Origin of the sequence: Mucilaginibacter sp. CSA2-8R (assembly GCF_038806765.1) — a bacterium.
GTDB lineage: Bacteria > Bacteroidota > Bacteroidia > Sphingobacteriales > Sphingobacteriaceae > Mucilaginibacter.
In genome coordinates, this window is the sequence record NZ_CP152389.1 from 3,629,354 (window position 1) to 3,687,024 (window position 57,671).

Annotated in this window: 54 protein-coding genes (2 of these 54 running past the window's edge); 29 read left to right on the forward strand and 25 right to left on the reverse strand. The window is 42.3% G+C overall.

All coding sequences use genetic code 11. The annotated features are described in order from the left end of the window. The 6 genes from AAGR14_RS15710 to AAGR14_RS15735 form a co-directional block, all read right to left on the reverse strand. Positions 1-460, reverse strand: the 5' portion of a protein-coding gene (locus AAGR14_RS15710; RefSeq protein ID WP_342645186.1) for a protein-glutamate O-methyltransferase CheR. 380 nt of this gene lie to the left of the window's left edge; 460 of the gene's 840 nt are visible here — the first part of the coding sequence; it begins with the start codon at positions 458-460; the stop codon falls past the left edge of the window. Between the two features lie 3 nt (positions 461-463). Beyond that, a complete protein-coding gene (locus AAGR14_RS15715; RefSeq protein ID WP_342645187.1) occupies positions 464-3,913 on the reverse strand; it encodes a response regulator in 3,450 nt (1,149 codons plus the stop codon). A gap of 274 nt (positions 3,914-4,187) precedes the next feature. Then, complete coding sequence (locus AAGR14_RS15720) at positions 4,188-4,607, reverse strand: hypothetical protein (RefSeq protein ID WP_342645188.1); 420 nt, start codon at positions 4,605-4,607, stop codon at positions 4,188-4,190. 83 nt (positions 4,608-4,690) lie between these two features. Beyond that, positions 4,691-5,020 carry a gliding motility protein GldC gene (gldC, locus tag AAGR14_RS15725; RefSeq protein WP_342645189.1) on the reverse strand — a complete coding sequence of 110 codons (330 nt, stop codon included), beginning with the start codon at positions 5,018-5,020 and terminating at the stop codon, positions 4,691-4,693. 5 nt (positions 5,021-5,025) lie between these two features. Next, positions 5,026-5,298, reverse strand: a complete 273-nt coding sequence (locus AAGR14_RS15730) for a hypothetical protein (RefSeq protein WP_342645190.1) — start codon at positions 5,296-5,298, stop codon at positions 5,026-5,028. Beyond that, positions 5,298-6,644, reverse strand: coding sequence for a DEAD/DEAH box helicase (locus AAGR14_RS15735; protein WP_342645191.1), 1,347 nt, complete (start codon positions 6,642-6,644; stop codon positions 5,298-5,300). Before AAGR14_RS15735 ends, AAGR14_RS15730 begins: the two co-directional genes overlap by 1 nt. 281 nt (positions 6,645-6,925) lie before the next feature. On the opposite strand from AAGR14_RS15735, the gene AAGR14_RS15740 reads away from it, so the two are divergent. The 4 genes from AAGR14_RS15740 to AAGR14_RS15755 all read left to right on the forward strand — a co-directional run bounded on the left by AAGR14_RS15740 (position 6,926) and on the right by AAGR14_RS15755 (position 11,345). Further along, positions 6,926-8,002 (forward strand): acyltransferase, encoded by a 1,077-nt coding sequence (locus AAGR14_RS15740; protein ID WP_342645192.1) that lies wholly within the window; start codon positions 6,926-6,928, stop codon positions 8,000-8,002. A gap of 102 nt (positions 8,003-8,104) precedes the next feature. Continuing rightward, the gene (locus AAGR14_RS15745) at positions 8,105-9,439 is read left to right on the forward strand and encodes a dihydroorotase (RefSeq protein ID WP_342645193.1); all 1,335 of its coding nucleotides are present in this window, start codon (positions 8,105-8,107) and stop codon (positions 9,437-9,439) included. 50 nt (positions 9,440-9,489) lie between these two features. Beyond that, a complete protein-coding gene (locus AAGR14_RS15750) occupies positions 9,490-10,500 on the forward strand; it encodes a N(4)-(beta-N-acetylglucosaminyl)-L-asparaginase (protein WP_342645194.1) in 1,011 nt (336 codons plus the stop codon). Between the two features lie 89 nt (positions 10,501-10,589). Continuing rightward, positions 10,590-11,345, forward strand: coding sequence for a copper homeostasis protein CutC (locus AAGR14_RS15755; protein WP_342645195.1), 756 nt, complete (start codon positions 10,590-10,592; stop codon positions 11,343-11,345). On the opposite strand, the gene AAGR14_RS15760 is transcribed toward AAGR14_RS15755, so the two are convergent. Further along, positions 11,342-14,179, reverse strand: coding sequence for a hypothetical protein (locus tag AAGR14_RS15760; RefSeq protein ID WP_342645196.1), 2,838 nt, complete (start codon positions 14,177-14,179; stop codon positions 11,342-11,344). The two genes, AAGR14_RS15755 and AAGR14_RS15760, sit on opposite strands and share 4 nt — an antisense overlap. Positions 14,180-14,291: 112 nt before the next feature. On the opposite strand from AAGR14_RS15760, the gene hscA reads away from it, so the two are divergent. Further along, complete coding sequence (hscA, locus tag AAGR14_RS15765; RefSeq protein WP_342645197.1) at positions 14,292-16,151, forward strand: Fe-S protein assembly chaperone HscA; 1,860 nt, start codon at positions 14,292-14,294, stop codon at positions 16,149-16,151. Positions 16,152-16,239: 88 nt separating this feature from the next. On the opposite strand, the gene AAGR14_RS15770 is transcribed toward hscA, so the two are convergent. Next, the gene (locus tag AAGR14_RS15770; RefSeq protein ID WP_342645198.1) at positions 16,240-16,533 is read right to left on the reverse strand and encodes a hypothetical protein; all 294 of its coding nucleotides are present in this window, start codon (positions 16,531-16,533) and stop codon (positions 16,240-16,242) included. 101 nt (positions 16,534-16,634) lie between these two features. Between AAGR14_RS15770 and AAGR14_RS15775 the strand changes: the two genes are divergently transcribed. Beyond that, complete coding sequence (locus tag AAGR14_RS15775) at positions 16,635-17,792, forward strand: tetratricopeptide repeat protein (RefSeq protein WP_342645199.1); 1,158 nt, start codon at positions 16,635-16,637, stop codon at positions 17,790-17,792. Here AAGR14_RS15775 and AAGR14_RS15780 read toward each other — a convergent pair. Next, complete coding sequence (locus AAGR14_RS15780) at positions 17,789-18,373, reverse strand: riboflavin synthase (protein WP_342645200.1); 585 nt, start codon at positions 18,371-18,373, stop codon at positions 17,789-17,791. The genes AAGR14_RS15775 and AAGR14_RS15780 overlap by 4 nt on opposite strands. 89 nt (positions 18,374-18,462) lie before the next feature. Here AAGR14_RS15780 and AAGR14_RS15785 point away from each other — a divergent pair, with 89 nt between their 5' ends. Next, the gene (locus AAGR14_RS15785) at positions 18,463-18,930 is read left to right on the forward strand and encodes an NUDIX domain-containing protein (protein WP_342645201.1); all 468 of its coding nucleotides are present in this window, start codon (positions 18,463-18,465) and stop codon (positions 18,928-18,930) included. 4 nt (positions 18,931-18,934) lie between these two features. Here AAGR14_RS15785 and AAGR14_RS15790 read toward each other — a convergent pair whose 3' ends face one another. Continuing rightward, a complete protein-coding gene (locus AAGR14_RS15790; RefSeq protein ID WP_342645202.1) occupies positions 18,935-19,456 on the reverse strand; it encodes a c-type cytochrome in 522 nt (173 codons plus the stop codon). Between the two features lie 82 nt (positions 19,457-19,538). Then, the gene (locus AAGR14_RS15795; protein WP_342645203.1) at positions 19,539-20,387 is read right to left on the reverse strand and encodes an SDR family oxidoreductase; all 849 of its coding nucleotides are present in this window, start codon (positions 20,385-20,387) and stop codon (positions 19,539-19,541) included. A gap of 243 nt (positions 20,388-20,630) precedes the next feature. On the opposite strand from AAGR14_RS15795, the gene AAGR14_RS15800 reads away from it, so the two are divergent. Together AAGR14_RS15800 and AAGR14_RS15805 are read left to right on the forward strand one after the other, a co-directional pair. Beyond that, positions 20,631-20,993 carry a BlaI/MecI/CopY family transcriptional regulator gene (locus AAGR14_RS15800; RefSeq protein WP_342645204.1) on the forward strand — a complete coding sequence of 121 codons (363 nt, stop codon included), beginning with the start codon at positions 20,631-20,633 and terminating at the stop codon, positions 20,991-20,993. Next, positions 20,974-22,809: a M56 family metallopeptidase gene (locus tag AAGR14_RS15805; RefSeq protein ID WP_342645205.1), complete on the forward strand. Its 1,836-nt coding sequence runs from the start codon at positions 20,974-20,976 to the stop codon at positions 22,807-22,809. The genes AAGR14_RS15800 and AAGR14_RS15805 overlap by 20 nt, the downstream gene beginning before the upstream one ends. A gap of 63 nt (positions 22,810-22,872) precedes the next feature. Here the strand turns inward: AAGR14_RS15805 and AAGR14_RS15810 are convergent, their stop codons facing one another. The 3 genes from AAGR14_RS15810 to AAGR14_RS15820 form a co-directional block, all read right to left on the reverse strand. After that, positions 22,873-24,369: an ATP-binding protein gene (locus tag AAGR14_RS15810; RefSeq protein WP_342645206.1), complete on the reverse strand. Its 1,497-nt coding sequence runs from the start codon at positions 24,367-24,369 to the stop codon at positions 22,873-22,875. A 493-nt stretch (positions 24,370-24,862) separates the two neighbouring features. Beyond that, positions 24,863-25,948 carry a DNA topoisomerase IB gene (locus AAGR14_RS15815; RefSeq protein ID WP_342645207.1) on the reverse strand — a complete coding sequence of 362 codons (1,086 nt, stop codon included), beginning with the start codon at positions 25,946-25,948 and terminating at the stop codon, positions 24,863-24,865. Between the two features lie 146 nt (positions 25,949-26,094). Next, positions 26,095-27,111, reverse strand: a complete 1,017-nt coding sequence (locus AAGR14_RS15820) for a GntG family PLP-dependent aldolase (protein WP_342645208.1) — start codon at positions 27,109-27,111, stop codon at positions 26,095-26,097. 227 nt (positions 27,112-27,338) lie between these two features. Here AAGR14_RS15820 and AAGR14_RS15825 point away from each other — a divergent pair, with 227 nt between their 5' ends. Then, positions 27,339-28,016 carry a hypothetical protein gene (locus tag AAGR14_RS15825; RefSeq protein ID WP_342645209.1) on the forward strand — a complete coding sequence of 226 codons (678 nt, stop codon included), beginning with the start codon at positions 27,339-27,341 and terminating at the stop codon, positions 28,014-28,016. Here the strand turns inward: AAGR14_RS15825 and AAGR14_RS15830 are convergent. Together AAGR14_RS15830 and AAGR14_RS15835 are read right to left on the reverse strand one after the other, a co-directional pair. Beyond that, entirely contained in the window at positions 28,013-29,239 is a 1,227-nt protein-coding gene (locus AAGR14_RS15830) for a glycosyltransferase family 87 protein (protein WP_342645210.1), read from the reverse strand. The genes AAGR14_RS15825 and AAGR14_RS15830 overlap by 4 nt on opposite strands. A gap of 46 nt (positions 29,240-29,285) precedes the next feature. Further along, positions 29,286-30,503, reverse strand: a complete 1,218-nt coding sequence (locus AAGR14_RS15835; protein WP_342645211.1) for an NAD(P)/FAD-dependent oxidoreductase — start codon at positions 30,501-30,503, stop codon at positions 29,286-29,288. On the opposite strand from AAGR14_RS15835, the gene AAGR14_RS15840 reads away from it, so the two are divergent. From AAGR14_RS15840 to AAGR14_RS15850, 3 genes are all read left to right on the forward strand, one after another. Continuing rightward, entirely contained in the window at positions 30,502-31,116 is a 615-nt protein-coding gene (locus AAGR14_RS15840) for an NADH-quinone oxidoreductase subunit A (protein WP_342645212.1), read from the forward strand. The two genes, AAGR14_RS15835 and AAGR14_RS15840, sit on opposite strands and share 2 nt — an antisense overlap. Next, on the forward strand, positions 31,097-31,576 hold the full coding sequence (locus tag AAGR14_RS15845) for an NADH-quinone oxidoreductase subunit B family protein (protein WP_342645213.1): 480 nt from the start codon (positions 31,097-31,099) through the stop codon (positions 31,574-31,576). The genes AAGR14_RS15840 and AAGR14_RS15845 overlap by 20 nt, the downstream gene beginning before the upstream one ends. A 136-nt stretch (positions 31,577-31,712) precedes the next feature. Then, entirely contained in the window at positions 31,713-32,471 is a 759-nt protein-coding gene (locus tag AAGR14_RS15850; RefSeq protein WP_342645214.1) for a DUF4932 domain-containing protein, read from the forward strand. A 150-nt stretch (positions 32,472-32,621) separates the two neighbouring features. On the opposite strand, the gene AAGR14_RS15855 is transcribed toward AAGR14_RS15850, so the two are convergent. Beyond that, on the reverse strand, positions 32,622-34,082 hold the full coding sequence (locus AAGR14_RS15855) for an NADP-dependent isocitrate dehydrogenase (RefSeq protein ID WP_342645215.1): 1,461 nt from the start codon (positions 34,080-34,082) through the stop codon (positions 32,622-32,624). A 121-nt stretch (positions 34,083-34,203) separates the two neighbouring features. Between AAGR14_RS15855 and AAGR14_RS15860 the strand changes: the two genes are divergently transcribed. The 8 genes from AAGR14_RS15860 to yidC all read left to right on the forward strand — a co-directional run bounded on the left by AAGR14_RS15860 (position 34,204) and on the right by yidC (position 42,348). Continuing rightward, entirely contained in the window at positions 34,204-35,343 is a 1,140-nt protein-coding gene (locus tag AAGR14_RS15860) for a 5-(carboxyamino)imidazole ribonucleotide synthase (RefSeq protein ID WP_342645216.1), read from the forward strand. Positions 35,344-35,370: 27 nt separating this feature from the next. Continuing rightward, positions 35,371-35,889, forward strand: coding sequence for a 5-(carboxyamino)imidazole ribonucleotide mutase (purE, locus tag AAGR14_RS15865; RefSeq protein ID WP_342645217.1), 519 nt, complete (start codon positions 35,371-35,373; stop codon positions 35,887-35,889). Between the two features lie 39 nt (positions 35,890-35,928). After that, a complete protein-coding gene (gene kdsB, locus AAGR14_RS15870; RefSeq protein WP_342645218.1) occupies positions 35,929-36,657 on the forward strand; it encodes a 3-deoxy-manno-octulosonate cytidylyltransferase in 729 nt (242 codons plus the stop codon). 184 nt (positions 36,658-36,841) lie between these two features. Further along, positions 36,842-37,006 (forward strand): hypothetical protein, encoded by a 165-nt coding sequence (locus tag AAGR14_RS15875; protein ID WP_342645219.1) that lies wholly within the window; start codon positions 36,842-36,844, stop codon positions 37,004-37,006. A gap of 114 nt (positions 37,007-37,120) precedes the next feature. Beyond that, positions 37,121-37,279 (forward strand): hypothetical protein, encoded by a 159-nt coding sequence (locus tag AAGR14_RS15880; RefSeq protein ID WP_342645220.1) that lies wholly within the window; start codon positions 37,121-37,123, stop codon positions 37,277-37,279. A 45-nt stretch (positions 37,280-37,324) separates the two neighbouring features. Further along, positions 37,325-38,665 (forward strand): M23 family metallopeptidase, encoded by a 1,341-nt coding sequence (locus AAGR14_RS15885; protein WP_342645221.1) that lies wholly within the window; start codon positions 37,325-37,327, stop codon positions 38,663-38,665. A gap of 221 nt (positions 38,666-38,886) precedes the next feature. Then, a complete protein-coding gene (locus AAGR14_RS15890) occupies positions 38,887-40,497 on the forward strand; it encodes a CTP synthase (protein WP_342645222.1) in 1,611 nt (536 codons plus the stop codon). A 21-nt stretch (positions 40,498-40,518) separates the two neighbouring features. Continuing rightward, positions 40,519-42,348, forward strand: a complete 1,830-nt coding sequence (gene yidC / locus AAGR14_RS15895) for a membrane protein insertase YidC (protein ID WP_342645223.1) — start codon at positions 40,519-40,521, stop codon at positions 42,346-42,348. Positions 42,349-42,440: 92 nt separating this feature from the next. Here the strand turns inward: yidC and mutS are convergent, their stop codons facing one another. Next, positions 42,441-45,056, reverse strand: a complete 2,616-nt coding sequence (gene mutS, locus AAGR14_RS15900; protein WP_342645224.1) for a DNA mismatch repair protein MutS — start codon at positions 45,054-45,056, stop codon at positions 42,441-42,443. Positions 45,057-45,219: 163 nt separating this feature from the next. Continuing rightward, positions 45,220-46,260: a hypothetical protein gene (locus AAGR14_RS15905; protein ID WP_342645225.1), complete on the reverse strand. Its 1,041-nt coding sequence runs from the start codon at positions 46,258-46,260 to the stop codon at positions 45,220-45,222. Positions 46,261-46,991: 731 nt separating this feature from the next. On the opposite strand from AAGR14_RS15905, the gene AAGR14_RS15910 reads away from it, so the two are divergent. From AAGR14_RS15910 to AAGR14_RS15930, 5 genes are all read left to right on the forward strand, one after another. Beyond that, positions 46,992-47,546: a hypothetical protein gene (locus tag AAGR14_RS15910; protein ID WP_342645226.1), complete on the forward strand. Its 555-nt coding sequence runs from the start codon at positions 46,992-46,994 to the stop codon at positions 47,544-47,546. Positions 47,547-47,566: 20 nt separating this feature from the next. Further along, the gene (locus tag AAGR14_RS15915; protein ID WP_342645227.1) at positions 47,567-48,133 is read left to right on the forward strand and encodes an archaeosortase/exosortase family protein; all 567 of its coding nucleotides are present in this window, start codon (positions 47,567-47,569) and stop codon (positions 48,131-48,133) included. Continuing rightward, on the forward strand, positions 48,114-48,518 hold the full coding sequence (locus AAGR14_RS15920) for a hypothetical protein (protein WP_342645228.1): 405 nt from the start codon (positions 48,114-48,116) through the stop codon (positions 48,516-48,518). Before AAGR14_RS15915 ends, AAGR14_RS15920 begins: the two co-directional genes overlap by 20 nt. 65 nt (positions 48,519-48,583) lie before the next feature. Then, positions 48,584-48,904 (forward strand): hypothetical protein, encoded by a 321-nt coding sequence (locus tag AAGR14_RS15925; protein ID WP_342645229.1) that lies wholly within the window; start codon positions 48,584-48,586, stop codon positions 48,902-48,904. Positions 48,905-49,118: 214 nt separating this feature from the next. Next, positions 49,119-49,700 (forward strand): hypothetical protein, encoded by a 582-nt coding sequence (locus tag AAGR14_RS15930; RefSeq protein ID WP_342645230.1) that lies wholly within the window; start codon positions 49,119-49,121, stop codon positions 49,698-49,700. An 18-nt stretch (positions 49,701-49,718) separates the two neighbouring features. Here AAGR14_RS15930 and AAGR14_RS15935 read toward each other — a convergent pair whose 3' ends face one another. Together AAGR14_RS15935 and AAGR14_RS15940 are read right to left on the reverse strand one after the other, a co-directional pair. Further along, the gene (locus AAGR14_RS15935) at positions 49,719-51,095 is read right to left on the reverse strand and encodes an alpha-amylase family glycosyl hydrolase (RefSeq protein WP_342645231.1); all 1,377 of its coding nucleotides are present in this window, start codon (positions 51,093-51,095) and stop codon (positions 49,719-49,721) included. Positions 51,096-51,178: 83 nt separating this feature from the next. Beyond that, entirely contained in the window at positions 51,179-51,832 is a 654-nt protein-coding gene (locus AAGR14_RS15940; protein WP_342645232.1) for a GDSL-type esterase/lipase family protein, read from the reverse strand. 148 nt (positions 51,833-51,980) lie between these two features. Here AAGR14_RS15940 and AAGR14_RS15945 point away from each other — a divergent pair, with 148 nt between their 5' ends. After that, positions 51,981-53,912 (forward strand): PAS domain S-box protein, encoded by a 1,932-nt coding sequence (locus AAGR14_RS15945; protein ID WP_342645233.1) that lies wholly within the window; start codon positions 51,981-51,983, stop codon positions 53,910-53,912. Positions 53,913-53,931: 19 nt separating this feature from the next. Here the strand turns inward: AAGR14_RS15945 and AAGR14_RS15950 are convergent, their stop codons facing one another. Beyond that, a complete protein-coding gene (locus tag AAGR14_RS15950) occupies positions 53,932-54,318 on the reverse strand; it encodes a hypothetical protein (protein WP_342645234.1) in 387 nt (128 codons plus the stop codon). Between the two features lie 179 nt (positions 54,319-54,497). Here AAGR14_RS15950 and AAGR14_RS15955 point away from each other — a divergent pair, with 179 nt between their 5' ends. Then, complete coding sequence (locus tag AAGR14_RS15955) at positions 54,498-55,607, forward strand: metallophosphoesterase (protein ID WP_342645235.1); 1,110 nt, start codon at positions 54,498-54,500, stop codon at positions 55,605-55,607. A gap of 149 nt (positions 55,608-55,756) precedes the next feature. Then, positions 55,757-55,918 carry a hypothetical protein gene (locus tag AAGR14_RS15960; protein ID WP_342645236.1) on the forward strand — a complete coding sequence of 54 codons (162 nt, stop codon included), beginning with the start codon at positions 55,757-55,759 and terminating at the stop codon, positions 55,916-55,918. Positions 55,919-55,931: 13 nt separating this feature from the next. Here the strand turns inward: AAGR14_RS15960 and AAGR14_RS15965 are convergent, their stop codons facing one another. The 3 genes in view from AAGR14_RS15965 to AAGR14_RS15975 are tightly spaced (each overlapping or abutting the next) and all read right to left on the reverse strand, a layout consistent with a single transcriptional unit that may run on beyond the window. Continuing rightward, positions 55,932-56,603, reverse strand: a complete 672-nt coding sequence (locus AAGR14_RS15965; protein WP_342645237.1) for a response regulator transcription factor — start codon at positions 56,601-56,603, stop codon at positions 55,932-55,934. Beyond that, complete coding sequence (locus AAGR14_RS15970) at positions 56,596-57,405, reverse strand: histidine kinase (RefSeq protein ID WP_342645238.1); 810 nt, start codon at positions 57,403-57,405, stop codon at positions 56,596-56,598. Before AAGR14_RS15970 ends, AAGR14_RS15965 begins: the two co-directional genes overlap by 8 nt. Next, positions 57,395-57,671, reverse strand: partial view of a hypothetical protein gene (locus AAGR14_RS15975; RefSeq protein ID WP_342645239.1) — the final stretch only. Its footprint extends 368 nt past the window's final position; 277 of the gene's 645 nt are visible here — the last part of the coding sequence; its start codon lies beyond the right edge, outside the window; its stop codon occupies positions 57,395-57,397. The genes AAGR14_RS15970 and AAGR14_RS15975 overlap by 11 nt, the downstream gene beginning before the upstream one ends.

A 57,671-nucleotide genomic window follows, 5' to 3' on the forward strand; every position in this document is an offset into this window, starting at 1 on the left:
TGCCTTTTTTAGCTTCTTTAAGTACCTCTGTATTGATATCGGTGCCATAAACAAACGACTTTTTAATTAGCCCGGCCTCTTTCAATAATATAGCCATAGAGTAAACCTCTTCGCCCGAGGAGCAACCGGCGCTCCATATTTTAATATGCTGAAACGTAGATAGGTAAGGCAAAACCTGGCTATTAATCGCCTTATAAAACAACGGATCGCGGAACATTTCTGTTACGTTTACCGTTACCTCTTCCAAAAAATGCTGAAAAAAATCCTTATCGTTAATCACCAAGTGTTTAAGATCATAAAAGGATAATCTTTTAAGCTGTAATATACGGGTAAGCCGGCGTTTTAAAGAAGCCTTTGAATAGCCCGAAAAGTCAAACCCGTATATTTTTTTAATTACGTTTATTAAATCTTCAATTTCGTGAGGCTGCAATAAGTTCCCCTCTTTAGCATCTTCTATCATGTATTACCCCTCTAACCATAGCTGCATTAACGATATTAGCCTATCCATATCAATGGGTTTGGTGATATAATCGTTTGCGCCAGCAGCCAAACATTTTTCACGGTCTTCTTTCATTGCCTTAGCCGTTAATGCTATTACAGGTAACTTATTCCATTTGTTTTGCTTACGTATTTGGCGGGTGGCTTCGTAGCCATCCATTTTCGGCATCATAATATCCATCAGCACTATATCAACGCCTTCGGTAGTTTCCAGCTTTTCTAAAGCTTCATCACCATCATTAGCGATCTCAACATTTAAGTCGTATTGTTGCAACGCACTGCTTAAGGCAAAAATATTACGCATATCATCATCTACTATAAGTACCTTTTTGCCTTTTAATATTTCTTTGCCCTTTGCAGGTGTAACAGGGGCTTTACTGGCCGATGCTGCCTGCGGTGCTGGGTTGGTACTTACTTTGTGCAAGAACAGGTTAACCTCATCAATCAGTCTATCGGCCGATTTATTGGTTTTCATCACCATGGCGTTGGCATACTGCATCAGTCGGTTAACTGATGTTTTGTCAAGCTCCATGGCAGTGTTTACAATAACAGGTAATGCAGCAAAACGATCGATAGCCTTAATGCGGTCCAGCAAATCCAGTCCCGACTCATCAGGCAGATTCAAATCTAAGATTACACATTGGTAATCGTTATTCTTCAGCATGTTGTAGGCTTGCTCGCCTGTAAATGCTTGGTCTACCGTGATGCCTTGCTTTTGCATCAATTCTTTAAGGGCCTGGCTTTGTGCCTCATGATCTTCTACCAGTAGTATTTGCTTAAACTGGACACCACTCTGGCTCATCAAATCCGTAAACAATTTGTCGAGCGTTTCGGTGTTAATCGGCTTTTTCATAAAGCTGATTGCTCCCTCACGGCGAACTTTATTAGCCGTGGCCTCTCCTGCTGACATCAAATGCACCGGAATATTGGCAGTAGCTTCATTAGCTTTCAGCTCTTTAAGTATCTGCCATCCATCTTTGCCCGGCAGCATAATATCTAATATTACGGCGTCGGGCATTTTTTCTTCTATAATTTCGACGGCATGCGTACCCTCAGCTACCATTACCGAATCGTAACCATGATCACGGGCATAGTCATGTAAGATATCGGCAAAGTTGCGGTCATCTTCAACAATGACTACTAAAGGCATTGAGCGGCCCGGAGCCATCGGTGCACTTTGTATCGGCTGTAAAAAGTCGCTGAGCTGGTTATAACTTTCAACGGTTGGCAACGTTGGCTCCTCGGCAGATTTAGGCACCGCCTGATTGGCCAATAGCGGAATAGTTAATGTAAACTCGCTACCTACATTAACTTCACTGCTTACGTTGATTTCGCCACCTAAGAGAATTGCCAGCTCGCGGCTGATAGACAATCCTAAACCGGTACCGCCGTATTTACGGCTGGTAGACCCATCGGCCTGCTGAAATGCCTCAAAAATAAGCTTCTGCTTTTCGGGTGCAATACCAATACCAGAGTCTCTTACTGCAAAGCTTATAGTGTTTGGCTTGTTGCCTGGTTTGGCATTAACGCTTATTACACCATGTTCAGGCGTAAACTTAAAGGCGTTAGAGAGCATGTTTTTAATTACCTGTTCTACCCGTACTTTATCGGTAAAGATTGTATCGGGCAGATCGCGCAGGTTGGTTGTGAATTTAATTTGCTTGTTACGGGCAACTTCGGCAAATAATTGCTCCACATCTTTCAGTATCTCAGTAACCGGCACGTCATCGTTCTGCATTTCCAGTTTACCCGATTCAATTTTTGAAAGATCAAGAATATCGTTAATCAGGGTCAGCAAATCGTTACCAGCGTTAAATATAACACTGGCATATTTTATCTGATCGTCGCTCAGGTTAGCAGTTTTGTTATCCTTTAATATACGGGCCAGTACCAGAATACTATTTAACGGTGTGCGCAACTCGTGGCTCATGTTGGCTAAAAACTCAGATTTGTATTTGCCTGTAGTTTCCAGCTCATTTACTTTTAAGTTGATGGCTGCACGTGCTTCTTCAATAGCCTGGTTCTTCTCCTCGAGCAAACTGGCTTTCTCTTCCAATTCCGCATTAATAGTGCGTAACTCTTCCTGCTGCACGCGCAGTTCCTCTTCCGAGGCTTGCAGCATCTCAGTTTTGTTGAGCAGCTCTTCGTTGGTAACGCGCATTTCCTCCTGTTGTGCTTCCAACTCTTCGGCTTGCTGCTGCGTCTCTTCGAACAAGTCATGCATAATGGTGCGCGCCTGTGCTGTGTTGATGGCAATACCAATATCGTCGGCAGCGGCCAGGATATAGTCATGCTGCGATGGCGTAATTACCTGCTGGTAGGCAATCTCCATAACGCCAATTAACTTTTTATCAAAAAAGAAAGGTACAATCAATATTTCAGCAAGCTCCTGATTTATAATAGAAGTTTGCAGCTGTAACTTATTGTTAAGCGTGCCTTTTATAGTAGCGGCTTTTTCATCTTTAGCTACCTGCCCTAACCACCCTTCAGACATGCTGATCACTTTTTTGACCATGCTTACATCATGAAATGCGTAGTAGGCATAAAGGTTAAGGTTATCCTTCTCAGCATCGTATAAATAGAATGTCCCGCTCAGGGCATCAGTATAACGGCAAACTTCTTTTAACACATTGTCCGACAGATCTTTTTCATTCTGCTGCCCCTGCATTTTCTCGTTCAATTCACCTATGCCCGTAAGTAACCAGTTTTTATCTTCGTTTTCGGCCAATACCCTCCCTAACTCAATATTGGTGTTCTTGATCTCAGCTTCGATTTTTTTCTGCTGCTCAAAGGTTTTCTGAATATAGATAAAGAGGACAATGATGATAACAAGAAAAACCAACGAACCTACAGTAATTGTTAATACAGTAGCACTGGCAGCCGCTGCAGTTTGCTCTTTACCCAAACGCAGCGATTTACTTTCAGCAAGCGTAATTTTATCAATCGAAACACGGGCATTATCCATCAATGCTTTACCATTTAAAAGCATGTTACGCTGCACCATATACTCTAAACCAAATGCATCGCGTGTATCGATATTGGTTTTCATTTGTGTCAAAGCACTATTGCACGCAGCAATCAACGCGTTAATGTTCCCTTGTTGGTCAGCATCATTTGTTACCAAATTTTCCAACCGCGCAAATGCCTGGTTAATTTGGGGCACGGCCGCGTTGTAAGGTTCCAAAAATTTTGACTTGCCGGTGGCTGCATATCCGCGCATGCCGGTTTCGGCATCAATAAGTAATTGCAGCACCTTATGCGAGGTGTTTACTATTTGCTGGCTGTGCTCTACTTGTGTTTGATTATTTTTTAACTGATTAATGCTGCGGTAAGAGAAGATAGCTACCGTAAAAACCAGTACAATAGAGAAAGCAAACCCGGTTAGTACTTGGGTACGAAAATTTAATTTAAACATGTATAGGTTAAAGATGATGCTTTAACGAAATAACCACGTTAATGGTTTCCGTTATTCAAATTTAAGGATAAATCTACAAAATGTTTAAGCAAAACGTTAAACAGCGATGCAATGTCGCCATAATTCATGTTTAACGGTAATAAACCGCACAATGATAGATCTTATCCTAAATCCAATGGTCAGAACCAGGCAAAGAACTGCGTAGCGTTTAAAAAAAAATTGCACCATAAAAACTATTCGACCACTTACGATGCAAAAGGCGGAAGCCAAAAGTTTACCGAATTGCTTTCGGTTCTGTGTCGTTCTCTGACTTGAATGTACCCAGAACACTCATTACAGCGCCGGCAAACAGTAAATACCAGCCCCATTTAAATCTGATTAACTTAGCCAGAAACCCGGCCATCACTTTAAAGGGGATAAAGCTAAACGTAGTATTTACTTTTAACTGAGCAGCAATAAAGAATAAGATTGCCAACACTAAAGATGCCCAGGCTGCAACACGAGCTAAACCCTGTTGCTTTAACATGATGGCTATGATGCCTATAACGACAACCAAAAGCATTACTATACCGTAAGGCTTATTTAAATCATACGCGTTCCAGTTCATGATACCGAAGGGACGAAGCAACGGGCACCAGGTAGCGGCCATAAAAACGATAAACCCAATAAATGATAAATAAGCTTTTGGTTGCATGGTGTAGGTTGGTATACATCAGGTTAAAAGTAATGAGCTACCACTTTTAACCTGATATGACGTATGAAAGAAGTTTGTTATAATTACTTATCAATTTCCATTTTTTCGGCAAAATGGGCACAGTAATCGCGCAGGTCTTCTACAATATTTTTTTCGCCGGTGGCACGTAGAAAGCTGTCGCCCATGGTTTGCAATGTTTCAAAGAAAAACTTTTTCATTTCATCTACCGGCATATCCTTAGTCCATAAATCAATACGTAAGGTGTTTTTATAGTTATGATCCCATAAGGCCAGCATAAACGATTTTACCGGTAACGCTTCCTGGGTTTGCGAATCTGTTGATTGCCAGGTAATATTTTCGGGTACGTTGTTATCGTCCAGATCAACTATCAGCTTTATTTCAGCTCTTTTCATAGGGTTTAATGTCTAACAAGTAAATAAATAACGGCCGTGAACAGTATAAAACTCATCTCGACCAGCCAAAGGGTTTTGGTTTGCGGAAAAAAGTTTCTAAAAATGAGGTCTAAAAACGAGGCCACAATACCAAAAAAGAAGAAGATCAAAGCAATAGTACCAGTCCATTGCTTAAGGTCGTTGCCGGTAACGCTAACCGGTTTATATAGCCAGGTAATTAAGGCAAGCACAATAAAAAATGCCGTGGCAAAATTTAAAGGTGTAAGTTTAAATTTCATTACTTTCTTTTTCGGATTGATTTACCGCGGGTAGTTTTTGGTTTACCGTGTTTTTTGGCGAGCTGCTGCTTATGGCCCAAAACAGGCTTTCTTTCCACCCGTTCTTTCTTGTCGTGAAATGCACCTTTAAACTCCGGATCTTCGCGGCGTTTTTGCATATCAATTTCGCGGGCCTGCTCCTGCCGTTCTTCGTAAGGTGTTTCTTCTACAAAAACATCGCCGGGCAAAGGCAACACACTAACGGGCTGACGGATTAGCTTTTCTATCTTTCCCAAATAATACTCTTCGGCAGGGTTACAAAACGTAATGGCCTCACCGGCCTGCAAGGCACGCCCGGTACGGCCTATACGATGCACATAATCTTCAATAACTATCGGCACATCAAAATTTATAACGTGGCTTACGTTGCTAACATCAATACCACGGGCAGCAACATCCGTAGCTACCAATATCTTTACCTCATCGGTTTTAAAAGCGTTGATTGAATTGATGCGGGTATTTTGCCCCTTGTTGGCATGCAAAACCTTTACCTGTTCATCATCGTATTTGCGCACCAGAAATTTATATACATCCTCGGCCGAGGTACGGGTTTTACAAAAAACAATCAGCTTTTTGATGTCCTCATCCCGGTCCAGCAGCTTTTTAAGCAGGTTAATTTTGGTTTTGATGTTCGGAACAAAATACAAATACTGACTTACCGTTTGAGCCGGCGTAGCTTGCGGCGTAATTTCAACAACGGTTGGGAATTCTAAAAAGTTACCCGACAGCAATTGCACTTTATCAGACATCGTAGCCGAAAACAGCAAATTCTGCCGTTTGCGCGGTACTACTTCTAAAATGCGGTTAATCTGGGGCATAAAGCCCATATCCATCATCTTATCAGCTTCGTCTAACACCAGCACCTGCAGCGGCTTAGTCAAAATATGGCCTGCCAGGTAAATATCTAAGAACCGGCCCGGCGTTGCTACAATAATATCAACACCTTTTTTGATGTTCTCAATTTGTGTTTTAGGGCCTAATCCGCCATATAAAATAACTGTACGCAAATCGGTATTTACGGCAAACTGCTTAATATTTTCCTCAATTTGCATGGCCAGCTCACGGGTAGGCGCCAAAATTAAAGCCCGGGCATCATTGCCCTGTGCATACTTAAGCTTCATTAAAATTGGCAATACATAAGCGGCAGTTTTACCTGTGCCCGTTTGCGCTATTCCCATTACATCCTGCCCGTTTAATATAGGCGGCATAGCTTTTTGCTGTATCGGCGTAGCTTCTGTATAACCGGCATCGGCTATCGCATTTAAAATTTGCCGGTTAAAATTAAAATCTTCAAAAGGTACGCCCATAGCGCGCAAAGATACAGTTTAGTTACTAAGATGTAAAGCTGCGACTTATTGCCTTGTTTCTTTGACATTGATCAGGCTTAACTTTCGTTTCACTTTAAGCCCTAAACTGTAAATTAAGTACCCTTTTGTTTTTTGTTTATCAAAATAAACCTCTTACATTTAAAACACAAAAGCTTTAATACCGTAAAAGCCAATATAAAGCTATTGAGCGCATAAAACCTTACATACGTCCTGAAGAAGCAAACGATTAAAGTTGTTTTGCTGAATCGAACACTTTAATTATGTCAAAATCCTTATCAGCCTATATACCGTCTATAGATGGTTTGCGTGGAATATCTATTCTGATGGTTTTTATAGCTCATATTGGTTTTGAGCGTATTGTACCCGGAGGATTAGGTGTTACTATATTTTTCTTCATCAGCGGTTATCTGATCACCACCCTCTTAATTGATGAGTTTATAACTCATCGGGATATTGATTTTAAACTCTTTTTTACCCGCAGGCTTTTGCGCCTTTACCCACCCCTGTTATTTATGCTGGTTTTGTACGGGGTCTATTTAATAATCACCCGCAGCAACTTTTATACTGCCGAGCTTTGGGCATCATTATTCTATTACGAAAATTATCATTTCTTTAATCAGCCGTTGCAAAGCTCCCCTATCTGTAAAATACTATGGTCTTTGGCTGTTGAGGAGCACTTTTATTTGTTATTCCCACCGCTGTTTTTGATTTTGGCTAAAACGCCTAAGTTTTTTGTAAGCGCGTTGGTGATGCTTTTGTTTATCCCTCTGGCACTGCGCATTTCGGGTACAATGCTTTATGGCAACAGTGGAGACGTCATCGAACGTTACACCTACTGCCTAACACATACCCGTTTTGATTCGATTATGTATGGTTGTTTAGCCAGCCTGTTACTGCACTTAAATATCTCCGGTAGTTTTGCTAAAGTTTTGGCAGATAAAAGGATTTTTATAATCGCTTTAGTAGCCATCATCGGATGCTTGTTTTACCGTAACGAATTTTTCCGTAATACGCTGCGGTATTCGATACAGGGCCTGGCGCTTTTTATTATTGTACCGGCTATTATTAACGTTAAAACTTATCAGCCTTTAAAGTCTTTCTTGTCTTCAGCTGTTTTAGTTTGGATTGGCCGCTTGAGTTACGCTATTTACTTAACGCACATGATTGCCATCAGTGCCTTATCTTTTTTGCGCGAGGGCGGGCATACGATTGTATTTTATATTGCTGTAACTATTTTAACGGCAATACTGGCGGTAAGCTGTCATTACCTCATCGAAAAACCATTTGCCCGCTTGCGTAAGCGCTTCAAGCCAAGTTACCGGTTAGTAGTTGCTTAAGGCGGCAGTCAAATACTATTTCAAAAACCAGCGTTGTTAAACACGCTTTGATGTTTTTATTTTTTACAGCCGTTATTTAAATTACTCATTTACCTTTGCTACATGGCGACTGTATTAATTAAAGCTGCTACGGTAGTAAATGAAAACCGCCGTTTTGTGGCCGATGTATTGGTAAAAGACGGTTTTATTGAGCGAATTGATCAATCCATTAACACCCCTGCCGACCAGGTAATTAATGCAGAAGGCCTGCACTTGCTGCCGGGTTGCATTGACGATCAGGTGCATTTTCGTGAGCCTGGCCTCACGCACAAAGCCGAAATTTATACCGAAGCGCGTGCTGCCGTAGCTGGGGGTATTACCTCCTTTATGGAGATGCCGAATACCGTGCCCAATACGCTTACGCAGCAATTGCTGGAAGATAAATACGCCATTGCCGCACAAAAGTCGTTAGCCAATTATTCGTTTTATATGGGTGCATCCAACGATAACCTGGAAGAGGTGTTGCGTACCGATGTGGCTAATGTTTGCGGCATTAAGGTTTTTATGGGCTCATCAACCGGTAACATGCTGGTAGATAACCCAAAAACGCTCGAAAACTTATTCTCGCAATCGCCACTGCTTATTGCTGTACATTGTGAGGATGAGCAAACCATAAAAAATAATTTAGCTTATTATAAGGCACAACTGGGCGACAATATTACGATTGATTATCATCCCAAAATAAGAAGTACAGAGGCTTGCTACTTATCTTCTTCGATGGCAGTTGAACTAGCCAAACAACACAACGCACGCTTACACATCCTGCATATATCTACAGCTAAAGAAACTGAGCTGTTTGATAACAGCATTCCGTTAAAAGATAAAAGGATTACTGCCGAAGCTTGCGTACACCACCTTTGGTTTACCGAAGATGATTACGCCACTAAGGGCAACTTAATTAAATGGAACCCTGCTGTTAAATCAGCGCAAGACCGTGATGCTATTTTGAAAGCAGTACTGGATGGCCGTATTGATATAATTGCGACCGATCATGCGCCGCACACCACCGAAGAAAAAGCGCAGCCTTACCTGCAGGCACCATCTGGCGGCCCGCTGGTGCAGCATGCGCTACCAGCCTTATTGGCTCTGCATCAGCAGAGTAAAATAAGCCTTGAACAAATTGCCGAAAAAACAGCCCATAACGTAGCTACCTGCTTTCAGATCGATAAACGCGGATTTATTCGCGAAGGCTACTGGGCCGACTTGGTATTAGTAAATTTAAACCAACCTTGGACGGCTACCACCGAGAACACTTTATATAAATGCGGATGGAGCCCTTTTGAAGGAACTCATTTTCCGGCGAGTATTATACATACAATGGTATCGGGTAACGTAGTTTATAGTGAAGGTAATTTTAACGAGACAAACCGCGGTCAGCGGCTTACATTTAACCGATAATCGTTATTTTCACACCTGTAAATAACGTTCCCTATAATTAACGCTGCTGTATGTATAATCGCCGCAAATTTGTGAAGCTATCGGCTGCCGGTGCTTCGTTATCTGTTTTATCTAACAACCTGCTGGCTAATTCATTGCCAAAGCCATCAACTGCCGGCGGCTTTCCGATCGTTATTTCGACCTGGAACTTTGGCATTGCTGCCAATCAGGAAGCCTGGAAAACATTATCAGCCGGCGGAAGGGCATTAGATGCAGTTGAAGCCGGCGTTAAAATACCCGAAGCTGATATTACCAATCACACGGTAGGCCGCTCGGGTTACCCCGACCGCGACGGGCACGTTACCTTGGATGCCTGTATTATGGACGAAAATGGCAACTGCGGTGCGGTAGCCGCTATGGAATATATTGCTCATCCTATATCGGTAGCACGGTTGGTGATGGAAAAAACCCCTCATGTGATGCTGGTTGGCGAAGGCGCTACCCAGTTTGCTGTGGAGCAGGGCTTTAAAAAAGAAAAACTATTGCAGGCCGACTCTGAAAAAGCCTGGAAAGAATGGCTTAAGAAAGCTGAATATAAGCCTGTAATTAATATAGAAAACAGCAAGGGCTTGCCAGGCAACCAGTATAACCATGATACTATTGGCATGCTGGCCCTTGATGCTAAAGGCAATATATCGGGTGCTTGTACCACCAGTGGCATGGCGTTTAAAATGCATGGCCGCGTTGGCGACAGCCCAATTATAGGTGCAGGGTTGTACGTAGATAACGAAGTAGGCGGAGCCACCTCAACCGGTGTTGGCGAAGAAGTGATTCGTAACGTGGGCAGCTTTTTGGTGGTTGAATTGATGCGCCAGGGCCTTTCGCCGGAAGCGGCCTGTAAAGAGGCCGTACAACGCATTATTAAAAAGAAACCCGAAACAGCCAAGCAAATCCAGGTAGGCTTTTTGGCTATTAATAAAAAAGGTGAGTACGGTGCTTATGCTATACAAAAGGGATTTTCGTACGCAGTTTGTGATAAAAACAAACAAGACCTGCTGATTGACGGCAAGAGTTTTTATTAACTACAACTCCGCATTTAACTTGCTGCTTCGCCAGAATATTTGCCACTTAAACTGATACGCTAACTAATCATCTTTCTATTTTACCCGCCATGAAAATACAGCTCGAAGTTTGTGCAAATTCAGTACAGTCTGCTATTGCAGCGCAAAAAGGCGGTGCAAGCCGTATCGAACTTTGCGACAATTTACCCGAGGGCGGCACCACTCCCTCATATGGGCTGATCAAAATAGCACGCCGGGAGTTAAACATCCCAATCCATGTGTTGCTGCGCCCGCGTGCAGGTGATTTTTTGTACACAGCGCATGAGTTTGATACCATAAAAGCCGACATCGAAGTTTGCAGCTTGCTTAAATGTGATGCCGTAGTGATTGGAATATTAAATGCTGATGGCACGGTAGACAAAGCCCGCTGCACTGAACTGGTTAAGCTGGCCAAAAAAGCGGGGTTAAAAACCACTTTTCATAGGGCATTTGATATGAGCAATGACCTGTTTCAGGCGCTTGAAGATGTGATTGAAATGGGCTTCGACTGCATTTTAACGTCTGGCGGCAAAACAACAGCCATGGAAGGCGCCAGCAAAATTGTACAGCTCATACAGCAGGCAGCCGGCCGTATAGAAATTATGCCGGGCAGCGGAGTAAACGAAAACAACGTTGCAGATCTTATCCATTTTACCGGGGTAAACATCGTGCATTCATCAGCACGATTGCGCAAGCCAAGCGCCATGCAGTACTCTAACACCGCTATTATGCTTAACTCCCTATCACCCGAAGACTCAATTGATGAAACTGATGAGGGGCGTGTCAGAACTATCATTGCCCGCGCCAATGAGCCTTATCGGGCTTAAAGAACACTTAACGGCAGTATCAACGTAAAACGGTTACGACCGTTACCACCAAACACATCCTGATCAAGCAAGCGGGTGTATCTCAAACCAAAGGTAATAGCGCTTTGGTTAAACCACTGCGTATCAAAATACAACTCTGCTCCTGCCGACCTGAAATCAGCTTTAAAAGTAGTCCCATTTCGGTAAAAGTCGTTCCCGCGGGTATAGTCGTAAAACAGGTTTCCTCTTAAACGCAACAGGTAAACCAAGTTGCCAAATCCGGCATCAGGGTAAGCAATAGGGAAATGATAGTTTGCCCCCACCTTATAGGTGCGGTAAAGGTTATCTGAGGTATACCCTCTCGAAAATGATAACTGGTTGGAGAAGATGGTGTAATTACGATCGCGCCGCTGATGAGCTACATTAATTACCAGGCTATGCGTACCAACTAATCCGGGAAAATAAAATGTGCCCGAAGCTAATAACTGATGTGCGTTAAGGCTATTAATTGTGTTACGGTAGGTTAAGGTGATATTTTGTGCCAGTTGCGGGTAAATGAGCTGATAAGGCTTGGCAATTTGATTGGTGAATGTTACCGAATTATTTAAGTAAGTGTTGTTGGGTAAAGAGTTTTTAAAAGCCTCTTGTTTAACATCATTAATGCTATAATTTACACTGCTTGTAAAATTAAAACGGGTGTAATTACGTCCGCCAGCAAAAAGCAGTGGCACTTTCAACCCGGCTTGTAAACGTGTCTCGTTCCAGTTAACTTCTACAGGGTTACGGTTTTGGTCAAACCCGTAATCGCGCCGGTCTAAGGTATAATTTACGTTGGTAAACAGGTAAGGGAACAAAGCCCCGTAAGTGGTGGTAAAACCAAACTGCTTGTAACCTTCATTACGGTTATAAGTGAATGATAATTCGCTTTCAACGGTGTTTAAAATGTTCTGTCCCAATAACGAAAATGAATACTCCGGGTCATCAATATTAGGAATGAGGCTGTGAAAGTTAAAAGGCCTCGTAAGTTTCGGATACTTGCGGGCAGGTTGGTTTAATGGCTGGATGCCTGCTAACACATTGGCAGCAGAATCCTGCCGGAGCGATTGGATTTTAAAATCAGATAATGACTGAGGGGCACTCACAGGCTGATAGTTGAGTGTACTTTTATCCGCCTCGTGCATGCGATACCCAAATGCGCTAAAACTCACCCAACTAATTTTATTGCTACCAACGGCGGGCTGATAGCCACCAATAAGACGCCGCAACGAGTCGTTATCGAGCTGAAATACTTGTTTATTGGGCACGCTTACTGCAAACAGCCGGTCCATGTTGCCCGCAGTTGCCGTAAAGTAAACCGTATTTTTTTGTACCACCGGGAAAGCCTTGGGCGACATATCCTCAGCAGTGAGCGGTGTAATTTTGCCCGTAGCAATATCAATTAGCGATACCGACATCCGCCCGTCAAACCGGCGCACGGCTGCTACAATCTGCTCATTGTTATAAAATTTAGGATAAGTATAATACACATTGCCCGGATTTGGCACCTCTGCAACCAGCTTACCAGTGGCAGCATCTAAAATATGTAAACTGTACTTTCCGGATGGCGGCACGTTTACGGTGACTATGCGGCTGTTATCCTGATTAAAAGCCGGTGCAAAGTACTTGGTTTTATGGGTTATTGTGCGCTGATAACCGGTAGCTACATCAATAATTTTAAGTTCATTGTATTCGCGGTACCCCCAGCGTACATCTGGTCGCCGTACCGAGTAAATAATCTGGTTGTTATTGTATGTAAAATAACCGTCAACCGTAAAATCACTCAAGCGGATGCGTTTTTCAATATTCCCGGTCTTAATAACGAAGGCAGCACGCTCTTTATAGGATGACTTGCGATAAATGATACTATTCACACCTGCGTAAACCGGAAATTCCTGGTTGCCGATGAAGTGCTGGTTTTTGGGGTATTGCCTTGCTCCTTCTTCCAGCTCGGGCGTTAGCAATTGTTTTTTAAAGTTCCCCAGGGCAGCGTTGCGAAATTGAGTGTAATTAACACCGGTATTTTTTTTAACCGCATGCTGGAACGGATAGGTAAATGCCCTGTACGCGGCGGCATCGTGGTTCACGTTTTTCCAAAGTTGGCTGCCGTAGGTTTCGCGGCCATAAGCAATCATCATGTAGCCTAAAGGATACCAATCGGGCACAAAATCGCGATACGATCCATTGCGCAGCTTCATCCAGCTATAGTTTTTGCCGGTCGCCCATAAGCTGCGGTAACCGTTAAAAAAATAAGGTAAACGCCCACGCCCCTGGCTGGTTAAATGCGTTTCGTTGTAAACGGCATCGCCTTCGGCAAACCAGTTGGGTACGGCCAAAGCATAACCCAGGGCCTGCCCTGCCTCGCCAAAAAGTGTCCTCAAAAACCGCGTTAAACCTACATCTGAGTTATTATATTGCTGTACATGCCTAAACTCGTGTATGGCCAGTTGTTCGGCAATATTGATGCTGCCTAACGAAAAGCTATTTTGAGCAGGTACCGCATAAAATTCGCTCCTGAAAGGCGCTAACCCTACATAACCATTCGTGGTGATTAACTGATTTTGTAATACAATGTTAACTTGCCGTTGCTTAAAGCCAATAGTGGGTTTGGTTAAGTCATTAATTCGCTGCACCACCCCGGCTACCCGCTGCCCAACCGAGTCCAACCCAACCGGGAAAATAACACGAGCCGCAGGGGTATTAATCTGCTGCCATTTAACCGAGGGCGGGTTGCCGCCAAATTCCTGAGCACTCGCGCCGTACACGCCTAAACACAAAAGACTGCACAGGAGAATACGGCTAAATATGGGCTTACACATCGGTGTGAATTTATACAGAAAAGCTGATTTTAGCAACGCTTCTTCAATTCACATAAGCATGACAGGCATTAAGTGAAAACTCGCTACCTTTACCGCCTGTTAAGTAACAATTATGGCTAAAGTTTCCATCAACCTGGCAACAGGTTCGCTGCAAAAAGAAGAAGTTATTGTAGGGATTGACTTAGGTACCACCAACTCATTGGTGGCATTCATCAACCCCGACAAAAACCCGCAGGTAATTAACGATACCGGTAAAGGCGTATTGGTGCCATCGGTAGTGCATTTTGATACCACTGGTGGTATCACCGTAGGAAACGAAGCCAAAAACTATCTGATTACCGACCCGCAAAACACTATTTTTTCGGTGAAGCGACTGCTGGGCCGCTCTTACCATGATATTGAGGGTTACCAAGATTTTTTCTCATACAAAGTAATTGACGACAATAGCGAAAGTTTGGTTAAAGTAAAGGTGGGTGGCCGTTTTTACACCCCCATCGAACTTTCTGGACTGATATTGAAAGAATTGAAGGAACGTGCCGAGCACGCGCTTAAAACCCCGGTAAACCGTGCTGTGATCACAGTTCCGGCGTATTTTAACGACTCGCAGCGTCAGGCCACACGTGATGCTGGCAAACTGGCCGGGCTGGATGTGTTACGCATTGTGAACGAACCTACCGCCGCCAGTTTGGCTTACGGTATAGGTTTGAGCCCGGAAGAAAGCAAGACCATTGCAGTGTACGATTTAGGCGGAGGCACTTTTGATGTATCTATTTTACAGATACAGAAAGGCATATTTGAGGTGTTGTCTACCAATGGCGATACGTTTTTAGGTGGTGATGATTTTGACCGCGCCATATTGGAATACTGGATAGAAAAAAACCAGTTAAACAGAACCGAGCTGGCCGAACACCGCGAGCTGATTCAGCAGTTAAGGCTTAAAGCCGAAGAGGCCAAAAAAGCCTTTGCCCATCAAAGCCTTTTTAATGAAAAGATTGGCGACATCTGGTGTACTATTGACCGTAATACCTTCCATGAACTGATTTTGCCTAAAGTTGAACAAACTATTACAGCTTGTAGCAATGCCTTAAAAGATGCAGGCTTAACCACGCAAGATATCAACGAGGTAATTATGGTTGGCGGATCTACCCGTACAGATTTAGTTAAAAACAAGGTAGCCGAGTTTTTTGGCCGACCAGTACATGATGAGGTGAACCCTGACGAGGTAGTAGCTTTAGGTGCCGCCATTCAGGCTGATATTTTAGCAGGTAACCGCAAAGATATTTTGTTATTAGATGTAACGCCCCTATCATTAGGCATCGAAACTATGGGCGGTTTAATGGATGTAATTATTCCGCGTAACTCTAAAGTGCCCACTAAAGCCGGACGGCAATACACTACCTCAATTGACGGGCAGGTAAATATGAAGATTTCGGTATTTCAGGGCGAACGCGATTTGGTGAAAGAGAACCGTAAACTGGCCGAGTTTGATTTAAAAGGTATACCAGCCATGCCTGCCGGTTTCCCTAAAGTGGATATTAACTTTTTGCTGAATGCCGATGGCATTTTAAAAGTGCAGGCTATAGAACTGCGCTCGGGCACTAAGCAGGAAGTGGAGGTTACACCGGCCTATGGCATTACCGACGACCAGGTTGAGCAGATGCTGATGGACAGCATTACCAATGCTAAAGACGACGTAAACCAACGCATGATTATTGAGGCCCGTACCGAGGGTGAACAGATGGTATATACTGCCGAGCGTTTTGTACAAAAGCACGGCGAGCTGCTAACGATTGCCGAAGTAGCGGAAACGCACCAATATGTACAGGCTCTGAAAGAAGTACTGACCAGCAACGATAAGGATTTGATCTTAAAAAAAGTGGACGAGCTAAATAACCTTACGCGTCCTTTTGCCGAACGGGTAATGGACCAAGCCATCAGCACGGCGATGACCGGTAAAAAAATTGACGAGTAACTCGTTAAATGTAACTCTTAGAAAAAACACGTTATAAAAATAACATAAAACAAACAGGGCCTCGAAATGAGGCCCTGTTTGTTTTATGTTATTTTAGTTTTTCAATTTCTTCCTGCTCTTTTAAAGCCTGGATATTGTTGGTATCGCTAAACTGATCGGTTTGGCTTGCAAAATCCTCTAAAATGGCAGCAATGGTGTCCAGGTTATCGGCTACACGCTGGTGCATTTCGGGCAAGTCTTTTTCTAAACGCTTGTTGCTCAGGTCGATATTATCCACTTCTATCTTGCCTATTTTCTGAATAATTGCCTGCTGACTATTCTTTAAATCTTCGAGCTCATGAACAATTTTTTCCATGAGTTCAAACTTTCTTATCTTATCCATATCGTTTCCGTTTCAAGTTAGTACATCAATAGAAACAAAAGTTTCATAAAAAGTTTGATTTAAGTTTCATAACTAATAAATTAGTTTAAATTATCTGACCTATGAAACCAATCTGCAATCAACTGCTTACCTGCCTTGTTTTACTTATTACTGTTGTTGGTACCGCTCATGCGCAAAAAGTAAATGACGCTACCCTGCTCGACTACTATCAAGGCCAACGTTACCTGGAAGCGGTTAACTACTTAAAAAGCATTTACCAGGAACCTGTCAATGACCCAAATGCTCTTCGCAACCTGGCTTATGCGTCACAAATGGCCAGTAAATTGGCAGATGCAGAAAATTACTATCAGAGGCTTTATAATTTGGACAGCACTAAGATGAATGTATTAACCAGTTTAGCAGGCATTAATTTACGCAGGGGTAATTTAGATAAGGCCGGCAAATACTACAAAAAATTAATTGCTGCAGACTCCACAAATTATATTGTCATCAAACAACTGGCAGATATTAGCGACCGCAAGTCAGATACTGCGAATTACGTAAAGTATATGGTGATGGCCAACAAAATTAACCCCGAAGATGCAGATGTGGCAGGTTTACTTAGTAACTGGTATGTGAACACCAAGCGTACCGTACTTGCCGAAAAAGTACTGAATAAAGCCATAACGGCCGACCCCGAAAATGTGGTGCTGATGCAAAGCCTTATCAAATTATTACATGCTCAGGAAAAGTGGGGAGAAACTATTAAAACCGGCGTTCAACTGCTGCAAAAAGGTGATGGTTCTTTTCAAACTGCTATTAAATTAGCACAAGCGTATTATCGCCTTAAAAATTACACCTGCTGCCTGGAAACACTTGCCGGCATGGAGCAAATACAACAAAACGAAACCTCTTACTATTATATGGCTTTAAGCTATAAAGCGTTAAAAAAGTATAACAAAGCCATCGAAAACTTTGAAATGGCCATTAACGACGGCATATCACAGGCTATACCAACCTACTACGGCGAGATGGCGGGCAGCTACCAGGAGACGAAACGCTTTAAAAAAGCAGTACAGAATTACGAGCGCGGACTGACGTTTAACGAGCGCCCGTTGTTACTATACTCATTGGCTACATTATACGATACCGAACTTAAAAACAAGGCAAAAGCAGTAAAATACTACAAAAAATATTTAAGCACCAATCCTCCTGCCCTTCAGCAGGTATATGTGGATTATACCAAAAGCCGCATCACAGCATTGGGTAGCCAGCTTTAACGTTGCAGCAAACGGGCTACGTATTTACCAATAATATCAAACTCAAGGTTTACTACCGTACCCGCACGCACCTGCTGCAAGTTAGTATGCTCATAAGTGTAAGGGATAATGGCAACCGAAAAGCTGTTTGCCTGCGAGTTAACTACAGTTAAACTAATGCCGTTAATGCAAACAGATCCTTTTTCTACAGTAACGTTACCCCGGGCCGAGTCATACTCAAAGGTATACTCCCAGCTGCCGTCAAGTTCTGTGTAAGCTGTGCAAACAGCGGTTTGGTCTACGTGGCCTTGTACAATGTGCCCGTCTAAACGGCCGTTCATTTGCATACAGCGCTCCAGGTTAATAAGGTCGCCGGTATTTAGCTGGCCTATATTGGTTTTATTGAGCGTTTCTTCAATTGCTGTAACTGTGTGTACGCCATCCTGCAAGGCTACTACGGTAAGGCAAACGCCGTTGTGTGCAACCGATTGGTCAATTTTAAGTTCAGATGATATAGCTGAGGCTACAGTGATATGCAGATTTCCGCCTTCGCGCCTTAAATCGGAAACGCGGCCAAGAGTTTCAATAATTCCGGTAAACATAGAATGAGTGTTCTAACTTGCTTTGTGCTTAAGTTTGCAATGGCAAAGCTAAGTATTATCTTGTCGCACTATATCACTCCAATATCATTATGCCTCGTCAAAGTGCCGGATTATTATTATACCGATACCACCAAAAAGAACTGCAATTCTTTCTGGTTCATCCCGGAGGGCCTTATTTTGTTAATAAAAACGAAGGCACCTGGAGTATACCCAAAGGAGAATTTACGGAGGACGAAAAAGCCTTGTCTGCAGCTCAACGTGAGTTTGAGGAAGAAACCGGTCAAAAAGTTAGCGGCCCCTATACTCCCTTGCAAACTATTAAACAGAAAGGCGGCAAATTAGTACATGCCTGGGCGGTTGAAGGCAACATTGATGCTGATGCAATAGTAAGCAATACCTTTAAAATGGAGTATCCCTATAAATCGGGCAAATGGATCACCGTTCCGGAAGTGGATGCAGGGCGCTGGTTTAATACAGATGAAGCCTCAATGATGATTAACCAGGCACAAAAAGCACTGATAGAGGAACTTAGTAACAAGCTCCTCTATCAGGGTTAATAAATTACTGCTGAGGCGGTGTTGCTGGTGGCTGCTGGCCTGCAGGCTGCATACCTTGTGGTGCTTGCCCCTGCGGACCATTACCCGGGCCGCGTCTGCGCGGGTTTTCGGGTTCTTTTACCTCGGGGTGCGCTTTACCCTGGTGGCACATGTTACAGTTAACACCTAACTGCATCACCATACCTAATGAATCTTTACCGGCTTTAAAATATTTTTTGTTGATATCTGACGTCATCCGGTACATATGACGGGCCATCTCTTTTTCGGGCTTGGTATCTAAAGCCCAATCCATTTTTTTAGTTTCTTCATTGCGTGCATGGCAAAAGTTACAGCGCACCCCCAGAGAGTGGCTCCAGTTGTCCATTACGGCATCTAATTGTTTATCAGATATATTTTTCGGAAGAACCTTCAAATTTTTGAACTTCTTTTCATCATCAGCCTGGCTTTGTTTCATAGAGGTAGTTGAAACAAAGACCACGGCAGACATCAGTCCGATGGTGGCTAAAAATTTCTTGTTAATCAGCATAAATTGTTTAGTGTTGTTCGGTAAATATATACAATTGTAATTATTTACCTTAACATGACACAAAAAATATGTTGTAACAAATTTAATGTAAGAAGTTGTTAGTTAGCTGCTCGCTTATTTGCCATAACCTATTACGGGCAGAAGTATTTTGAGCAGCAAGCGTAGGTTTTGCTGGCTTACCCTTTTTGAAATACTGGCCGCTCAATTTAGGGTTAAGCTTAGCCTCACCGGCCAGGTAAATGTTGGTTTGCGCACCCTCGCGTGCCGTAATCATGAAAGGCTTGGCCAGCAACATCAGCACTTTACCCAAACCGCCTAACTGGCTGCCGAAACCGGTATTAACCACACCAGGATGCAATGCATAAGCCGTAATACCCGACGATGCATAACGCTCGGCAAGCGACTTCGCAAAATAAATATTACACAATTTGGCTAATGCATAAGCCTTAAATGATGAGTATCCTTGCTTAAACTGCACATCATTTAATAAATGTGGGCTGGCCATACGGTGCGCCTCTGAGCTTACATTTATAATACGGGCCTGCCCTTTTTGCAATAACGGCATCAGGCTCATGGTTAATAAAAAATGGCCCAAGTGGTTCATGGCAAAAGTGAGCTCATTGCCATCTTTACTTAACTGTTTGCTTGCGTTTATACCACCTGCGTTATTAACCAGCACATTTACAGCCATGAGTTTACCTTTTAACTCGTCGGCAGCTTGCTGTACGGATTGCAAATCGGCCAGGTCGCAGTGGATGACAAATACACTTCGGTTATTGGTTTGTGCAATTATCTCGCGCTTAAGCTGCTCGCCCTTATCCACATTGCGCACCAGTAAATACAAGGCATGGTCTTTTTTGGCCAGAGCCAAAGCAGTTTCTTTTCCTATTCCTGATGTTGCTCCGGTAACAACGGTGGTTCTGAAAGGCATTTTGTTTAAGACTAATATAAGCTGCTAAAATAAATGCCTATTGATTAGCTTTTGTTTCTGTTAAGTAATATTAATGAGAGCTGACCGCTCTGATATAAAATGTGCGGATGACCTAAATTGTTAAAAAATAGAGTCTTCTCTACAGACCACAATAACAGCACACCGGGAATATGTTGTTACAACAAAATAAAATAATTTGCACATTTACGAAATATTCGTAGATTTACGAAAGTATCGTAAATAATGGAAAAACTATCACCTCAAGAAGAAGACGCTATGCAGCTGATATGGCGAGCAGGCACGGCATTCATCAAAGATATATTAGATCAGATGCCCGAGCCGAAACCACCGTATACCACGCTGGCATCTACCGTAAAAAACCTAGAACGTAAAGCTTTTGTAAAAGGCCAAAAGATGGGTAACAGCTATGTATATTCTGCCTTGATTAGAGAGGAAGAGTATAAAAGGCGATTTATGAGCGGCTTTGTAAGCAATTACTTTAAAAGTTCTTACAAAGAGATGGTTACCTTTTTTGCACGTAACCAGGAAATTAGCGCCGAAGAACTGCAGGAGATTATTAACCTGATTGAAAAACCTAAAAAATGATGTTATGCCTGCCTTGCTGATATACCTTATTAAAGTAAACGTTGCATTGATTTTATTTTGTGCAGGCTATTACTTTGTTTTCCGCAAACTCACCTTTTATACTTTAAACCGGGTGTATTTAATAGCAGCGCTGCTATTTTCGTCTTTTTACCCGCTGGTGGATCTGAGTAACGTATTGCCACGACACAACATTGCACAGCCCTTACAGGTAACTAATGTGCAATTGATTTACAACATCTCAAATTACGCTAAAAACACGAGGCCTTCAACCTCAGAAACCTTTTGGCAATACCTGCTTATCATCTTCTGGATCGGTGTTGCCTTTATGGCAATTCGGTTGACGTTGCAGTTTGCTTCATTGCTCAATATCTATCGCCGTTCGGTACCTCAAAAAGTTAACAACCGAGATGTCCGGATTATAAAGAATGAAGCCAGCGCGTTTTCATTTTGGCAGAACATCTATATCAACCCAGATAATTACTCTGAAAACGAAATAAAATCGGTAGTTGCCCACGAAGATGTACACGTTAAACAGTGGCATACCCTTGATATTTTGCTGGCCGAAATCAGCCTTGTATTTTACTGGTTTAACCCGGGTATCTGGTTGATTAAAAAAGCAATTAGCGAAAACCTGGAATTTATAACCGACCGCGAGATTTTAAAACAAGGCATTGATGCTAAAGGATACCAATACAGTTTGCTTTATGCCAACTTTAATACCTCGCCCAACGCCGTAGTTAATCACTTCAATATATCTACCATTAAAAAACGTATTATGATGATGAATGCCAAAAAATCTTCTGTGTTCAGCCTTACCCGATATGGGCTGATGATGCCTGCCATTGCAGCATTATTGTTAGTTTTCGGAACGTCAAAGGCCGAACTCATTAAAAAAGGCTTGAATCAGGCTAACGAAATTACGACCAAAGCCTTAAACACTGCACAAAACGCGGTGATGAACCATAAAGATGAGGTTGCGCCTAAAACCGATAAGGTTGTGCCCCATACCCAAAAGCCTGCCGATACGCAATTGAATGCAATTGCCGGCGTATCTTCTACCATTCAAACAATCTTAAGTAAAGCAGATACACCGAAACGTAAATCTGTTCCGCTGAGAACAATCGTGGCAGGGTCGGGCGCAGATTCCGCCTATTACTTATTAAACGGCAGACATATAAGCTATCAACAAGTGCAAGATATTATACCCGATGATATAAGCAGTATTAACGTTCTAAAGGGCACATCGGCAACCAGCCTGTTTGGTGATGTAGCTGCTAAAGGAGCTGTTTTGATAATAACTAAAGGCCAGGAAAATTCAGCGGATGTTCAACATATCCTGCAAGGACTCCCTGCTGCGAATGCTGCAAATAAAACTGATAAATCAGCCCTCACCACTGGGCCAGCGGCTGTGACGTTAAAGATGGATTCTGTTGCTAAAGCAGATGTGGATGCCACTAAACGGGTTGTGGGTGCTATAGGTTCGAAGGTTAAAAATAGGGAAATTACTGTTCGCGGTTACGCATCTCCTAAAAAGGAGATTACAGTTGGCCCTAATGGTCCTTTGACAACAGTAATTACTAATGGCTACCCTACGCATAGCGCAACCGTACAAAAAGCAGATTTGGCAAGTCCTCTGTTCATCATCAACGGTAAACCTGCCACTAAAGAAGATTTTGATAAACTCGATCCGAAAAGAATTGAAAGCATTAATGTTGTAAAAGACTCATCTGCCAAAGCCATTTGGGGAACGAATGCAAAAGACGGGGTGATTTTGATTACCACAAAAGATGGCACAAAGGGCACATCAAAAAATTAAACTCAACAAAAATGGCTAACCTAAGTAAGTTAGCCATTTAAGTTTTGTATAAATGACACAAATTTACTGTACTCCGTTCGTCAACTGCATAGTAGTCCCGAGCCTTATTGTAAACTTTGTACCCTCGTTAAGCGTGCTTTCTACTTCAATACTGCCGCCCATAGCTTCAATCTGGTTACGGGTCAAGAACAGGCCGATCCCTTTAGAGTCAGTATTTTTATGAAAGGTTTGGTACATGCCAAACAACTTTTTACCGTAACGTTCTAAATCTATACCGGTACCGTTATCCTCAAAAATCAGGTACACGTTACCATTTTCTTCCTTGCTGTAGCAACTAATGACTACTTTGCGTTCAGGGTCGCGATATTTTAAAGAATTGGTAAGCAGGTTATGAAATATACTTTCCAGGTAGGCCGGTATATACATGATAGACGGGCATGCGGTAAAATCGTAATGTACTTGCGCATCAGCCGATTGGATATTACTGTCAAGTGCGTTCAGAACGTTTTTTAATAATGACTCTATATCGGTCCGTTGCCTTTCTTGCTTAATGTCTGACTCAATTTTTACAATCTGATTTAAATGCTCAATAGTGGTATTTAAGCTGTTACTAATGGCAAAAATGTGTTTAAATATTTCCTTTTGCTCATCAGGCTCTTCAGATTCCTGATACAGTCGAACCAAATATTGCAGATTATTAGCATGAGACCGCAAATTGTGCGATACCATGTAAGCAAAATTTTGTAAACGTTTATTCTGATGATCAGCAAATTCAAATGATGCCAACAGCTCTGTTTCACGACGTTTAACCTGATCAATATTTTGGATGATGCCTCTTACAAGTTGCACTTTACCATATTCATCTACAGTGGTAAAAGAACTAACCTTTACCCAAAACGTGTTTTTACTGCCTGTCCTTACCTGCAGCTCAACGTTGCATGGCTTTCCGATGTTAATACAGTCGTTCAACGTCCGCTCCATAATAGGGCGATGTTCAGGGATAACTGTACGGATCAGACTGTCAATATCAGCCGCAGGCAACAGTGGCAATTCCAGTATTTCGGCAGCTTCCTTGCTCAACGTCAGTACCCGGCTTCGGGCGTCAATTTCCCAACTGCCCGCCTTGGTAATTTTATTTACCGCAGCATACTGTCTGTTGCTGGCCGTTAGCTGATATTCTGAAATCTTATATTGATGTATGTTAACGATGGTGCCGGTTATAGTTGTGTCCTGATCGCGGGTAAAAGTGCTTTGAAACCACTGGTAACCGTTGGCAGTAAATAACCTTATCTCTAACGTTTTTGATTTACCGAGCAAGCAATTATAAGTTTCGGTAGTAACTACCGAAACATCTTCATGATAAACGATATGACTGATAAAATAAGCGTATGAAAGATCGACGAATTGAGATTCTAAACCCAAAGCAATATAAAAACCGGCAGAGCAACGCAATTGCTTGGTCCGTAAGTCAAACTCCCAAAGCGCAGCATGTAAATTATGGAGCACTGAAGCAATACCGGTTCCCTTCTGGTCAGGATCTTCTTTATGTATAAAACTCATAGTTTAAACACTCCATATCATTTATACAGCCATCTTTTAACTGATATTACTGTATAAATAAATTATTTGCAATTAATAATACTTATTTAGCTTCTTTATACCTGATTACAATAATATTTGTTACTGTAAGCCGACACATGTTATCCACATTTTTAAAGCCATAATCACTACAAATAACGTAGCAATGCAAAAGCATAACCAAGTAAATGCGCTTAAATGCTTATTGTAAAGACCTTTTATTTTGACCAAATAGTGGCCTCAGATCATTTAGTGCGAGAATGACACAGCAGTCCCAGCCTCGGCAATCCCTAACAAAGAACTGCCTTTTTTTCATTAAGTTGTGTTTTTGAAATTAAAAAACTTACTCAAAAAAGTTTTACCCGTATAATGTAATCAATTTGATACAGACGTTATTAGCTATAAATAAAGCATCAGACCTTACTTAATTAAACAACTTATTTTTAGATCCTTCTGCATAAAGCGTCCATTTATTTTAGCTGGCTTCGGCCAATTTTTCGTTTTCCAATATGGCGAGCATAGCTTTCTCAGCTGTGTTTAACTCAGAGGCTTTATGGTCTTTCACCTCATCCAAGCCTTCAATATATTTAAATAAAGTCCCCTGCTCATAACTGTTAATGATGGTTGGATGTACGTAATATTTTTTACATACGGTGCGGGTATTACCTAAGGTAATCGCCACTTCATCAAGCACACTGATAACATTCTTTTTACACTCGGTTTGGTTTTCGAATTTACCGGCTTCTTTAAAAGCATACAGCGCACTTACGCTGCCTGCCCAGGTACGAAAATCTTTTGCCGTAAAATCTTCTCCGGTAATATTTTTCAGGTAACTGTTTACATCACCCGAATCGATCGTGCAGTGCTTGCCGTCGTCATCATAATATTGAAAAAGTTCTTTACCAGGTATGTCGCGGCATTGTTTAACCAAACGTGCCAGCTTCTTGCTTTGCAAATCAATTTTATGATAAACGCCTTTTTTGCCCTTAAATTCAAAGTTAATCTTTGAGCCATCAATTTTAACATGCTTATCCATCATCGTGGTTAAGCCATATGAGCCGTACAATTTTTTGTATGATTCGTTACCAATACGGATACTGGTTAGCTCCATCAACCGAACTACCAGCGCCAGTACTTTATCATGGTCAAGATTTCGTCGGGTTAAGTCTTTATCTACTTGTTCGCGTATGGCGGGCAAATGCGTTGCGAAGGCTTGTAAACGATGATATTTTGACTGGTTACGCAGCTTGTTCCAGTCGGCATGATAGCGATACTGCTTGCGGCCGGCAGCATCTGTGCCGGTAAATTGCAAATGACTGTTTTCATGAGGCGAAATCCATACGTTGGTATAAGCCGGAGGTATAACCAGCTTATTGAAACGCGTAACCAGCTCTTCGTCGTCTACTAAGGCGCCGTTTGCATCATAATAATCAAACCCCTTTCCCGATGCCTTGCGCGTATAACCCGGCGAAGTATCGCTTACATAACGCAGTCCGGCAGCTTTGGCTGTGATCTTAGGATCGCGACCAATTTTTTCGAGTTTTTTTAAGAGGCGGTTCATGGTAAATTGAACAGCAAATCTCTACTTAAGTTTTACCGCAAACTGCCGGCTGTTTTGGCGTATATTAATAGGTATACGATGCCCCGAAAACAAGGACGGCCTTAACCCGCCAACTCAACCGGCTGGCGGACTTAACAACGCTAACTTTACAAATCTCTTAAAACAGAAACTGTATAATCAATTTGCTCAGGATGTATATCTAGGTGAGTTACAAACCGGACGCGCCGAGTATCTGTAGTGCCGCACTTAATGCCTTTGGCAGCCAGTTGAGTTACTATAGCATCAGCCGGACCATCAGTATCAAATAACACGATGTTGGTTTGTGTAGGCATTACGTTGGTTACCCAGGCACATTTACTTAGTTCGTCGGCCAATATATCAGCATGCGCGTGGTCAATCTTTAACCGCTCTACATGATGATCGAGTGCATAGATACCGGCTGCAGCTAAAAACCCGGCCTGGCGCATGCCTCCACCCAACACTTTGCGAATGCGGCGTGCATAAGTAATAGTATCTTTATCGGCCAGCAATACCGACCCTACCGGCGTTCCTAAACCCTTAGACAGACAAACCGAAATACCGTTAAAATATCGACCATAATCAACAGCCCGGTCACCGGTATGTGCCAGGGCGTTAAATATACGTGCACCGTCTAAATGCAATTTCAGGTTGCGGTTACGGCACAATTCCGCGATAGGTGCAATTTGTTCAAGCGTATAGCAACTGCCGCCACCTTTGTTTACTGTATTTTCTAACACCACTAAACTGGTATGCGGATAATGGATATTGCCTACAGCATTAATTTCAGGCATTATCATTTCTGCCGTTAGTATGCCGCGCTCGCCGTTTAACAAACGAGTTGATACTGCTGAGTTAAAAGCAATCCCGCCCCCCTCGTACCGGTAAACGTGCGCGGTCTGATCGGCAATCAACTCATCTAAAGGCTGCGTAAAGCACTTGATGGCAATTTGGTTAGTCATCGTGCCCGACGGGCAAAATATGCCGGCTTCCATACCAAACATAGCAGCCGTTTTGGCCTCCAGTTCGTTTACACTTTCATCCTCACCAAAAACATCATCGCCTACCCTGGCACTAAACATTGCATCGAGCATACCCGGTGTAGGTTTAGTCACGGTATCACTGCGTAAATCAACAGTCATCATAAAATCAATTATTCTCTTTTTATCCTTTCAAATATCCAAAATCTTACCCAAACCGTTTATCTTACAAAATGTATTTTCGATGTTACAAGTTACATAGCAACTTTTATTGTCGTTGTACAGATAGAGTGCCTTTTGCACTTTCGCTGAGGTTTGATGTAACGTCAAAAAATAATAAATCCGAAAAGTCGTTTCAATAACTAAAATATAAGTCTCAGTTTTGCCCTGACATGAAAAAGTTAATAACCGCCGCCGTTTGTTTTGCCAGCTTAAACCTTTACGCACAAAAATGGCAGCCCGGTTATTTTTTCGATGTTAAAGGCAATAAAGTTCCCGGCCTGATACAAACTAACCCCGGTGGCAAAGGCCCTATAAAAAACGAAGGCTTTATTGTTTATAAAGACAACGCTAAAACCAATGAAATTAAACTAAGCGCCGGCGAAATTAAATACTTTGTAGCGGGACAAGACAGCTTCATTGTGGCTCATCCCCCCTCTTACGAAACCTGGCCAAAAGCCGACCTGGATTTTGTAAAGGTAGAACTTGATGAACCTTTAAAACTATACACCTACAACGGCAGTTCGGGTAAAGGCGGAGGTGGTTTTAAACTGGCGCCAAGCTTTTCCGGAGGTTTTGGCACAGGTGGCTACGGCAACGGTGGTGTAGGGATTAGTTTGGGTAGCGGTGGCAATAGCGGAGGGTATGCCCGAGGAGCAACCTATTATTTTGGCACCAGCGTGGGCGACATGAGCCAGGTAACTCCCATGAATTTTGTGGATGTGATGACGGACATCATGGCCGACGAACCGCAGGCAGTAGAAGCCATTCAGCAAGGAAAGTTCAGTTTAAATAAAATGAGCAATCTGTTGATATATTACCGCAAGTTAAAAGCCGCCAGGCAAAATTAACGGGCTTGCGGTAACTCACTTTCTTTATTTGCCATCTTGTTGCGCAACGGGAAAACAATACGTAATTTTTCAAGATGGTGGTCAAAGTTTTTAAACAACAGTTGATAAACAATTACCACCCATATTGCAATGTAAGGCCATACCTTAAAGGCGTAACGGCTTAAATATGGTTTACGAATAAAAGCCGGTATAGCATCAGTTGAGGCCAATGCCGCAATAAGGCCAATAAATATTACAAAGGCAAGGTTACTGCCTTTAAACGGCTGCTCTTGCATCATCAAATAAAGCATTGCGCCTACCGCCGCAATAATATAGGTAGGAGGCTCAGATCCGGTGCTAAATAAAACTACAATGAGCAAAGTTAAGGCTAAAACCTGCAGTCGATAATTGATGAAACGGTATTGCTTAACACGCAGTACTGCCAGGCCCAAAGTACCTGCTCCTAATATTAAAAAAGGCATGTTAGGGATAGCTAAGTTACTGGTGATACGCCGCACCACGCCCATCATCGATAAGTCTTGCGCCGAATTTAAGCCGATATTTTGGATGTTTTTATCGCTTAACGAATGATACCAATCTGCATAAGATTGCAAAATGAAGCTGGGACTCGATATCAGCATAGGCAGCCCTACACCTACTATGGCCCAAATAGCACACCATAATATAAATGCCGGTTTACGTTTAGAAAACATAAAAAACACTAAGCCAACAATGGGGTAAAGCTTAATTAAGGTACCCATCACAATAAAAAAAGCCGCCCACTCATCCTTTTCTTTTTCAACCATATAAAAGCTGAACATAATAAAGGCCGCAATTACCGGGTTAAACTGGATAGAATGCTGCGTATTGGCAAACTCAATAACGGTAAGCAGCAACAACAGTATTTTACGGTTATTAGCGATGGGCAACAACGTAACGGCCCAAATGAGGATACCGGCGTTGGCCAGGTTCCATAAAAAAAAGCCAAGCCCGGTAGGCATCACCGCAAAAGGCGCTACCACTAAACTAAACAGCGGACCATAATGATTGGTATCATAATACTCGGCGGGGTACTCGCTATACAGGTTAGTTTGTGCGATGGTATGATGATAAACCCCGGCAAATATGCTGTAATTGTTATACCGGTTATTAAAGTATTTGTACTGCCAGCAAAAAATGCTTACGGCAATCCATAAAAGGCAAACCAGCCTGAATTTGTTATTTGAAAAAAGATCAGATATCATTGTAACGGAGCGGTTACAAATTTATGAAAAAGAATAACTTTCTCAATTATAGGTTTTGCGCTATTACAAAGCCGCAAGCCCAGGCCCATTGAAAATTATACCCTCCCAGCCATCCAGTTACATCAACACATTCGCCGCCAAAAAACAATCCTTTTATTTTTTTTGCTTCCAGCGTTTTTGACGATAACTCTGCCGTATCTACCCCACCCCGCATCACTTCTGCTTTGTCATATCCCTTATCGCCGGCTGGTTTTACGATAAAGTGATGAATGGATTGTTCAATTACTTCTATATCTGCTTTAGATAACGAAGCCAGGTTTTTGTGCACCGGTAAGCGACCGTTTAATGCTTCAGCAAATTTGCGGGTATAAAGCCCGGCCAATAAGTTTAGCAATGTCTTTTTAGGATTCACTTGCTTTTCTTGCTGAATAAGTTGCACAATGTTTTGCCCTGGTAATAAATCCAGGTTAATCTCTTGCCCGGCACGCCAATAGGTAGAAATTTGCAGAACTGCCGGCCCGCTTAGCCCCCAATGGGTAAACAGAATATTTTCTTCGAAACTGATGTTCTCATTACTAACCCGGCAAAATATGCTGCTGCCCGATAGCTGCTCGTACCAAGCCTGATCTTTGCCTGTAATGGTAAGCGGTACTAAGGCAGGCGCTGGCTTAACAATATTTAATCCGAAGTTTTTAGCCGTCTTAAGCCCAAAATCGGTAGCGCCCAATTTGTGCACAGGCAAACCGCCGGATGCTATCACCACATTAGGAAAGGTGGCCTCTACAAGTTTTCCGTCTCGGCTCATCCGTATTTTAAACTGTCCATCGTTCAGCAATTCTACTGTACTAACCTCCGTGTTAAGCCACATGCTTTGGTCCAATTCGTGACATAACTGCGTAAACACCTCCACAATATCCCTGGCTTTGTTACTTTCAGGAAATAATTGCCCCAATGTTTTCTCTTGTCCGCTAATGCCGTAGGTTTCAAAAAAGCTAATAGTGTCATCCACTGTCCATTGTGACAATGCAGATTTACAAAAATGCGGATTTATTGATACAAACTGTTGCTCAGTAGTATGCAGGTTAGTGTAATTGCAGCGCCCGCCGCCACTAATCAGTATTTTGGCACCGGGCCTGTTATTTTTATCAACCACCAAAGTACGCTTGCCTAAAAAACCAGCTTGCACAGCACACATGAGCCCGCAGGCACCGGCACCTATAATAATAGCATCATATTGGCTCTGATTTGTTAAGTTTGCACACATGGACGAAGTTTCGCAAATATCGGAATTTGGAAAGATATTTATCTTCCTGATTACGGGCTTTGTTTTAGTGGGCATGACACTGTTTTTAAGCCGGATGATTGCGCCCCGAAAACCCAACCCCGAAAAGTTATCTTCTTACGAGTGTGGCGAGGAGCCAATTGGGAGTGCATGGATACCGTTTAACGGACGTTTTTATGTAATAGCCCTTATATTTTTGTTGTTTGATGTAGAAATGATTTTCATTTTTCCGTGGGCTACAGTATATGCCAATCCCGATTTAATTGCGGCTGATAAGCGTTGGGGCGCTTTTACCCTGATTGAAATGTTTGTATTTGCAGGTATATTAATATTAGGATTAATATATGTTTGGCGCAAAAAAGACTTGGAATGGATTAAACCCACTCCGGTTGTGCCCACAACCAATACGTCTATTCCTTTTAACCTTTACGATAAAATAAACCTGCAACAAGCTGCGTTTAAACCCAAAGGGTTTACACTTGAACCGGTTGAAGCTTCGGCGGCTGCAACTTCAAATACAGCAATAGTTACCGTTAAAAAACCTTCGTTTAAACCTACTTTTAAAAAAACCGAAAATGGCCCAGGAACTGAATGAAGAAGGTGGTGTTATTGTTACTAAACTAAACGATTTGCTTAACTGGGCACGTCTGTCATCCATCTGGCCGTTAAGTTTTGGTATTGCCTGCTGCGCTATCGAAATGATGGGCATGTATGCTTCTACATACGACGTAGACCGTTTAGGGGTATTTCCGAGGCCTTCATCACGTCAGGCTGATGTTATTATTATTGCAGGCACTGTTACTTTTAAAATGGCCGAACGTATAAAACGTTTATACGAACAGATGCCAGAACCACGTTATGTTATCTCGATGGGATCATGTTCTAACTGCGGAGGCCCGTATTGGAAACATGGCTACCATGTGGTAAAGGGGGTTGATAGGATTATTCCGGTTGATGTATATGTACAAGGATGCCCACCACGCCCCGAAGCGTTGATTGGTGCTATTATTGAACTGCAGAAAAAGATTGAGAGCGAAAGCTTAATTTCTTTTTAGTAAAATAAATCAAACTAAAATAAATTTGTTTCCCCTCCGTTAACATTGTTACCAAATATTTATTCGATATTTGGTATAATTAATTGTAACTATTTTAAACCCGTAACGTAAAAGAAGTCAAAATCAAAAAATCTGTATGAAATTCATGTACAAAGCACCCCTAGTTTGCGCGCTGATGATGAGTGCGGCCAGCATGTTGAGCACCGGTTGCAAAACATATGATGATGTTGCAACTCGCTACACTTCTAAACACATCAAAACTCATACCAATCATGTTACTGCTGAGGTAGCAGAAGCTAATGAGCTTGGATTTGTTCTGTTTGCTTTAACAGATGCAGGCGCCAACGATAAAGAGTTCTTAAACAAAAACAGCTCTTATTACAACGAAGTAACTCAGCATTTTGCAGCTTTTAAAGATCATAAGGCAGTAAAAATGTTTAATGAGGAGCTGAAAAAAGACATTACCAATTTTGATCGTTTCCGTAATGGCTTATACGCGTACAGAATCAATGAGCGTAACAATTTGGTTTTAAAAACCGATTACCGTATTGATTTAAACCGTATAGATTTTAGACGCTATATGTCTGCTATGCAAGACTTCATGCAGAAATCTAATTTCCGCGATTTTTATGCTAAGCACCAGGCTCAATACAGCAAGCTGGTTAATGGCCAAGATGATATGCTTACCATGAATGCTGCTTGGGCAAAAATTAGCAAGCAATACAAAAAGCCTTTCAAAAGCTACCAGGTAGTAATTTCTCCTTTAATGAAAGGCGAAGCCAGAACCTTAGCTATCGGTGGTGATAGCTATAATGAGTGTATCATTTTTGCTGAGTCTCCAAGCAAAGCATTGATGTACTCTGCTAATAAACCAGTTGAAGATTTAGGAAATTAATCATTATAAGTTATTGATCGAGCCCTTTGTATTTGTTACAAGGGGCTTATTTGTTTTATAACGTTTGATACTCTTAAACTCCATCAAAATAAGAAGAGCGCTATTCGTTTGCAGAATAGCGCTCTTCTTATTTTGAGTTTTATACTGATATTATTGTCCTTGAGCTAAGGAGTAACCAATCTTATCTCCAAACTTCATCAAAAACTCAACAGAACCTACTCTAACAGCGTCAGAAACTTCGGATGCTAAATTGAAGATGTCTTTTTGCGTAAGGGTTGTACCTTCGGTTTTTTCGTAACGGATACGGAATTGATTTACCAACTCTGTATAAATAGAGCCAGTAGGCCAAACCTGGGTACCACGGTTAGAAATCATGATGAGCTGAAACTTATCGTTCAGTTTGCTTTTTGCTATTTCGGCTAACTCTTTCGGCTGACCGGTAAACTCCACAAACACGTCAACACCTAATATCTCTTCTTTTACATCAGGGTCGCTAACCGTAATTTTATTTTTAGACGGCTGGAAATCGGCATTGGTTTTACACTCAAAATTTGGCTGACCGTGTGCACCACCAACTGATGGATGCTTACCCAGGTTAGCAATGATGCATTCTGCAAACTCTGTCGTATTTGATGATTTAGTAGCGCGGTCGCCAAAATCACCAGTGTGTATGCCTTTTTCTAACGTATACAATAAAGCATTTTCGATGGTAGCGGCATGTGCAGTTAAACCCAGGTAACGCAACATCGAAATACCTGATAGTAACAACGCTGTAGGGTTGGCAATGTTACGACCGGCAATATCCGGAGCGGTACCATGCACAGCCTCAAAAATCGAAATATTATCGCCAATGTTGGCTGATGGTGCAAAGCCCAAGCCACCCACCAAACCGGCACACAAGTCTGATACGATATCGCCCTGTAAGTTGGTTAATACAATAGACTGGAACATTTCAGGGTGGCTTACCAGTTTCATACACAAATCATCTACAATGATGTCTGATGCCTGCAAATCCGGGTACTCTTTAGCTATTTCGTAAAAGGTTTCTAAAAACAAACCATCGGTCAGTTTCATGATGTTGGCTTTGTGACCGCAGGCCAATTTTTTAAGCCCTTTACGGCGTGCCATTTCGAACGCGTAACGGATTACCTGTGCCGAACCCGGACGGGTGATAATACGGCGGCCAACAGCTACATCATTAGTAATCATGTGCTCGATACCACCGTAGGTATCCTCTATATTTTCGCGAATAATAGTCAGGTTGATATTAATACCGGCTTTAGAAAAAACCGTTTGCACACCGTTTAAGGAGCGGAAATCGCGCTGGTTGGCGTATGTATTCCAAACTTTACGGGCAGTTACGTTTATGCTTTTTACGCCCTTGCCTTTTGGAGTCTCCATCGGGCCTTTAAATAAAATACCCAGGTTTTCAATGGTTGCCTTGGCGGCCTCGGTCATACCGGTTGAATGGCCCGCATCAAAATACGACTTGCCCATTTCAACAAATTCATACTCGAGCGGCACTTCATTGGCTTCAAATATGTTTAAAACGGCCTCCATAATTTCGGGACCTATACCATCGCCTTTGGCTACTGCTATTTTTGTCTTCATTCGGGGTAACTTATTGTTAGTAATAAAACCTGGCAAATATACAGCTAAACAGGTAATAATGATTTAGGTAAAATGATTTAGGCTTTTTGAAAGATTTGGGCTAAAATTGCAGCATTTAAATATGAAAGCATTTTATGGCGATTTGCGGCTTGGTATTTTAGGCGGCGGCCAGTTAGGCCGTATGCTTATTCAGCAAGCTATTAATTATAATGTTACAGTAAAGGTTTTGGATCCCGACCGCGAGGCACCTTGCCGTAAACTGTGCGACGAGTTTGTGGTAGGCTCGCTGAGCGACTATGAAACGGTATACAACTTTGGCAAAAAGGTTGACCTGCTAACCATCGAAATAGAAAAAGTTAATGTAGATGCTTTGGAACAACTGGAGCGCGAAGGCGTGACTGTTTATCCACAGGCTCGCGTCATCAGGCTTATACAGGATAAAGGCCTGCAGAAGCAATTTTTCAAAGAAAACGGCATTCCAACGGCCGAGTTCCAGGTTATCTCGTCGGCTCAGCAGTTAGCGCAAAGCAACATTCCGTTTCCGTATATTCAGAAGCTGCGCAGAGATGGTTATGATGGCAAAGGTGTATACAAGGTAATTGATGAATCGTACCTGGCAGGTGCATTTACTGAACCGAGCCTGATAGAACGCTGGGTGGATTTTGAAAAAGAAATTGCCGTTATTGTTGCCCGTAATGAAAAAGGCGAACTTTCTACTTTCCCACTGGTAGAAATGGAGTTTAACCCCGAAGCCAACCTGGTAGAATTTTTAATATCGCCCTCTACCCTGTCATTCGAGGTACAGCAAGAAGCGGCAGACATTGCCAAAAAAATTGCCGAGAGCTTAAAGATTGTCGGCCTGTTGGCGGTCGAAATGTTTTTAGATAAAAGCGGCAAAATATTGGTTAACGAACTGGCACCACGCCCGCATAACAGCGGACACCAAACCATTGAGGGCAACGTAGTCTCGCAGTTTGAACAGCATCTGCGTGCCATCTTTAATCAGCCATTAGGCAACACTGAAAGCCTGTCGAACGCCATCATGATTAATGTACTAGGCGAACCTGGTTATGAAGGTCCGGCAGTATATCAGGGTATCGAGAAAGTTTTAAAAAGTCCGGGCGTATACATCCACCTTTATGGCAAGGCCCTTACCAAGCCTTTTCGCAAAATGGGCCACGTTACCATTGTGGACAATGACCGCGAGAAAGCCATTGAAAAAGCCCGCTTTGTGCAGCAAACGTTAAAGGTAATCAGCTAAGCAATCATCAAACATTTATAAATCATCATGTTAGATATTAAGGTAGGCATCATTATGGGCAGCAAATCTGATTTGCCGGTGATGCAGGATGCAGCAGATATACTAACCGAATTAGGGGCGGGTTATGAAATCACCGTAGTATCAGCGCACCGTACGCCCGAGCGTTTATTTGATTATGCAAAATCAGCAGCGGGCCGCGGTTTAAAAGTAATTATTGCCGGTGCCGGCGGCGCCGCACATTTACCTGGCATGGTAGCTTCACTTACGCACCTGCCGGTCATCGGCGTTCCGGTTAAATCGAGCAATTCTATTGATGGTTGGGACTCTGTGCTTTCCATATTGCAGATGCCTAACGGCATACCAGTAGCTACTGTAGCATTAAACGCAGCCAAGAATGCCGGCTTGCTGGCGGCGCAGATATTATCAACAGCCGACGAAGATTTGGCCCAGGCCCTGATTGATTATAAAAAAGAATTGGCGCAAAAGGTTTACGATTCGGCATTAGAGATGAAAGCACAAGGCTTGCCATCGCGCTTTGACAACTAACAACGCAACAACAAACCAATTACTGCTCCCTTTATCTGAATGAAAATTTTAGGCATTATACCGGCACGTTACGCCTCTACCCGCTTTCCGGGTAAACCCTTGGTTGATATTACCGGCAAGGTGATGATACAGCGCGTGTACGAACAATGTGTGAAATGCCCGAGCTTAGACGACGTTATTGTAGCAACGGATGATGAGCGGATATTAAACCATATTCACGATTTTGGCGGCAAGGCGGTGATGACATCGCCCGACCATCAAAGCGGTACCGACCGTTGTGCCGAGGTTGCTACCAATTATCCGGAATATGAGGTGGTGATTAACATACAGGGCGACGAACCCTACATCGACCCAGTACAGATCAGCAAGGTAGCCGCCTGTTTTAACACACCCGACACACAGATTGCTACGCTAATTAAAAAAATTACGGCAGCCGACGACTTGACTAATGTCAATTCGCCCAAGGTAATCATCAATAAATTATCGGAAGCTATTTACTTTTCGCGCACCGCCATCCCCTACCTGCGTGGTCACGAACCGCACGAATGGCTTAAACATTTCACCTACTTTAAGCACATTGGTATCTATGGTTTCCGTTCTGAAGTGTTGCAGCAAGTTACCCGTCTGCCAATTTCATCACTCGAGAAGGCCGAAAGCCTTGAACAGCTGCGTTGGATAGAAAACGGGTACCGTATCCGTATTGCAGAAACCGATTTGGAAACGCAGGCGGTTGATACGCCCGAGGATTTGCAGAAATTGCCTAAATAATCTTATTTTAGGACTTCAAATAACCTTATCACATAAAATCTAAATCCGGCCCCCCTCATCATCGGCTTGCTACTAGGCTTGCCATTTTTTTAACGGCGCAAGAATCTGTACTTAATGACTATTTAATAAGTGTAAAAGGCGACACGTTAAAGTGTATGCTCAAAAAGGCTTTTTAAGTAGTAAAATGAACTACAGAACCGACATAACCTCTAAATACCCGGATGTTGATCCAAGCCAGTTTAACAAATACCACAGGCAGGGAGAAGAGTATACAAACAAGCTTGCCATACTTGACGAAAAGCTTAGATATCTGCCGATAATCGAAGAAAGCAAAATTGAACCGTTTTAAAAAATTACGATTTCTTATAACCCGCAAACCCATCTTAGCCAATCTAACTATGATTGGTATGTTGCTAAGAGAACCCACACGCTTACGCACTTAAAAACCAACGGACTATTGGCTTTGAAAAACCGCAAAGAACGTAAATCAGAACTTGTACAAATGTTGGCTGATAACCCTGCTGTATTGGAGCAATTTTACAAAGACGAAATCTTCACTTTTAAAGAACTTCGAAACATCATTCACCTATACAATACCGGCCAACCTGTCAAAAAAGATTAGTTTAAACTTTCGTGGTTTAGCAAGGTTTAATTGCTAAGCATAACCATGAAAAAACTCCGCCTCTCCGTTAAGCATATTCTTGTCGTTTCGTTTTTTGTAGCCCTAAGTTCGTGTAGCGAAAAAGGCCCCATGGCGCTTTTCAAAAAAATGTCGCCGCACGATGCTTATGCCCAACGCCTTAAAGATGCCGGGCTCGATCGCTCGGCCATGGGCAATGCGTGGTTGCAAAAAAGCGAAACCAGTGTTACTAATGCTTTAAATATTGACGTTCCGTACAAAGAAACAGGTTATTTTTCGGCAGAAAAGATACCTGCAGCAGCCCTTCGGTTTAATGCGCAACGCGGACAAAAACTACACATCAGCCTCAGCAAAAAACCAACTCAAAATTTTGCCATCTATATGGATTTGCTGGAAGAACGCAATTCCAGCGACCGTAAACTTGTAGCCTCGGCCGACACCATAGGATTGTTGCTGGATTATGAAATAAAAACAACCGGAAAATACATTTTAAGATTACACCCCGAATTGTTGAGCAGCGGAGAGTATACTGTAAGTATTACTTCCGGACCATCCTTAAGCTTCCCGGTATCCGCTATGGGAAAGCCCAGCATTGGCAGCTTTTGGGGAGATGGCCGCGACAACGGCGGCCGCAAGCATGAGGGCATAGATATTTTTGCGCCTAAATTAACCCCTGCTGTAGCAGCCGCCGAAGGGACCGTAACCAACGTAACCGAAAACAAGTTAGGTGGCCTTGTAGTTTTTATGCATCCTAACAATCGCGATTATTCACTCTATTATGCTCACCTGGATAAACAGTTGGTACAAAACGGACAAAACGTACGCATTGGTGATACCATTGGTTTGGTAGGTAATACAGGCAATGCGCGCACTACACCATCGCATCTGCATTTTGGCATTTACACTAACGGCGGTGCCATTAATCCGCTTCCATTTGTTGACCGTGCTGTTAAAAACCCCAAACCCATCAGTGCTAAACTAAACTTACTGGATGCAACGGCAAGAACTATCAATACCAATACCCGGCTATACGTACAACCTGATGAAAAAGCGATGGTCAGAACAACACTCCCCATCAGCACTGTTATACAAATTGAGGCTGCAACTGATGATTGGTATAAAGTAAGTCTGCCCGATGGCACGCAAGGCTATATTTATAGCAAAAACGTGATACCGGCAAATACATTACGCAAGGCAAACGTTAAAACAACCCAACCTTTACTCGACTTACCTGACACTTTAAACGGCGCCCGTATAACCACATTGGCCTCGGGGCAAGCAATTAACATCAAAGGCTCATTCAAAAATTATTTTTTGATTACCGACAAAAATGACAATACAGGATGGATGGAAGCAGAACGTAAATAATTTGAAATAATAACAGTTTATAATACCACAGCGAACTCACTGTAGTGCTTTAAGTTAAATCAGCAGGTCAACTCATAAAACTGCGCTTTACTACCATATTTACTTAGGCTTGACTACATTTTTTGTAAAACCTAAATGGTCAGCCAAATAAATTGCTATTTTTGCATCCCGTACACATAGCATTGGTTTAGGCATTAGCTAAGGCCAGATTCATCATTATCATGACTAAATATATTTTTGTTACGGGCGGCGTTACCTCGTCGTTAGGAAAAGGTATCATCTCTGCTTCACTGGCCAAATTGCTGCAATCACGCGGCTACCGGGTGACTATCCAAAAATTTGATCCTTATATTAACATCGACCCGGGAACGTTAAATCCGTACGAACATGGTGAATGCTATGTAACCGAAGATGGCGCAGAAACCGACCTGGACTTAGGCCATTACGAGCGTTTCTTAAACACGCCTACTTCGCAGGCCAACAACATTACTACCGGCCGTATCTATCAAAATGTAATTAACCGCGAGCGCGAAGGTGCATTTTTAGGCAAAACCGTACAAGTGGTACCTCATATTACCGACGAGATTAAACGCAATTTTAAAATACTGGGCGAAAACGGTGATTTCGACATTGTGATTACTGAAATTGGTGGTACGGTAGGTGATATTGAATCGTTGCCCTTTGTTGAAGCGGTGCGCCAGTTTAGATGGGAAGCCGGGTCGAGCAACTCTTTAGTGATCCACTTAACGCTGGTTCCGTTTTTAGCTGCTGCCGGCGAGCTTAAAACCAAACCTACGCAGCACTCGGTAAAAATGCTGCTGGAGTATGGTATACAACCAGACATTCTGGTTTGCCGCACCGAGCATCATTTAAATGCCGACATACGTAAAAAGGTAGCACAGTTCTGTAATGTAAATATCAATGCCGTTATTGAGTCTATCGATGCCTCTACTATTTACGATGTGCCATTGTTGATGCTTAAAGAACAACTGGACAAAACGGTTTTAACCAAATTAAAGCTCCCTAATAAAAACGAACCTAACCTCGAAAACTGGAAAGACTTTTTAGGTCGCTTAAAAAACCCTACTGCCGAGGTTCGCATTGGCTTAGTGGGCAAATACGTGGAGTTACCAGATGCTTATAAATCAATTACTGAGGCTTTTATACACGCCGGTGCCAAAAACGAGTGTAAAGTTAAAGTTGAATATATTCACTCAGAGCAATTAACGCCCGAAAATGCTATTGAACGCCTACGCGGTTTACAAGGTGTGCTTGTAGCACCAGGCTTTGGCCAGCGCGGCTTTGAAGGCAAAATTGAGGCTATCCGCTACGTGCGCGAAAACAATATTCCTTTCTTTGGTATTTGCCTGGGCATGCAATGCGCCGTGGTAGAATTTGGTCGCCATGTATTGCACTTAGACGCCGCCAACAGTGTAGAGATGGATGGGCATACTACTTATCCGGTGATCAGCATGATGGAAGATCAGAAAAATGTGACCAACAAGGGCGGTACTATGCGTTTGGGCGCTTACCCCTGCGACCTTAAAAAAGGTAGCAAGGCCGCAGCCATTTATGGCAAGCCGCACATTACAGAACGCCACCGTCACCGTTATGAGTTTAACAACGATTACCTGAAACAGTATGAAGACGCCGGCATGATTCCGTCGGGCATTAACCCTGAGAATGGTTTAGTTGAGATTGTTGAACTCAAAAACCATCCGTTTTTTGTGGGTTCGCAATTTCACCCCGAATTAAAATCAACGGTTGCTAATCCTCACCCACTTTTTGTTAACTTTGTTGCTGCTTCGCTGGCTTATGCCCGCAAAAACTAATTAACTGCACTTACATAGATAATGGATAGAAATACCTTCACGGGCTTATTCCTGATCGCGGTGATCCTGATCGGCTCGTTCTTTTTAATGAAACCTTCTGAAGAGGAGGCAAAAAAAGCTCGTCAAATTGAGCATATCGACTCGCTGAAAAAAGCCGGTGCTCTTAAAAAAGCACCTGTCGTAGCAGTTAAAGATTCCGCAAAGACGCCGGTCGTTGATTCGGCTGCACTTAAAGCTCCTTTCGGCAGCTCAACCGTTGGCCAAGAACAACTGATTACCCTCGAAAATAAAGATATCCGGGTAAAATTGAGTAGCCGCGGCGGCCGGGTATACAGTGTAGAGCTTAAAAACTTCAAGACCTTTGATAAAAAGCCGCTAATTTTGTTTGATGGCAATAGCAACCAGTTTGGTTTACGCTTTACCGCAGGCAGTACAGTTATCAACACTAACGACCGCTATTTTACGCAATCACCCGCCACAACTAATACTGCCGGTACAGACAGCAGCGCCGTTACCATGCGCTTAAGTTACAGTCCTACCCAATACATTGACTACGTTTACACCCTGCCGGCTACTGGTTACAAGCTTGGCTTTACTATTAAAACCAATGGTTTAGACAATGTGGTAAGCAGCAAAGCACTAACGCTCAACTGGGCCGCAAGCTTACACAAGCAAGAAAAAGATTTAGCTCAGGAGCGTTTATATTCGACAGTTTATTATAAAACCACCGAGAATGATGTTGACTACTTGAAGCTAAACAAAGACGACAGCAAACAAGTTGCCGACGAAAAAATACAATGGATATCTTTTAAACAGCACTTTTTCTCGAACGTGCTGATTGCTAAACAAGGCTTTGATAAAGTAAACATTGCCGTAAGCACCGATGTCAACTCAGCAGATGTTAAGCAGATGAAAGCCGGCTTAACGCTGATTGATAACAATTCAGGCATTTACCCAATGGAGTTTTATTTTGGCCCTAACCGTTTCAGCACCCTGCAAAAACAAGGTTACAACCTGGAAAAACAAATTGATTTGGGCTGGGGACCGCTTAAATTCATCAACCGTTGGGCTGTAATTCCGGTATTTAACTTTTTACAGAACTTTAACTGGAACATGGGCTTTGTGATACTGGCCTTAACGGTGTTATTGAAACTGGTGCTATCGCCACTAACTTACAAATCATATCTCAGTATGGCCAAAATGAAAGTTTTGAAGCCGGAAATGGATGAGATTAAAACTAAAGTTGGCGAAGATAATCCTACCCTGTTACAGCAGGAATATATGAAACTGTACCGCAAAGCAGGTGTTAACCCATTGGGTGGTTGTTTACCATTATTGCTCCAAATGCCTATCATCTTTGCCTTTTTACGCTTCTTCCCAAGCTTATTTGAGCTGCGCGGCGAAAGCTTTTTATGGATGAAAGATTTATCAACTTATGATGCGGTAATTAATTTTGGCTTTAACGTTCCGTTTATAGGTAACCACTTAAGTGCGATGTGTTTGCTGATGACCATCTCTACCCTTATTTATACCTACTTTAACAACCAGGTATCAGGTGCTACCGGGCAGATGAAATATATTGGTTACATCAGCCCTATCATGTTCCTGGGCTTTTTGAACAGCTATCCCGCAGGTTTGAACTATTATTATTTCCTAGCCAACATGTTCACTTTCCTGCAGCAATACCTTATCCGTTTGTGGGTGGATGATAAAAAGATACATGCTCAGATCCAGGAGAACAAAAACAAGCCAGAAGATACTAAAAAGAAGAAATCTGGTTTCCAGGCTAAGATGGAAGAGATGATGCGTCAGCAACAGCAAGCGCAACAAACACAAGGTAAAAAGAAATAATTTTCCATAAATATAACAGAAAAGCCGCAGTTCATTTTGAGCTGCGGCTTTTCTGTTATAAAGTACTTTACTTATTTTATTTGCAGATGTGGCTATCCTTTGATTAACCGCTGAATTTCGTCCAACTTCATCAATGCCTCAACAGGTGTAAGAGTGTTCACATCCAGGTTGTTCAGCATATCGCGTATTTTTACTAGAACAGGATCGTCAATAGAGAACATCTGTAGTTGTAAAGCTTGCTTTTGCACTTTTTTAATACTCTCCTTAATATTTTCGCCACCTGTACGCTCAGCTTCCAGCTTTTTCAAAATTTCATTAGCACGGGTGAGCACCTTGTGCGGCATACCAGCCAGCTTAGCCACGTGTATACCAAAGCTATGCTCGCTGCCGCCTGGTACCAGCTTGCGTAAAAAGATGATTTGGTTACCCACCTCTTTAACGGTAACATTAAAATTTTTGACACGACCAAACATATTGGTGAGCTCATTTAACTCGTGGTAATGTGTTGCAAACAGCGTTTTTGCTTTAGCACTGGGATGGTTGTGCAAATACTCGGCAATGGCCCAGGCAATAGATATACCATCGTAAGTGCTGGTCCCACGTCCAATCTCGTCCAGCAATATCAAACTCCGGTTACTCAAATTATTTAGGATGCTGGCCGTTTCATTCATCTCCACCATAAAAGTAGACTCTCCCGACGATAAATTGTCCGACGCTCCTACTCTGGTAAACACCTTATCAACCAGACCAATAATGGCTTGCTTGGCGGGCACAAAGCACCCCATTTGCGCCAGCAACACAATAAGCCCGGTTTGCCTCAGCAAAGCCGATTTACCCGCCATGTTAGGGCCTGTAATGATGATGATTTGCTGGCTTTCTGAGTCAAGGTAAACATCGTTGGTAATATATTCCTCGCCCGGTGGCAGGTTCTTTTCAATAACCGGGTGACGGCCGCCTTTAATATCAATCAGTAAACCATCATTAATTTGCGGCTTTACATAGTAGTTTTTGATAGAAACCGTAGCAAAGTTGAGCAGCACGTCTAACCGGGCAATTAGTTGTGCGTTAAGCTGTATAGGCTTTATGTATTCGGTTAAGGCATAAAGCAAATCGTTATATAACTGTGTTTCTAAGGCCAGTATTTTTTCTTCGGCACCTAAAATCTGCTCTTCGTACTCTTTAAGTTCGGGGGTTATGTAGCGCTCGGCATTAACCAGCGTTTGCTTGCGTATCCAATCTGACGGTACCTTGTCCCTATGGGCGTGGGTAACCTCCAAATAATAGCCGAAAACGTTATTAAAGGCTACTTTAAGTGAGGGTATCCCGGTATGCTCTGCTTCGCGTTTCTGAATTTCGAGCAGGTAACCTTTACCACCAAAAGCAATCTTACGCAGGCGGTCAAGCTCTTCATGTATCCCCTCGGCCATTACCCCGCCCTTGACCAGCTGCACAGGAGGTTCTGCATGCAGTTCGCGTCCAATTTTCTCGCAGATGTAATCACAAGGGTTAAGTTGATTGCCAATAGCCATAAGCGCCTCACTGCCCCTGCCCTGCTCGGTACACATCATTTTGATATTGCCGATGGCTTGCAAAGCTTTACGCAACTGGCAAACTTCGCGTGGGTTAGCCTTTTGCAAACCGATTTTGCTGATGAGCCTTTCTAAGTCACCTACCTGGCGTATGCAGTTTTGAAAATCGTTGCGCAACTCTTCATGGTCTATGAGATGCTGTACCACATTTAGCCGGTCTTGTATAGGCTTCAGTTCTTTTAATGGCATTACTATCCACCGGCGCAACAGCCGCGCTCCCATAGGCGAACACGTATGATCAAGCACGTCTACTAACGTTACCGCATTTTCATTAGCCGAGCCAATAAGCTCAAGGTTGCGAATACTGAACCGGTCCAGCCACAAGTAACGATCCTCTTCAATACGACTGATCGCACTGATGTGTGTTAAATTGCGGTGCTCAGTTTCATTCAAATAATGCAATGCCACACCGGCGGCAACAATACCTAAATTTAATTTCTCGATACCAAACCCCTTGAGCGATTGAACACCAAAATGCTTGGTGAGAGTTTCATAAGGATAGTCGCCGCTATAAGCCCAGTCGTCAAGCATGTAGGTGTAATACCCATCGCCAAATTTTTCGGCAAAATCGCGTTTACAGCTTTTAGGGAAGATAATTTCGCTCGGACTGAACGACTGCAACAGCTTATCAATATAATCGGCATTGCCCTGGGCTGTTAAAAACTCGCCGGTAGATATATCAATAAAAGCGATACCTAAACTGCTTTTATCAAAATAAATAGAAGCCAGGTAATTGTTACTTTTTTGCTGCAGAATATTATCACTCACCGCCACACCCGGTGTAACCAATTCGGTTACGCCCCGCTTAACGATGGTTTTAGTCATTTTTGGATCTTCCAGCTGATCGCAGATGGCCACCCTCTGCCCTGCACGAACCAGCTTAGGCAAATACGTTTCGAGCGAATGATGCGGAAAACCGGCCAACTCAATATGCGTAGCAGCACCGTTAGCACGGCGGGTAAGTACAATGCCTAAAATACCAGCTGTTTTAACGGCATCTTCGCCAAAGGTTTCATAAAAATCGCCCACACGAAACAGCAGCAAAGCCCCCGGATATTTGGCTTTGATTTGATTATACTGCTGCATCAGCGGCGTTTCTTTGGTAGCGTTTTTGCCCAAGCGTCTAAAATTTAATAAACGGTAAAATTAACGCTTTGAACCCTACTAACGGCTCATTGTTGAAAATTTGTAAAATGCAGGCCCTTCGCCTCTGAAATTGAAAGGCCGGTACAATATTATTATTGCACCGGCCTTTTGTTAATCATATATTAACAGCTATACCTCAGTTTTTTAGGCCAATAATGTGCCCGGCATAATTAGTAAGAGACTCATTATTAACAAAAAAATCAATACTCAAAATAGATCGGAGATCGCCGCTAATATTGGGGTTTTGTATCTGTGTAAGATTACCGGTTGACGTAGTGGTATATTTGTAAACAAAGCCTTTATTGGTTGTTATGGTTACGTCGGTATTAGCAGGCAGCAAACCAAGAGCCTTAGTTTCTTTACTGTTTTCGACTACTGAAACAGACGGCGCCCCTGTGTCAAACAGGATTAGTGCAGGGGTGGAAGTAGCACCGTAAGTGATAGTTGCCGGTATATTTGGCGAATACCCTCCTACAGATGAGTTGGTAAGCGGGTGCATTACAAAACCGGACGTGGTAGCTAAATCATCCGGTACTAAACCGATGGTCAGTAAATTTTGTATAAAATCTCCCTTGATAGTAAATGCGCTGCTGAGCTTGGCCAGCTTGAACCCACTGGTAATACCTACTGGTAAAGTGAAGCCGTTAAGCGGACTTTCGATAGCTGCGTAACTGAACCCACTGCCATTACCGGGCCCTACCCCAAACACATCAGCCGAGTGTTGCGGCAACTGCTTACCCGTACCGTCTACAATTTTATAGTACAGAAAAAATGCTATTCTTTTGGTGGTTACAGAGCCAGCCGAGTTACCAATAGTAACAGGCGCATACGCCAAATTGCCATACTCTAAAGTACTTCCTGTTGCATCACCGTATGCATACCTTGCCGTTTTGTTAGTGATAGTTATCCCATTTACGCTTATGGAGTCGCCGGGGAATTGTATGCCATTTGCCGTGATCATGGACGCTGGTATCAATCCGTTAGCATCTATAGTGAGACCTGAAGACCCTGTATCAAAAATACCAAAATATGGAGTTGGCAGAGGTTGGCTACCAATTTGACTAATTGAAATGAAGATTCGCTTATTCGTATTATCAGTATATTGATACAAGCCAAGGGTAGCTAACGGCTTGGGTATAGGTACCGGATCTGTAGATCCACCTTTTTTACAAGCCATAAATAACGTTGCAATTAGGATAGCTAAAGTGTTGACCTTTAAATATGATGAGTAATTTAACTTCATGTAATTTGATACCAATTGATTTTTCCGCGATTCGCTATTGGAACTCTTCTTTATGATAACACTATAATCGACAGAAAGTTAAATAATTATCATAACATTTTATATAGTACATGAATAGATAACCATAACAGTTATACAACTACACTTCCTTAAGACCGATAGTTCAGTTAAAGTTTACTTGGCAATGCCCTACCATTTCGATCTTTATCCAACATTTTACTCGCACGTGTTGATTATAAGGGCTAAATGTGATGATTGCATAGAGCAAGACTCAACTCACAGATAAGTTTGACACTTTGGAGCAAGTGGGATTGTTCCCCAACAATTCCCCATATAGTGTAAGCAAATACCCGCTCATAAATGTACGCAGTGAGCACCCATTTCTTCTTGCAGGCAATTAAATTTTTTTTTTAGCAATAAACAGGTTTAAAAGGAACAAAAAATTGCGTTTTTCTTAAAAAAACAGCGCTTTTCTATGCATTATTAATCCACAATCTATTTTTCACGGGTAAATGCAATAAAATTTGGAATACATTTTGGACAGTGTTTAACTGAAAGTTATTTCGCCACGATTAAAAATTAGCGTAATACTTACAAAACAATTCAACCTGCAAAACACTTTATTACAACCAAAGAAAAACATTTAACCTCTACATCTATTAACAATGAAAATCGCTACCTATATTTCTTTATTATTAATATCATGCTCTACTGCCTCTTTTGGTCAGTCTGATAACGCTTATTCAAACCAGTATCAAACGCCGATGGTATCGAGCTTATCATCTGCCGGCCAAATGAATAGTACCGCACAAAGCCAAAATTCGTCTAAAAACAATGGCAATGGCAATAATGGAAATAACGGTAACAATGGCAATAACGGCAACAGTGGCGCTGGTTACGGTAATGGTGGACCTTACGATAGCAACTATGGCAGCCCAACCAACGGCAACAATGGTAATGGTCAAGGCCACGGTAATCCTAACGGCTATCAAGACGTACCTAACGGACCATGGAGCGACAATAACCCAAATAATCCGTCACATCCAGCCCACCCTTGTAATCCCAATAACAAAAATTTTCCAAATAACGGCTGTAACGTTCAGACGCCTAACGTTCCTATGAATGACCATATTGGCCTTTTAATGCTTGCCGGTGGTAGTGCCGCAATGTTAATGATGTATAAACGCAAACAGAAAGTTAATAGCATCAATGCTATTTAATAATTGAGTTTGTTAAGGCTATGAAACTTACAGTATCAACCGTTAAGCAACAGGTTTTAGAGGTTCCGAAACCATTAAGGGTATTTATCCTGCGTGCATTTCTATGCCTGTTAGCCTGGAACGTTGTTCATAACAAACTGCTGAGTGCTAACAATGACCTGGATGCCTTTTTTTCGAGCACACTGGCAGGCAGCACCAGCTTTTTACTTAACATATTTTCGATGCATCACGTATCAACATCGGGAATGGAAAACGGCTGGATTACGCTGTTCTTTAACAATAGCCCCATCCTTAACATATCTAATGCCTGCAACGGTTTAGATGTAACTGCGTTGTACATAGCTTTTATCTGTTGCATACCATCCAGCACTAAACGCATGGTGAGTTACATTATACCGGGCGTTGTTGGTCTTTTCGCTTTCAATGTGGTTCGTTGTATAATTTTATCCTTTTTAGGTTACCACCAATACAGTGGTTTCGAGTTTTTCCACCACTACGTTTTTACTACGCTGATTTATGGAATCATACTTTTTGTATGGATTTCCTACCTGAAAGCTTCTTTTACTCATGAAACTCAAAAAGCGTGAGATTCTATACTTCGTCATTTTAGTAATATTAACGCTTCTCTGTAAACAAACTATCGTAGAGGCATTGACAAATAAACTTGGCCTACAAGTGCATTTCAATGCAGAATATTTGAAGTTAGCCGGATTTGTGCTTAATGTTCTGACAGGTTACATTGGCCTCATCAAACATGAGGTTAAATGGATTAAAGTAGTTTGGCTGTCTGTTTACGGGATGCTTTTAATTATCATCGTCGCAAACCAGCTTACGCAATACGCCTTTAATTATTCGTGGGCCGAATTTGATTATGGTCTGTTTGTTTCACCTGTTTTCTATCTTGTTGCGTGCATTTTACCACGTTACGTAGCCCTGGAGAATGTTAACATGAATCGCCAAAAGGCAAAATAATTTTTATTAAAAATTATTTAAAAATAGTACAACTACGGGTTTTGCAGATTTGGTAACTTTGCGTCATGTTAGCCGCCACATTTCAATTACTGCCGATCTTTCAAAACAACCTGCGCACCAACCGCCAATATCTCTTTCATCGCAGGAGTAATTTACGTATTAATATTTACCCGTTAACAAGCCTTGTAGCTTTTGAGCCTAAACCCAATGAGCTGCAATATTATGCCCGTATGTTTAGCTGGTGGATTGCCTTTGAAACGGAAGGTTATAAGCAGCAGCCGCAGGCTTTAATACAAAAGGGTATAAAATGGTATGCCGCACTAAAAATGTGCCCTAACACCCCAATTACCCAATCCGCACCCGACGTTCAAAATATTGTTAGATAAAATCAGTTGTCCTTACAACTGTTATTTCAGGTGTAGTGCAAGCAGTACGTTAACCATTAATGCTGCCACAAACCAACAAAGCTGCTACAATTGTTTGTAATAGTTTAAAACTCTTATAACCCAACATTTCGTCGCGAAAGAATGACATAGCAACTATTTGTCAGATTTTTGACGAATGGCATGAAAGTGGTACATCCTTCATAAACTTAAAGCTATGGGCTTGGTTACGTTGCCAAAATTTAATATCAGAAAAGTTAAGTCAGACTTTAAAGACGGTTTTAAAAAGCTATCGTCGGATGGATTTAAAAATATTTTTAACGGTATTGATCAGTTAGGTATTAAGCAGGGTGTGGACCGCTTAGGTATCGATAAATTTATTACGCAATGTGCCTTACTGGCTGCCGGCTCGGGCGCAGTTACAGGTTTAGGCGGAATAACCACGCTGCTTATTGGTGTGCCTGTTGATTTTGTGAACCTGGTAACGCAACAATTTAGGGTAACGATGGCTATTGCTTATCATCAGACCGGCGATTACTCCATCAACTTTGAGGATCTATTTAAAATGGTAGCATCATCATTAAAAGTAGATACCGGCATGAGCATATCAAAAAACGTGATGGAACAGGTAGCCGAAAAATTATTGTTAAGTGTAGGTACTAAAACTGCCGAGCGCCTGGTTCCGTTGGTAGGTGCAGCAATTGGCGGTACAGTAAACTACTTGTTTATTAAGCGAGTTGCCACATCTTTATTGCCGCCAACCGGTAATAACAAACCCAAAGTTGCGGTGAGAGGCTGATAGTTATGGGCTGCTAACTTATCTGGTCTGCGATACGCACAGCAATATCCTAATTCCAAAAGGCTGTACATCATTGATAAAAAGATAATTGTGGCTCGAAAATATTTGATACTGCGGCGATAGCAGATCCTTAAACTCTACCCCTGCCTGTATCTCCATATGTACGCCTATATCTACCTGCTGCTCAGACTGGCTTACAGCAATAATGATTGAAGCATCCTGGGTTTCACGGCTAAAAACTAATTGCTCATTACTAACGTGTAACTGCTTGTAAATACCCTTTTGCAACACAGGTTGCTGATGCCGGATTGCAATCAATTGTTTTATAAAATGATACAAAGGCAAATTTGACACATCGGGAATAACATCTACCGCCGGGCGCAGCATAGTATCATCATGAGCACCTTTAATGGCTTCGATGCCCCATTCGCTGCCATAGTAAATTGCAGGTATGCCCGGCATGGTAAATAAAATGGCATGTAGCGGATAAATAGCCCTGACATCGTTTAATATACTGGCAATGCGGGTAGTATCATGGTTGTCGGCAAAGTTATAAAGAAACAAATCCTGGTATACTCCATGGTGCCCAAACTGCCGGTTTAGCGAGTGGGCAATTTCAAAATAATTTTTGTCGTTGTGGCTGGAGTATAAGCCTTTGTAAGCTTCATAATTGGTCGTAGAATCGAGCATGTTGGTATTAGCCCATTCCCGGTAATCGCCTTCAATAACCTCCCCCATCAGCCAAAATTCAGACTTCCGGTTACGGCAAAATACTGATAGAGCTGCCAGAAAGTCTTTGTCCATTATCTCGGCTACGTCAAGCCGCAGCCCATCAATGTTAAATTCATCCATCCAAAACGCAACCACATGCAATAAGTAATTTATCACTTCCGGATTACGGAGGTTGAGCTTAACCAGGTTATACGCATCAAACCACCCCTCATAGTAAAACTTATCGCCATAAGTGCTGTGCCGGGTGAAATCTACACCGACAAACCAGTCTTTGTAAATTGATGCATCACCATAGAGTTGCAGATCTTTAAACGGCGGGAAATTACGGCCTACATGATTAAATACTGTATCTACCACCAGCTTAATACCATGATGATGTAGATTTTGGCTTAAGTTTTTAAGGGTTTGGTTTGTACCTAACCTTCGGTCAACCAGGTAATAGTCGGCGGTATCATAACCGTGAAAGTCAGATTCGAAAACAGGGCCTAAGTACAGGGCGTTACATCCTAATTGTTTGATGTGCGGTATCCAGTCGTTCAGCACGGCCATGCGTTCAACCGGGTCACTTTTAAAGTCGTTAGCCATAGGTGCCCCTACCAACCCCAGGGGGTAGATATGGTAAAATACGGCATCGCTCGTCCATGATGGCACTTCTCTTTGCATGTGTACGGTTATTCGATTAGCTAAAAATTTGCAACAAATAAGCAACGCCTTCTTATTGCTTATAACATGATAATAATTTTGATTTACTTTTTTAAATAAGGCTGTATTACATTTTCCCAAATAATATAGCCTTCAGGTTTCATATGCAGGCGATCTCCCACAAATAGCTCGGGCCTCGATTTACCGTTTTTAAGCATTGGTGTAAACACGTCAGCATACTTTGTGTTTGGCTGCGTTGCCAGAAAGCTCCTGATCAACGCATTGGCCTGTGCACATTTTTGTTGAAACTGATCTCTGGATGGGCTGGGTTTCATAGAAATGTATACGACAGGCACATCAGGTAGTTTGCTCCTTATTGTTTTAAAAAGCATTACCGTTTTTTGCAAAATAGTGTCAGCAGTTTCATTGGCGTTAGGCAAATCATTTTCGCCAACATAAAGCACAATTTGCCGCGGCTGGTAAGCAAAAATCAAATCGTTGGCAAAATAAGTGATATCGTCTATCACAGCACCGCCAATGCCCCGGTTAAGTACTTGATAAGATCCAAAGGCAACCTGTAAATGCGTCCATTTACGAATGGATGAACTACCTACAAACAGGATAGCATTGGGCTGCGTTTCGTATATCTTATCGTAATTTTTAATGGTGTTTACCTCCTCGGCAAAGCGGTGGCCGGTTTGTGCCAGGCAGTAGCCACAAATAAAAAGACTGGCAACAAATAATAAGATATTTTTCATGGTAAATGTTATTGGTTTATACAGGCTTAGGTATTGCAAACATATCAAATTTGCAAACATTTAAATTGTATATATGATAAGGCTTTGTAACATCCTCACCTTAAATAGTATATTGCATTTTAAATTTTGATGCTAATTTAGCAATACGATGAATTTACCTGCCGAAACCTGTTTCTCTGCATTTCAAAAATCCTCTACCGGCATCATCGTAAAACATCAGCTCTCAGTAGGTTTTACTGTGGTAACAGTGACCGATTTGTTTGAAGAACTGACCGGGTTGAAGCGTTCCGAGTTAATTAACCAATCCATATTTACTTGCTTTAAACATCACAACACCTTATACAAATTACTGGGTCTTCATTCAGACGTCCTCCAAAATGCAGTAAATACCGAAGCTGATATAGTGATACCGGCCGCACCGTACGGGTTTGTAGAAAAGTCGACAGGAAAGTTGAACTTTTTTTGGTGGCAAACCACTTACCAAAAGTTAAGCTCCCCTAATGCCAGCGAGCAATATATCCTTATCAGCCTTAAAAAAGCAAGCGCGCCTGATGAAGCAACTGGTGCAAACGACACTTATGAACATTTTAAAGGGTTGTTTGAGTTGGCTCCTACACTGGCATGCGTACTACATGGTAGCGAGTTGCGAATACAAAGGATGAATCAGCGATTATCAGACCTGATAGGCGAAACCTTATTAAATGTGCAGAATGAACCCATCAGCAAATTTGTTAAGGACAAGGCCTTTGGTAGTTTAATAAACAACGCGAAAAAAACGTATCAATCCGGTAAAACTTTCCAAAGTTCTGGTGAGCGTTTTTTGGTAAATCGGGGAGGCAACCGACAGGAGCTTTTTTTTGACTGCATTTTTGAACCGGTGAGGAATCAGAACGGAAATGTAACAGCCGTAATATTCATCGGCCATGAGGTATCACACTACGTTGCCGCATTAGATCAGGTACAAGCTCACGAAAAACAGCTTGAACTGATTTTTGATAATGTAAAAGACGTGCTGTATATGATTGAGGTTGAACCTGGTTTTAATTTCAAGTTTATTGCGGTAAATAACTCCTTTACAGAAGTTACCGGATTGCCTCAAGAATTGATTGTAGGTAAGTATCTGCATGAAGTCATCCCGCCTGAATCAATTGATTTGGTGAGGGGCAACTATATCACAGCCATCCGCGAGCATAAAACCATGCACTGGAAAGAGGTATCGCAATACCCCACAGGTCAAAAAACGGGCTTAGTGACCATTACGCCGGTGTTTGATAAAAACGGCGAATGCACTAAAATGATTGGCTCGGTACATGACATTACCGACCAAACGCGGCACGAGACAGATATGCAGCACAGTCAGCAAGAACTACAGCGTGTAATAAACGACCTGATGGCCCGTAACCGGGCACTCGAGCATTTTACCTACGTAATATCACATCACTTAAGAGCACCAGCTGCTAACATTATTGGGCTGGTTAATCTGTTTAAATTAGGTGATTTAAACGATGACGGCCTCACCGAAATCATTAACGGATTATTGATTTCATCAGAAGCGCTGGACACTGTGATACACGACCTGAATGATATTTTAAATTTGCGCGAACGTAACATGGAACAGCAAACTGTGGTGCGTTTAAACGATATCATCAATAACCTTAAAGTAAGTTTACATGATACATTGATTAAAGAAAAGGCTACCATTAATTTAGATTGTGAAAGGCTTGATCATATTTACACTGTCGAATCTTATTTATACAGTATTTTTTACAACCTGATCTCTAACAGTATAAAATTCAGGAAACGCCATGAGCCTCCCCAAATCAACATCAGATGCTACGACGATGGAGAAAATCACATCCTGATTTTTAAAGATAATGGCAAGGGACTGGACTTAGAAAAATTTGGCCGGGATTTGTTTGGGCTTTACAACAAATTTGATAACAGTGTATCGGGCAAAGGCATCGGCTTATACCTCGTAAAAACCCAGGTAGAAGGTATGGGCGGCACTGTAACTGCAAGTAGTCAACCGCTTGAAGGAATGGAGATCATCGTTACATTGCCCCACTCCTATCAAACGTAAACATTACTTATCATTAGTTTTACTCTTTAGTACTGGCCAGTGCCCAGTATATTAATGCAGGCTGAAAAAACAAACGAACAAAACGTTTACGGTCGGTATTTAAACCTAAAGCGCTGCGATGATGTTGATATTGCGCCAGGTTACCCGGAAACACAGCAGTAAAAAAGGTAGCGGCCAGCTTTCCTAAAGTTTCGCGATGCTTTTTTGGTGTTAAAATGATGGCTGCACCCAAGGCAATCTCAGCATAGCCGGAATACACTACCGTATCGTCCTTTTCGAGTGGTATCCAGTTGGGTACCTGGGCCTGAAACCCTTTGCGGGCAAAGCTTAAATGCCCTACGCCAGCCACAATTAAATTAGCGCCCAACAATACGCGCGCAACTTTTTTTACCTGTTCTTCTTTCATAGCAACTTCAAATTTAATTAGATGAAACAACAACTATTCCAGTAATGCAATAATTTTTAAAGCCGTAAGATAAACAAGCCCAAAGCGTGATTATGTAAAACGAACCGTCGGCTATACATCAAGCTTAAAATTAACGTTCGCTTTACGGGGCATTGCTTAGCTTTGCAATTGTACAGCCTATGGATATTCACCAGCATAAACCCGTTATCAAATTAAACGTACCCAACGATCAGCATAAATTCCGACCGCTGCCTAAACCTTCGGGAGCTTACCCTTACCGCATGCCGGCAGAGAAATATATTAGCTTAAACCAAACACAAATGGTTTTTCATATGGTTGGCGATACCGGCAGCATCAGGTATCCCGATTTTCAGCGTAAGGTGAGTAATGCGATGATGAAGCAGTATCAGGCCGCATCAGACAATAACGAGGAGCCGCAGTTTTTATACCACTTAGGTGATATTGTTTACAGTTATGGCGAGGCGCCCAATTACGACGAGCAATTTTTTGGTCCTTACAGCCAATACCCAGGGCCGATATTTGCCATAGCCGGTAATCACGACAGCGACGTAAATCCTGCCGCGGCACATCCCTATCAAAGTTTAGACGCTTTCCGAGCTGTATTTTGCGACACTGAAGAACGCCAGATATCTTTTAACCATATCAGCTCTCGGCAAAGCATTACTCAACCCAATATATATTGGACTCTTGATACACCCTTAGCTACCATCATCGGGTTGTATGGTAATGTGGTAAAATTTGGCTGCATTACGCCCGAACAACGCGATTGGTTTTTAGCCGAGCTTAAATATGCACAATCATTGCGGCCAGATAAGGCGATTATTATTTGCGTACACCATGCCCCTTATTCTGCCGATATTAATCATGGATCGAGTTTATACATGATTGATTTTCTAAACCAGGCTTTCGCCGACACTGGCGTGCGCCCGGATATTGTTTTTAGTGGGCATGTACATAATTACCAACGCTTTAAAAAAGAGTATCCGGATGGCAAACCGGTAACTTTTGTAGTTGCAGGAGCTGGTGGCTATGACGAGCTGCATGCCCTGGCTAATGCCGGCAACGAACTATTTACATCGGCTGATGAGCGTTTTAAACACGTAACCCTCGAAAACTATTGCGATGACCGGCACGGCTTTTTAAAAATAAGGCTAAGCAAAGAGCAAAACGGCCTCAATTTATACGGCGAGTACTATACCATGCAAACTAATAATGAGCTGTATGATAGCACTACATTGGTTGACCAGTTTAACATAAAAATCAATTGAATGGTAAAGAATATTATTCTCTTTGATTTCGGTAACTAAGTTAGAAACAGTTGCACCCTTAGCCGGAATAATATTTAAAACAGGTAGCAAACTACAAGGTTATAATTTACTGAGATGTGATACATGCAATCTTGTAAATGATAACCGCCATGAAACCACCTAAAAAAACTGAGGCCAGCAAAGTAGTGACAGCAAGCGATAATACCAAGGCACGCAACCGAAAAAAGGTAAGCAACGTTAAAGGAACGGAGTCGGGTATGGCATCGGGCATGAAAAAAGGCGACAACGCCAACAGGCAGCCAGAGCACTAACAGCATAGGCAATCTAAGTTACCTCAAACAAACGGTGACGAATAGCAAATATGACCAGACCGGCGTTGTTTTTGCATCCGGTTTTGGCCAGCAAATTCATGCGGTGCCCTTCAACCGTACGTGCGCTCAAAAATAATTTGTCGGCTATTTCTGCGGTGGTTAGCTCCTGGCAGGTAAGCAGCAACACTTCCTTTTCGCGCCGCGTTAAACCTGCGGGCAATACATCAGATGCCTTAGTAGATTTTGACTTGCCTTTAGATTTAGCAGCTCGTGTTAAAGCCTGCAGCGTGAGCTGATTAATATAAAATCCATCTTTTTTTACCGCTAAGATGGTACTTACCAACTCTTCTTTGTTACAGTTTTTGGTTAGGTAAGCAGCAGCGCCGTCATCAATTACCTTGGTAATCAGTTCTTCCTCCAGATGCACCGATAGCATAATCACCTTCAGTTCCGGATATTGCTTTTGCAGTAGCCGGTTAAGCTCAATACCATTCATACCAGGCATATCTATATCGAGCAGGGCAATCTGCGGTTTTATGCGGCCGGCCTCAAGTTGTTGTAAAAAGCTGGCGGCATTATCGCCTGTAAATAATACCTCAAACTCCGGTATGGTTTGCAGTAGTAATTTTAAAGTTTCACTAAAAAGCCGCTGATCATCGGCCAGGGCAAGGCGTATATCAGGCATGAGCAGGTTTGGTTTGAGGAAGCGGATATTCAATATTTATTTCAAAGCCCTTTTTGCCCGGCACGCCTAATTGATATTGCGCACCAATAAGCGACAAGCGGCTTTCGATATTACGCATACCAATGCCATTAATAAAAGCGGCATTATCGGCTGGCAAACCTTTACCATTATCATGGTAAGTGATGAGTAACTGGCTTTGTTGCGCCAGTATATTAATAGTTATTTCAGTGGCAGCGGCATGCTTAATAGTATTGTTTAACAACTCTTCCAACACACGGTACATGGCGGTGGCCGTTTCCAGGCTAAGCTGCCCGACCACATCAGTTGCTTCGTTATTAAGCACAGCACTTAAACCCGAACTGTCATTGATATATTGAAGCTGTTTATTTAACGCCGCCTCGAGTCCGTGTAAACTCAGTAAGGCCGGCGAAAGGTGATGGCTGATGTGGCGTACCTCTTTAATAATACTGTCTATCTGCTCGCGGCAACGGCCTTTAAAAGCCTGATATCCGTCATTAGCTTCAACTGGTGGTGAGTAAAGCTCAAGCGACAAACGGAGGCCAGACAAAGCAGCCCCAATGTCATCATGCAAATCCTGCCCAATGCGGCGGCGCTCATTTTCTTGTGTTGATACAGCAGCCGTTAATAAGTCCTTTTGGTGCTGCAGTTCTGCATGCTGTGCCTGCTCCCTCATTTTTAGCATGCGGTTCTGACTGCGGATTTGCAGCAGTATGACCGAACAAAACAACAAAAGCATACCAGCCGTACCTAAAGCCAGTAATAGTATCAAATTATTGTCCATTTTTTATTTTGAGGAAACCTACGGTGAATAGCACGCTTAATAGTGTAAGAAGGGTCGCGTGCATAATAGAGGTAATGTTATAGATTAAGGAGTTGCCATCCACGTTAATATTCGCAAATAAAAACAAAAACATTGATCCTGAAAAATACAACAAAATACCCGTATTAAACCAGTTAGTAGGATTTAAGGCCCAAGATTCGGATTTTTGAGACGAAGAGCTATTATTGTTTATTAAGATTATGCCCAATAATATGATTAACAAAGTT

What these genes read in the sequence shown, in the direction of transcription:
- AAGR14_RS15715 (WP_342645187.1), bottom strand. Translation starts at nt 3,913, where the DNA reads ATGTTTAAATTAAATTTTCGTACCCAAGTACTAACCGGGTTTGCTTTC.
- AAGR14_RS15720 (WP_342645188.1), bottom strand. Translation starts at nt 4,607, where the DNA reads ATGCAACCAAAAGCTTATTTATCATTTATTGGGTTTATCGTTTTTATG.
- gldC (WP_342645189.1), bottom strand. Translation starts at nt 5,020, where the DNA reads ATGAAAAGAGCTGAAATAAAGCTGATAGTTGATCTGGACGATAACAAC.
- AAGR14_RS15730 (WP_342645190.1), bottom strand. Translation starts at nt 5,298, where the DNA reads ATGAAATTTAAACTTACACCTTTAAATTTTGCCACGGCATTTTTTATT.
- AAGR14_RS15735 (WP_342645191.1), bottom strand. Translation starts at nt 6,644, where the DNA reads ATGGGCGTACCTTTTGAAGATTTTAATTTTAACCGGCAAATTTTAAAT.
- AAGR14_RS15740 (WP_342645192.1), top strand. Translation starts at nt 6,926, where the DNA reads ATGTCAAAATCCTTATCAGCCTATATACCGTCTATAGATGGTTTGCGT.
- AAGR14_RS15745 (WP_342645193.1), top strand. Translation starts at nt 8,105, where the DNA reads ATGGCGACTGTATTAATTAAAGCTGCTACGGTAGTAAATGAAAACCGC.
- AAGR14_RS15750 (WP_342645194.1), top strand. Translation starts at nt 9,490, where the DNA reads ATGTATAATCGCCGCAAATTTGTGAAGCTATCGGCTGCCGGTGCTTCG.
- AAGR14_RS15755 (WP_342645195.1), top strand. Translation starts at nt 10,590, where the DNA reads ATGAAAATACAGCTCGAAGTTTGTGCAAATTCAGTACAGTCTGCTATT.
- AAGR14_RS15760 (WP_342645196.1), bottom strand. Translation starts at nt 14,179, where the DNA reads ATGTGTAAGCCCATATTTAGCCGTATTCTCCTGTGCAGTCTTTTGTGT.
- hscA (WP_342645197.1), top strand. Translation starts at nt 14,292, where the DNA reads ATGGCTAAAGTTTCCATCAACCTGGCAACAGGTTCGCTGCAAAAAGAA.
- AAGR14_RS15770 (WP_342645198.1), bottom strand. Translation starts at nt 16,533, where the DNA reads ATGGATAAGATAAGAAAGTTTGAACTCATGGAAAAAATTGTTCATGAG.
- AAGR14_RS15775 (WP_342645199.1), top strand. Translation starts at nt 16,635, where the DNA reads ATGAAACCAATCTGCAATCAACTGCTTACCTGCCTTGTTTTACTTATT.
- AAGR14_RS15780 (WP_342645200.1), bottom strand. Translation starts at nt 18,373, where the DNA reads ATGTTTACCGGAATTATTGAAACTCTTGGCCGCGTTTCCGATTTAAGG.
- AAGR14_RS15785 (WP_342645201.1), top strand. Translation starts at nt 18,463, where the DNA reads ATGCCTCGTCAAAGTGCCGGATTATTATTATACCGATACCACCAAAAA.
- AAGR14_RS15790 (WP_342645202.1), bottom strand. Translation starts at nt 19,456, where the DNA reads ATGCTGATTAACAAGAAATTTTTAGCCACCATCGGACTGATGTCTGCC.
- AAGR14_RS15795 (WP_342645203.1), bottom strand. Translation starts at nt 20,387, where the DNA reads ATGCCTTTCAGAACCACCGTTGTTACCGGAGCAACATCAGGAATAGGA.
- AAGR14_RS15800 (WP_342645204.1), top strand. Translation starts at nt 20,631, where the DNA reads ATGGAAAAACTATCACCTCAAGAAGAAGACGCTATGCAGCTGATATGG.
- AAGR14_RS15810 (WP_342645206.1), bottom strand. Translation starts at nt 24,369, where the DNA reads ATGAGTTTTATACATAAAGAAGATCCTGACCAGAAGGGAACCGGTATT.
- AAGR14_RS15815 (WP_342645207.1), bottom strand. Translation starts at nt 25,948, where the DNA reads ATGAACCGCCTCTTAAAAAAACTCGAAAAAATTGGTCGCGATCCTAAG.
- AAGR14_RS15820 (WP_342645208.1), bottom strand. Translation starts at nt 27,111, where the DNA reads ATGATGACTGTTGATTTACGCAGTGATACCGTGACTAAACCTACACCG.
- AAGR14_RS15825 (WP_342645209.1), top strand. Translation starts at nt 27,339, where the DNA reads ATGAAAAAGTTAATAACCGCCGCCGTTTGTTTTGCCAGCTTAAACCTT.
- AAGR14_RS15830 (WP_342645210.1), bottom strand. Translation starts at nt 29,239, where the DNA reads ATGATATCTGATCTTTTTTCAAATAACAAATTCAGGCTGGTTTGCCTT.
- AAGR14_RS15840 (WP_342645212.1), top strand. Translation starts at nt 30,502, where the DNA reads ATGGACGAAGTTTCGCAAATATCGGAATTTGGAAAGATATTTATCTTC.
- AAGR14_RS15835 (WP_342645211.1), bottom strand. Translation starts at nt 30,503, where the DNA reads ATGTGTGCAAACTTAACAAATCAGAGCCAATATGATGCTATTATTATA.
- AAGR14_RS15845 (WP_342645213.1), top strand. Translation starts at nt 31,097, where the DNA reads ATGGCCCAGGAACTGAATGAAGAAGGTGGTGTTATTGTTACTAAACTA.
- AAGR14_RS15850 (WP_342645214.1), top strand. Translation starts at nt 31,713, where the DNA reads ATGAAATTCATGTACAAAGCACCCCTAGTTTGCGCGCTGATGATGAGT.
- AAGR14_RS15855 (WP_342645215.1), bottom strand. Translation starts at nt 34,082, where the DNA reads ATGAAGACAAAAATAGCAGTAGCCAAAGGCGATGGTATAGGTCCCGAA.
- AAGR14_RS15860 (WP_342645216.1), top strand. Translation starts at nt 34,204, where the DNA reads ATGAAAGCATTTTATGGCGATTTGCGGCTTGGTATTTTAGGCGGCGGC.
- purE (WP_342645217.1), top strand. Translation starts at nt 35,371, where the DNA reads ATGTTAGATATTAAGGTAGGCATCATTATGGGCAGCAAATCTGATTTG.
- kdsB (WP_342645218.1), top strand. Translation starts at nt 35,929, where the DNA reads ATGAAAATTTTAGGCATTATACCGGCACGTTACGCCTCTACCCGCTTT.
- AAGR14_RS15875 (WP_342645219.1), top strand. Translation starts at nt 36,842, where the DNA reads ATGAACTACAGAACCGACATAACCTCTAAATACCCGGATGTTGATCCA.
- AAGR14_RS15885 (WP_342645221.1), top strand. Translation starts at nt 37,325, where the DNA reads ATGAAAAAACTCCGCCTCTCCGTTAAGCATATTCTTGTCGTTTCGTTT.
- AAGR14_RS15890 (WP_342645222.1), top strand. Translation starts at nt 38,887, where the DNA reads ATGACTAAATATATTTTTGTTACGGGCGGCGTTACCTCGTCGTTAGGA.
- yidC (WP_342645223.1), top strand. Translation starts at nt 40,519, where the DNA reads ATGGATAGAAATACCTTCACGGGCTTATTCCTGATCGCGGTGATCCTG.
- AAGR14_RS15905 (WP_342645225.1), bottom strand. Translation starts at nt 46,260, where the DNA reads ATGGCTTGTAAAAAAGGTGGATCTACAGATCCGGTACCTATACCCAAG.
- AAGR14_RS15910 (WP_342645226.1), top strand. Translation starts at nt 46,992, where the DNA reads ATGAAAATCGCTACCTATATTTCTTTATTATTAATATCATGCTCTACT.
- AAGR14_RS15915 (WP_342645227.1), top strand. Translation starts at nt 47,567, where the DNA reads ATGAAACTTACAGTATCAACCGTTAAGCAACAGGTTTTAGAGGTTCCG.
- AAGR14_RS15920 (WP_342645228.1), top strand. Translation starts at nt 48,114, where the DNA reads ATGAAACTCAAAAAGCGTGAGATTCTATACTTCGTCATTTTAGTAATA.
- AAGR14_RS15925 (WP_342645229.1), top strand. Translation starts at nt 48,584, where the DNA reads ATGTTAGCCGCCACATTTCAATTACTGCCGATCTTTCAAAACAACCTG.
- AAGR14_RS15930 (WP_342645230.1), top strand. Translation starts at nt 49,119, where the DNA reads ATGGGCTTGGTTACGTTGCCAAAATTTAATATCAGAAAAGTTAAGTCA.
- AAGR14_RS15935 (WP_342645231.1), bottom strand. Translation starts at nt 51,095, where the DNA reads ATGCAAAGAGAAGTGCCATCATGGACGAGCGATGCCGTATTTTACCAT.
- AAGR14_RS15940 (WP_342645232.1), bottom strand. Translation starts at nt 51,832, where the DNA reads ATGAAAAATATCTTATTATTTGTTGCCAGTCTTTTTATTTGTGGCTAC.
- AAGR14_RS15945 (WP_342645233.1), top strand. Translation starts at nt 51,981, where the DNA reads ATGAATTTACCTGCCGAAACCTGTTTCTCTGCATTTCAAAAATCCTCT.
- AAGR14_RS15950 (WP_342645234.1), bottom strand. Translation starts at nt 54,318, where the DNA reads ATGAAAGAAGAACAGGTAAAAAAAGTTGCGCGCGTATTGTTGGGCGCT.
- AAGR14_RS15955 (WP_342645235.1), top strand. Translation starts at nt 54,498, where the DNA reads ATGGATATTCACCAGCATAAACCCGTTATCAAATTAAACGTACCCAAC.
- AAGR14_RS15960 (WP_342645236.1), top strand. Translation starts at nt 55,757, where the DNA reads ATGAAACCACCTAAAAAAACTGAGGCCAGCAAAGTAGTGACAGCAAGC.
- AAGR14_RS15965 (WP_342645237.1), bottom strand. Translation starts at nt 56,603, where the DNA reads ATGCCTGATATACGCCTTGCCCTGGCCGATGATCAGCGGCTTTTTAGT.
- AAGR14_RS15970 (WP_342645238.1), bottom strand. Translation starts at nt 57,405, where the DNA reads ATGGACAATAATTTGATACTATTACTGGCTTTAGGTACGGCTGGTATG.